Source organism: Nocardia fodinahabitans (genome assembly GCF_052983615.1).
In genome coordinates this window covers 974,576-1,030,343 of sequence record NZ_JBRJJC010000001.1, presented here as the reverse complement: position 1 = coordinate 1,030,343, position 55,768 = coordinate 974,576, and the positions used below count along the sequence as shown (strand labels likewise).

General features: G+C 69.2%; 57 protein-coding genes and 1 pseudogene (2 of these 58 cut by a window edge). 34 read left to right on the top strand and 24 right to left on the bottom strand.

Annotated elements, in window-relative coordinates:
- Positions 1 to 50, bottom strand: partial view of a hypothetical protein gene (locus NV348_RS04960; protein WP_447145918.1) — the 5' end (the start) only. It extends 352 nt beyond the left edge of the window; the window shows 50 of its 402 coding nt (coding positions 1-50); it begins with the start codon at positions 48 to 50; its stop codon lies off the left edge, out of view.
- Between the two features lie 402 nt (positions 51 to 452).
- On the opposite strand from NV348_RS04960, the gene rpsB reads away from it, so the two are divergent.
- The 5 genes from rpsB to NV348_RS04935 all read left to right on the top strand — a co-directional run bounded on the left by rpsB (position 453) and on the right by NV348_RS04935 (position 4,962).
- On the top strand, positions 453 to 1,316 hold the full coding sequence (gene rpsB / locus NV348_RS04955; RefSeq protein ID WP_189024364.1) for a 30S ribosomal protein S2: 864 nt from the start codon (positions 453 to 455) through the stop codon (positions 1,314 to 1,316).
- A 246-nt stretch (positions 1,317 to 1,562) separates the two neighbouring features.
- Positions 1,563 to 2,387, top strand: coding sequence for a translation elongation factor Ts (gene tsf / locus NV348_RS04950; RefSeq protein ID WP_447145917.1), 825 nt, complete (start codon positions 1,563 to 1,565; stop codon positions 2,385 to 2,387).
- Between the two features lie 232 nt (positions 2,388 to 2,619).
- Positions 2,620 to 3,348 (top strand): UMP kinase, encoded by a 729-nt coding sequence (pyrH, locus tag NV348_RS04945; RefSeq protein WP_355280546.1) that lies wholly within the window; start codon positions 2,620 to 2,622, stop codon positions 3,346 to 3,348.
- Between the two features lie 49 nt (positions 3,349 to 3,397).
- Entirely contained in the window at positions 3,398 to 3,955 is a 558-nt protein-coding gene (gene frr / locus NV348_RS04940) for a ribosome recycling factor (protein WP_030202900.1), read from the top strand.
- A gap of 110 nt (positions 3,956 to 4,065) precedes the next feature.
- On the top strand, positions 4,066 to 4,962 hold the full coding sequence (locus NV348_RS04935; RefSeq protein ID WP_447150941.1) for a phosphatidate cytidylyltransferase: 897 nt from the start codon (positions 4,066 to 4,068) through the stop codon (positions 4,960 to 4,962).
- Between the two features lie 3 nt (positions 4,963 to 4,965).
- Here NV348_RS04935 and NV348_RS04930 read toward each other — a convergent pair whose 3' ends face one another.
- Positions 4,966 to 5,343 (bottom strand): LapA family protein, encoded by a 378-nt coding sequence (locus tag NV348_RS04930; protein ID WP_447145916.1) that lies wholly within the window; start codon positions 5,341 to 5,343, stop codon positions 4,966 to 4,968.
- Between the two features lie 113 nt (positions 5,344 to 5,456).
- Between NV348_RS04930 and rlmN the strand changes: the two genes are divergently transcribed.
- Positions 5,457 to 6,566 carry a dual-specificity RNA methyltransferase RlmN gene (gene rlmN, locus NV348_RS04925; protein WP_447145915.1) on the top strand — a complete coding sequence of 370 codons (1,110 nt, stop codon included), beginning with the start codon at positions 5,457 to 5,459 and terminating at the stop codon, positions 6,564 to 6,566.
- Between the two features lie 392 nt (positions 6,567 to 6,958).
- On the opposite strand, the gene NV348_RS04920 is transcribed toward rlmN, so the two are convergent.
- Both NV348_RS04920 and NV348_RS04915 read right to left on the bottom strand, forming a co-directional pair.
- Positions 6,959 to 8,269 carry an ATP-binding protein gene (locus NV348_RS04920; protein WP_447145914.1) on the bottom strand — a complete coding sequence of 437 codons (1,311 nt, stop codon included), beginning with the start codon at positions 8,267 to 8,269 and terminating at the stop codon, positions 6,959 to 6,961.
- Between the two features lie 296 nt (positions 8,270 to 8,565).
- On the bottom strand, positions 8,566 to 9,369 hold the full coding sequence (locus tag NV348_RS04915) for a transglutaminase-like domain-containing protein (RefSeq protein ID WP_447145913.1): 804 nt from the start codon (positions 9,367 to 9,369) through the stop codon (positions 8,566 to 8,568).
- A 281-nt stretch (positions 9,370 to 9,650) separates the two neighbouring features.
- Between NV348_RS04915 and NV348_RS04910 the strand changes: the two genes are divergently transcribed.
- Complete coding sequence (locus NV348_RS04910; protein ID WP_447145912.1) at positions 9,651 to 10,073, top strand: uL11 family ribosomal protein; 423 nt, start codon at positions 9,651 to 9,653, stop codon at positions 10,071 to 10,073.
- A gap of 238 nt (positions 10,074 to 10,311) precedes the next feature.
- Here the strand turns inward: NV348_RS04910 and NV348_RS04905 are convergent, their stop codons facing one another.
- Positions 10,312 to 10,479, bottom strand: coding sequence for a hypothetical protein (locus NV348_RS04905; RefSeq protein ID WP_447145911.1), 168 nt, complete (start codon positions 10,477 to 10,479; stop codon positions 10,312 to 10,314).
- 20 nt (positions 10,480 to 10,499) lie between these two features.
- Here NV348_RS04905 and NV348_RS04900 point away from each other — a divergent pair, with 20 nt between their 5' ends.
- The 3 genes from NV348_RS04900 to NV348_RS04890 are packed head-to-tail and all read left to right on the top strand — an operon-like array spanning position 10,500 to position 13,095.
- Complete coding sequence (locus NV348_RS04900; RefSeq protein WP_447145910.1) at positions 10,500 to 10,916, top strand: hypothetical protein; 417 nt, start codon at positions 10,500 to 10,502, stop codon at positions 10,914 to 10,916.
- 42 nt (positions 10,917 to 10,958) lie between these two features.
- Entirely contained in the window at positions 10,959 to 12,086 is a 1,128-nt protein-coding gene (locus tag NV348_RS04895) for a serine/threonine-protein kinase (protein ID WP_447145909.1), read from the top strand.
- Positions 12,087 to 12,129: 43 nt separating this feature from the next.
- Positions 12,130 to 13,095, top strand: a complete 966-nt coding sequence (locus NV348_RS04890) for a LysR family transcriptional regulator (RefSeq protein ID WP_447145908.1) — start codon at positions 12,130 to 12,132, stop codon at positions 13,093 to 13,095.
- A 72-nt stretch (positions 13,096 to 13,167) separates the two neighbouring features.
- Here NV348_RS04890 and NV348_RS04885 read toward each other — a convergent pair whose 3' ends face one another.
- Positions 13,168 to 13,437 (bottom strand): DUF2631 domain-containing protein, encoded by a 270-nt coding sequence (locus tag NV348_RS04885; protein WP_447145907.1) that lies wholly within the window; start codon positions 13,435 to 13,437, stop codon positions 13,168 to 13,170.
- Positions 13,438 to 13,532: 95 nt separating this feature from the next.
- Here NV348_RS04885 and dxr point away from each other — a divergent pair, with 95 nt between their 5' ends.
- From dxr to NV348_RS04860, 5 genes are all read left to right on the top strand, one after another.
- Positions 13,533 to 14,714 (top strand): 1-deoxy-D-xylulose-5-phosphate reductoisomerase, encoded by a 1,182-nt coding sequence (gene dxr / locus NV348_RS04880; RefSeq protein WP_447145906.1) that lies wholly within the window; start codon positions 13,533 to 13,535, stop codon positions 14,712 to 14,714.
- A 150-nt stretch (positions 14,715 to 14,864) separates the two neighbouring features.
- On the top strand, positions 14,865 to 16,064 hold the full coding sequence (locus NV348_RS04875; RefSeq protein ID WP_447145905.1) for a M50 family metallopeptidase: 1,200 nt from the start codon (positions 14,865 to 14,867) through the stop codon (positions 16,062 to 16,064).
- A gap of 252 nt (positions 16,065 to 16,316) precedes the next feature.
- A complete protein-coding gene (ispG, locus tag NV348_RS04870) occupies positions 16,317 to 17,471 on the top strand; it encodes a flavodoxin-dependent (E)-4-hydroxy-3-methylbut-2-enyl-diphosphate synthase (protein ID WP_218718486.1) in 1,155 nt (384 codons plus the stop codon).
- A 76-nt stretch (positions 17,472 to 17,547) separates the two neighbouring features.
- The gene (locus NV348_RS04865; RefSeq protein WP_447145904.1) at positions 17,548 to 18,411 is read left to right on the top strand and encodes a GNAT family N-acetyltransferase; all 864 of its coding nucleotides are present in this window, start codon (positions 17,548 to 17,550) and stop codon (positions 18,409 to 18,411) included.
- Positions 18,412 to 18,488: 77 nt separating this feature from the next.
- On the top strand, positions 18,489 to 20,267 hold the full coding sequence (locus NV348_RS04860; RefSeq protein ID WP_447145903.1) for a penicillin-binding transpeptidase domain-containing protein: 1,779 nt from the start codon (positions 18,489 to 18,491) through the stop codon (positions 20,265 to 20,267).
- On the opposite strand, the gene NV348_RS04855 is transcribed toward NV348_RS04860, so the two are convergent.
- Both NV348_RS04855 and NV348_RS04850 read right to left on the bottom strand, forming a co-directional pair.
- A complete protein-coding gene (locus NV348_RS04855; RefSeq protein ID WP_447145902.1) occupies positions 20,261 to 20,497 on the bottom strand; it encodes a hypothetical protein in 237 nt (78 codons plus the stop codon). The genes NV348_RS04860 and NV348_RS04855 overlap by 7 nt on opposite strands.
- Before the next feature lie 267 nt (positions 20,498 to 20,764).
- On the bottom strand, positions 20,765 to 21,262 hold the full coding sequence (locus NV348_RS04850; protein WP_447145901.1) for a peroxynitrite isomerase: 498 nt from the start codon (positions 21,260 to 21,262) through the stop codon (positions 20,765 to 20,767).
- A 113-nt stretch (positions 21,263 to 21,375) separates the two neighbouring features.
- Between NV348_RS04850 and NV348_RS04845 the strand changes: the two genes are divergently transcribed.
- The 4 genes from NV348_RS04845 to NV348_RS04830 all read left to right on the top strand — a co-directional run bounded on the left by NV348_RS04845 (position 21,376) and on the right by NV348_RS04830 (position 25,649).
- On the top strand, positions 21,376 to 22,722 hold the full coding sequence (locus tag NV348_RS04845) for a TIGR03118 family protein (RefSeq protein ID WP_447145900.1): 1,347 nt from the start codon (positions 21,376 to 21,378) through the stop codon (positions 22,720 to 22,722).
- A gap of 325 nt (positions 22,723 to 23,047) precedes the next feature.
- The gene (locus NV348_RS04840) at positions 23,048 to 23,965 is read left to right on the top strand and encodes a thioesterase domain-containing protein (RefSeq protein ID WP_447145899.1); all 918 of its coding nucleotides are present in this window, start codon (positions 23,048 to 23,050) and stop codon (positions 23,963 to 23,965) included.
- Positions 23,959 to 24,846 carry an ABC transporter permease gene (locus NV348_RS04835; protein ID WP_447145898.1) on the top strand — a complete coding sequence of 296 codons (888 nt, stop codon included), beginning with the start codon at positions 23,959 to 23,961 and terminating at the stop codon, positions 24,844 to 24,846. The genes NV348_RS04840 and NV348_RS04835 overlap by 7 nt, the downstream gene beginning before the upstream one ends.
- On the top strand, positions 24,843 to 25,649 hold the full coding sequence (locus tag NV348_RS04830) for an ABC transporter permease (RefSeq protein WP_447145897.1): 807 nt from the start codon (positions 24,843 to 24,845) through the stop codon (positions 25,647 to 25,649). Before NV348_RS04835 ends, NV348_RS04830 begins: the two co-directional genes overlap by 4 nt.
- On the opposite strand, the gene NV348_RS04825 is transcribed toward NV348_RS04830, so the two are convergent.
- Positions 25,643 to 26,506 (bottom strand): helix-turn-helix domain-containing protein, encoded by an 864-nt coding sequence (locus NV348_RS04825; RefSeq protein ID WP_447145896.1) that lies wholly within the window; start codon positions 26,504 to 26,506, stop codon positions 25,643 to 25,645. The genes NV348_RS04830 and NV348_RS04825 overlap by 7 nt on opposite strands.
- Positions 26,507 to 26,933: 427 nt before the next feature.
- Between NV348_RS04825 and NV348_RS04820 the strand changes: the two genes are divergently transcribed.
- Positions 26,934 to 27,293, top strand: a complete 360-nt coding sequence (locus NV348_RS04820; RefSeq protein WP_447150940.1) for a DUF4254 domain-containing protein — start codon at positions 26,934 to 26,936, stop codon at positions 27,291 to 27,293.
- 5 nt (positions 27,294 to 27,298) lie between these two features.
- Here NV348_RS04820 and NV348_RS04815 read toward each other — a convergent pair whose 3' ends face one another.
- On the bottom strand, positions 27,299 to 28,021 hold the full coding sequence (locus NV348_RS04815; RefSeq protein ID WP_447145895.1) for a GntR family transcriptional regulator: 723 nt from the start codon (positions 28,019 to 28,021) through the stop codon (positions 27,299 to 27,301).
- 96 nt (positions 28,022 to 28,117) lie between these two features.
- Here NV348_RS04815 and NV348_RS04810 point away from each other — a divergent pair, with 96 nt between their 5' ends.
- The 6 genes from NV348_RS04810 to NV348_RS04785 all read left to right on the top strand — a co-directional run bounded on the left by NV348_RS04810 (position 28,118) and on the right by NV348_RS04785 (position 34,069).
- Entirely contained in the window at positions 28,118 to 29,245 is a 1,128-nt protein-coding gene (locus tag NV348_RS04810; protein ID WP_447145894.1) for a TIGR03364 family FAD-dependent oxidoreductase, read from the top strand.
- A gap of 8 nt (positions 29,246 to 29,253) precedes the next feature.
- Positions 29,254 to 29,937, top strand: coding sequence for a phosphonatase-like hydrolase (locus NV348_RS04805; protein WP_447145893.1), 684 nt, complete (start codon positions 29,254 to 29,256; stop codon positions 29,935 to 29,937).
- Between the two features lie 87 nt (positions 29,938 to 30,024).
- Entirely contained in the window at positions 30,025 to 31,071 is a 1,047-nt protein-coding gene (locus NV348_RS04800) for a 2-aminoethylphosphonate ABC transporter substrate-binding protein (protein ID WP_447145892.1), read from the top strand.
- A 28-nt stretch (positions 31,072 to 31,099) separates the two neighbouring features.
- Positions 31,100 to 32,302 (top strand): ABC transporter ATP-binding protein, encoded by a 1,203-nt coding sequence (locus NV348_RS04795; RefSeq protein WP_447145891.1) that lies wholly within the window; start codon positions 31,100 to 31,102, stop codon positions 32,300 to 32,302.
- 73 nt (positions 32,303 to 32,375) lie between these two features.
- Positions 32,376 to 33,269 (top strand): 2-aminoethylphosphonate ABC transporter permease subunit, encoded by an 894-nt coding sequence (locus NV348_RS04790; RefSeq protein WP_447145890.1) that lies wholly within the window; start codon positions 32,376 to 32,378, stop codon positions 33,267 to 33,269.
- Positions 33,270 to 33,271: 2 nt separating this feature from the next.
- Positions 33,272 to 34,069 carry an ABC transporter permease gene (locus tag NV348_RS04785; RefSeq protein WP_447145889.1) on the top strand — a complete coding sequence of 266 codons (798 nt, stop codon included), beginning with the start codon at positions 33,272 to 33,274 and terminating at the stop codon, positions 34,067 to 34,069.
- Positions 34,070 to 34,087: 18 nt separating this feature from the next.
- On the opposite strand, the gene NV348_RS04780 is transcribed toward NV348_RS04785, so the two are convergent.
- The 3 genes from NV348_RS04780 to NV348_RS04770 form a co-directional block, all read right to left on the bottom strand.
- Positions 34,088 to 34,852, bottom strand: coding sequence for an SDR family oxidoreductase (locus NV348_RS04780; protein WP_447145888.1), 765 nt, complete (start codon positions 34,850 to 34,852; stop codon positions 34,088 to 34,090).
- Positions 34,853 to 34,943: 91 nt separating this feature from the next.
- Positions 34,944 to 35,792 carry a helix-turn-helix transcriptional regulator gene (locus tag NV348_RS04775; protein ID WP_447145887.1) on the bottom strand — a complete coding sequence of 283 codons (849 nt, stop codon included), beginning with the start codon at positions 35,790 to 35,792 and terminating at the stop codon, positions 34,944 to 34,946.
- A 343-nt stretch (positions 35,793 to 36,135) separates the two neighbouring features.
- Positions 36,136 to 36,935 (bottom strand): IS5 family transposase gene (locus tag NV348_RS04770; RefSeq protein WP_447145886.1). Its coding sequence is split into 2 segments (ribosomal slippage): positions 36,136 to 36,605 and positions 36,605 to 36,935, totalling 801 coding nucleotides; the frame shifts between segments, so codons are not numbered across the junction.
- A 140-nt stretch (positions 36,936 to 37,075) separates the two neighbouring features.
- On the opposite strand from NV348_RS04770, the gene NV348_RS04765 reads away from it, so the two are divergent.
- Complete coding sequence (locus NV348_RS04765; RefSeq protein ID WP_447145885.1) at positions 37,076 to 37,579, top strand: hypothetical protein; 504 nt, start codon at positions 37,076 to 37,078, stop codon at positions 37,577 to 37,579.
- Positions 37,580 to 37,648: 69 nt separating this feature from the next.
- Here NV348_RS04765 and NV348_RS04760 read toward each other — a convergent pair whose 3' ends face one another.
- The 5 genes and pseudogenes from NV348_RS04760 to NV348_RS04740 form a co-directional block, all read right to left on the bottom strand.
- Positions 37,649 to 38,455 carry a VWA domain-containing protein gene (locus tag NV348_RS04760; RefSeq protein ID WP_447145884.1) on the bottom strand — a complete coding sequence of 269 codons (807 nt, stop codon included), beginning with the start codon at positions 38,453 to 38,455 and terminating at the stop codon, positions 37,649 to 37,651.
- Between the two features lie 413 nt (positions 38,456 to 38,868).
- Complete coding sequence (locus NV348_RS04755; protein WP_447145883.1) at positions 38,869 to 39,189, bottom strand: hypothetical protein; 321 nt, start codon at positions 39,187 to 39,189, stop codon at positions 38,869 to 38,871.
- A gap of 613 nt (positions 39,190 to 39,802) precedes the next feature.
- Positions 39,803 to 39,961: pseudogene (locus NV348_RS04750) on the bottom strand (helix-turn-helix transcriptional regulator); the annotation flags it as partial.
- 58 nt (positions 39,962 to 40,019) lie between these two features.
- Positions 40,020 to 40,418: a PPOX class F420-dependent oxidoreductase gene (locus tag NV348_RS04745; RefSeq protein ID WP_447145882.1), complete on the bottom strand. Its 399-nt coding sequence runs from the start codon at positions 40,416 to 40,418 to the stop codon at positions 40,020 to 40,022.
- 36 nt (positions 40,419 to 40,454) lie between these two features.
- Positions 40,455 to 40,931 carry a DUF1772 domain-containing protein gene (locus tag NV348_RS04740; protein WP_447145881.1) on the bottom strand — a complete coding sequence of 159 codons (477 nt, stop codon included), beginning with the start codon at positions 40,929 to 40,931 and terminating at the stop codon, positions 40,455 to 40,457.
- Between the two features lie 214 nt (positions 40,932 to 41,145).
- Between NV348_RS04740 and NV348_RS04735 the strand changes: the two genes are divergently transcribed.
- The gene (locus tag NV348_RS04735) at positions 41,146 to 41,754 is read left to right on the top strand and encodes a DUF4126 domain-containing protein (RefSeq protein WP_447145880.1); all 609 of its coding nucleotides are present in this window, start codon (positions 41,146 to 41,148) and stop codon (positions 41,752 to 41,754) included.
- A 2-nt stretch (positions 41,755 to 41,756) separates the two neighbouring features.
- Here the strand turns inward: NV348_RS04735 and NV348_RS04730 are convergent, their stop codons facing one another.
- The 3 genes from NV348_RS04730 to NV348_RS04720 form a co-directional block, all read right to left on the bottom strand.
- Positions 41,757 to 42,767, bottom strand: a complete 1,011-nt coding sequence (locus NV348_RS04730; protein ID WP_447145879.1) for an LLM class flavin-dependent oxidoreductase — start codon at positions 42,765 to 42,767, stop codon at positions 41,757 to 41,759.
- A 200-nt stretch (positions 42,768 to 42,967) separates the two neighbouring features.
- Complete coding sequence (locus NV348_RS04725) at positions 42,968 to 43,678, bottom strand: HAD-IA family hydrolase (RefSeq protein WP_447145878.1); 711 nt, start codon at positions 43,676 to 43,678, stop codon at positions 42,968 to 42,970.
- Entirely contained in the window at positions 43,675 to 45,795 is a 2,121-nt protein-coding gene (locus tag NV348_RS04720) for a transketolase family protein (protein ID WP_447145877.1), read from the bottom strand. The genes NV348_RS04725 and NV348_RS04720 overlap by 4 nt, the downstream gene beginning before the upstream one ends.
- 135 nt (positions 45,796 to 45,930) lie before the next feature.
- On the opposite strand from NV348_RS04720, the gene NV348_RS04715 reads away from it, so the two are divergent.
- Together NV348_RS04715 and NV348_RS04710 are read left to right on the top strand one after the other, a co-directional pair.
- On the top strand, positions 45,931 to 46,596 hold the full coding sequence (locus NV348_RS04715) for a response regulator (RefSeq protein ID WP_447145876.1): 666 nt from the start codon (positions 45,931 to 45,933) through the stop codon (positions 46,594 to 46,596).
- Positions 46,593 to 47,750 (top strand): GAF domain-containing sensor histidine kinase, encoded by a 1,158-nt coding sequence (locus tag NV348_RS04710; protein ID WP_447145875.1) that lies wholly within the window; start codon positions 46,593 to 46,595, stop codon positions 47,748 to 47,750. Before NV348_RS04715 ends, NV348_RS04710 begins: the two co-directional genes overlap by 4 nt.
- Here the strand turns inward: NV348_RS04710 and NV348_RS04705 are convergent, their stop codons facing one another.
- The gene (locus NV348_RS04705) at positions 47,751 to 48,737 is read right to left on the bottom strand and encodes a class I fructose-bisphosphate aldolase (protein ID WP_447145874.1); all 987 of its coding nucleotides are present in this window, start codon (positions 48,735 to 48,737) and stop codon (positions 47,751 to 47,753) included.
- Between the two features lie 149 nt (positions 48,738 to 48,886).
- Here NV348_RS04705 and NV348_RS04700 point away from each other — a divergent pair, with 149 nt between their 5' ends.
- From NV348_RS04700 to NV348_RS04690, 3 genes are read left to right on the top strand one after another with little or no spacing between them, the layout of a single operon-like run.
- Complete coding sequence (locus NV348_RS04700; RefSeq protein ID WP_447145873.1) at positions 48,887 to 51,172, top strand: FdhF/YdeP family oxidoreductase; 2,286 nt, start codon at positions 48,887 to 48,889, stop codon at positions 51,170 to 51,172.
- 23 nt (positions 51,173 to 51,195) lie between these two features.
- Complete coding sequence (gene map / locus NV348_RS04695; RefSeq protein WP_447145872.1) at positions 51,196 to 52,059, top strand: type I methionyl aminopeptidase; 864 nt, start codon at positions 51,196 to 51,198, stop codon at positions 52,057 to 52,059.
- 20 nt (positions 52,060 to 52,079) lie between these two features.
- Positions 52,080 to 53,711, top strand: a complete 1,632-nt coding sequence (locus tag NV348_RS04690; RefSeq protein WP_447150939.1) for a cobyric acid synthase — start codon at positions 52,080 to 52,082, stop codon at positions 53,709 to 53,711.
- A 4-nt stretch (positions 53,712 to 53,715) separates the two neighbouring features.
- Here the strand turns inward: NV348_RS04690 and NV348_RS04685 are convergent, their stop codons facing one another.
- A complete protein-coding gene (locus NV348_RS04685; RefSeq protein WP_447145871.1) occupies positions 53,716 to 54,192 on the bottom strand; it encodes a hypothetical protein in 477 nt (158 codons plus the stop codon).
- 289 nt (positions 54,193 to 54,481) lie between these two features.
- Here NV348_RS04685 and NV348_RS04680 point away from each other — a divergent pair, with 289 nt between their 5' ends.
- The gene (locus tag NV348_RS04680) at positions 54,482 to 55,045 is read left to right on the top strand and encodes an alpha/beta hydrolase (RefSeq protein WP_447145870.1); all 564 of its coding nucleotides are present in this window, start codon (positions 54,482 to 54,484) and stop codon (positions 55,043 to 55,045) included.
- A gap of 42 nt (positions 55,046 to 55,087) precedes the next feature.
- Here the strand turns inward: NV348_RS04680 and NV348_RS04675 are convergent, their stop codons facing one another.
- On the bottom strand, positions 55,088 to 55,768 hold the 3' portion of the coding sequence (locus NV348_RS04675; protein ID WP_447145869.1) for an alpha/beta hydrolase. The gene runs 363 nt beyond the window's last position; only the last 681 of its 1,044 coding nucleotides appear in the window; its start codon lies off the right edge, out of view; its stop codon occupies positions 55,088 to 55,090.

Sequence of the window (55,768 nt, the reverse complement as noted above, 5' to 3'; positions counted from 1 at the left end):
GCGCACAGCAGCGGAAATGTCGAGATCAGGGTTCGTGTGAAGGTGTTCATGTCCCTACTCTCGGTCGCGAACATCCGGTGCGGACCGCCGATCCGACAACTGGGGACAACCTCGCCGGATGTGGATACCGTGCACTTCACCACCTGTTTCGGCGGTCGCGGTCAGGGGGCGATTTCGGGCCTGGCCCCGCTCCGCGTAGACTGATCAACGCGGTTTGTGCTGTGCACAGCAGGAACCGACTTCGCGCGCCACCCGTGCTCGTCCATCCGGTCGCCGCTCGCAACGCAGGCCGTCCGTGAGGGCATGTCCGCGCGAGTTCTCCAACGGATGAACAGTGGAATCGTCGGCTGGTCCCGGTCTCGCAGACTTGGGTCCGGCGGTTCCGGTGGCGCCAGGGCAGTCGATCGCCGATCGGCTGCGTCAACCGGCAACGAAAGAGAGATACGGGAGCTATGGCTGTCGTAACTATGAAGCAGCTGCTCGACAGCGGCGCGCACTTCGGGCACCAGACTCGTCGGTGGAACCCGAAGATGAAGCGGTTCATCTTCACCGACCGCAACGGCATCTACATCATCGACCTGCAGCAGACGCTGACCTACATCGACAAGGCCTACGAGTTCGTCAAGGAGACCGTCGCCCACGGTGGCACCGTTCTCTTCGTCGGCACCAAGAAGCAGGCCCAGGAGTCGATCGCGGCCGAGGCGACTCGCGTCGGGATGCCCTACGTCAACCAGCGCTGGCTGGGTGGCATGCTCACCAACTTCTCGACCGTCCACAAGCGCCTGCAGCGCCTGAAGGAGCTCGAGGCCATGGAGCAGACCGGTGGCTTCGAGGGTCGCACCAAGAAGGAAATCCTCATGCTGACGCGTGAGATGACCAAGCTGGACCGCACCCTCGGTGGTATCCGCGACATGGCCAAGGTGCCCTCGGCCATCTGGGTCGTCGACACCAACAAGGAGCACATCGCCGTCGGCGAGGCTCGCAAGCTGAACATCCCGGTCATCGCGATCCTGGACACCAACTGCGATCCCGACCTGGTCGACTACCCGATCCCGGGTAACGACGACGCGATCCGTTCCGCCGCTCTGCTCACCAAGGTCGTCGCCTCCGCGGTGGCCGAGGGCGTGCAGGCCCGCGCGGGCCAGGCTTCCGGCGACGCGAAGCCCGAGGCCGGCGCCGGTGAGCCGCTCGCCGAGTGGGAGCAGGAGCTGCTGGCTCAGGCGACCCCGGCCGCCGAGGCTGCCGTCGAGACGCCCGCCGAGGCCGAGGCCGAGGTCAAGGCCGACCCGGCGCAGCACACCCCGGCCGACTTCTGAGCTGATCAGAAGCTGACTGTTCACCTTGCCGGCCCATCTGAATTCAGATGCGGTCGGCAAGGTGGCGTAATACCCAGAACACCACAGCAGGGCCTACGGCCGAGGTCTTCACCCGTTCTCGGCCGCCTCGATCTGGACTGACCGGAGGGCGCGACGAAGGAGTGCCCGCAGGGAGGGAAGATCGAGGCCGAAAGGCCGAGAACCCGCGGCGTCCGCGCCGCCAATACCACAGGAGGCTCGCCCCCGATGGCGAACTACACCGCTGCTGACGTGAAGCGGCTCCGTGAGCTCACCGGCTCCGGCATGATGGACTGCAAGAACGCGCTGGCCGAGTCCGACGGCGATTTCGACAAGGCCGTCGAGGTGCTGCGCATCAAGGGCGCCAAGGATGTCGGCAAGCGCGCCGAGCGCGCGACCGCCGAGGGTCTGGTCATCGCCAAGGACGGCGTCATGGTCGAGATCAACTCCGAGACCGACTTCGTCGCCAAGAACGCGGAGTTCCAGGAGCTGGCCGACGCGGTCGTCACCGCCGCCGCTGCGGGCAAGCCCGCCGACCTCGACGCCCTCAAGGCGCTGAAGCTCGACAACGGCACCGTCGACGACGCCGTGCAGGCGCTGTCTGCCAAGATCGGCGAGAAGCTGGAACTGCGTCGCGTCGTCGCCTTCGACGGCCCGGTCGCCACCTACCTGCACAAGCGTGCCTCGGACCTGCCGCCCGCCGTCGGCGTGCTGGTCGAGTACACCGGTGAAGGCGATGCCGCGGCCGAGGCCGCCCGCGCCGCCGCCATGCAGGTCGCCGCGCTCAAGGCCCGTTACGTCACCCGTGACGAGGTTCCGGCCGACGTGGTCGAGAACGAGCGTCGTGTCGCCGAGGCCACCGCCCGTGAAGAGGGCAAGCCGGAGGCCGCGCTGCCGAAGATCACCGAGGGCCGCGTCAACGGCTTCTTCAAGGACGTCGTCCTGCTCGAGCAGGCGTCGGTCACCGACTCGAAGAAGACCGTCAAGGCCCTCCTGGACGAGGCCGGTGTCACCCTGACCCGCTTCGCCCGCTTCGAGGTCGGCCAGGCCTGATCCGCCTGAACGAGAGCCCCTCGGGAGCAGCGTCCGTCTGCCCCCCGAGGGGCTCTTGCCCATTCCTGACGGCACCTGCCCCCGTTCCAGGGTCTCTGCGTTGCGCAAGGGGGTCTTGTGCGGTGACGGGAACCGGATAAGGCAGGATGGATGCCGCTTCGCCTTGCTGTGCGGCCGATTCGCGTGCCCGCAGTTCGACCCATATCGACCTTGCCGAAGGAGACGAACACCCATGACCGACCCGGGTACCGACCGCCCTGGATACCGCCGGGTGCTGCTGAAGCTGGGTGGGGAGATGTTCGGTGGCGGCGGGGTCGGTCTCGACCCGGATGTCGTGCAGACCGTGGCCGAGCAGATCGCCGAGATCGTCGAGACCGGCGTGCAGGTGGCCGTGGTGATCGGTGGCGGCAACTTCTTCCGTGGCGCCGAGCTGGAGGAGCGCGGCATGGAACGCGCCCGCTCGGACTACATGGGCATGCTCGGCACCGTGATGAACAGCCTTGCGCTGCAGGACTTCCTCCAGCAGCAAGGGGTGGACACGCGCGTGCAGACCGCCATCACGATGGGTCAGGTCGCCGAGCCGTACCTCCCGCTGCGGGCCAAGCGGCACCTCGAGAAGGGCCGCGTCGTGATCTTCGGTGCGGGCATGGGCATGCCCTACTTCTCCACTGATACCACCGCCGCCCAGCGCGCGCTCGAGATCGGCGCCGATGTGGTGCTGATGGCCAAGGCGGTCGACGGCGTGTTCGACGCCGACCCTCGCGTGGAGAAGAACGCGAGCATGTACACCGAGATCACGTACAAGGAAGTGCTCGAGAAGGGCCTGAAGGTGGCAGATGCCACGTGCTTCAGTCTCTGCATGGACAACCAGATGCCGATTCTGGTGTTCAATCTGTTGACCAAGGGCAATATTGCCCGCGCAGTCGCCGGTGAACACATCGGCACCTTGGTTCGGTCCTGATCCCGCAACCGCGGAAGATGACGATGACGACGCTGTGGAGGAACCGGTCGTGATTGATGAAGCGCTCTTCGATGCCGAGGAGAAGATGGAGAAGGCCGTCTCGGTGGCGAAGGACGACCTCGGAACCATCCGCACCGGCCGCGCCAACCCGGGCATGTTCGCCCGCGTCGTGGTCGACTACTACGGTTCGCTGACGCCGATCACCCAGATGTCGAGCATCACCGTGCCGGAGCCGCGCATGGTGGTGATCAAGCCCTACGAGCAGAGCCAGCTCGGCCCGATCGAGAACGCGATCCGCAACTCCGACCTGGGCGTGAACCCGACCAACAACGGTGACATCCTGCGCATCACGGTGCCGCAGCTCACCGAGGAACGTCGCCGCGAGATGGTCAAGATGGCCAAGGGCAAGGGTGAGGACGCCAAGGTCTCGATTCGCAACGTCCGCCGCAAGGCGATGGACGAACTCGGCCGGATCCAGAAGGATGGCGAGGCGGGTGAGGACGAGGTCGGGCGCGCCGAGAAGGAGCTCGACAAGACCACCGCCAAGTACGTGGGCCAGATCGATGAGCTGGTCAAGCACAAGGAAGCCGAACTGCTCGAGGTCTGAGCGCAGATCTCGCCAGTCCCGCTCGTGCGGGGGATGAACGGAACGACGAGTTGAGCGACGGGACAATCGTGGCCGAAGACGCCGCCGCCACCGGAGCGGCACCGGAGCCGATGCCGGACCAGGTCGAGGAGACCGGCGCGGCGCCGCAGACACCGGACGACGTGGCGCCTGCCGAGCCGCAGGCACCCACGTCGCGCGCGGGGCGCAACCTGCCCGCGGCACTCGCGGTCGGGCTCGGCCTCGGACTGTCGCTCATCGCGATCCTGCTGTTCGTCCCCAAGGTGTTCATCGGGGTGGCGGGCGCGGCGGTCGCCGTCGCGACCTGGGAAGTCGCCAAGCGGCTGCGCGAGGCCGACGTCCTGGTCCCGCGGATCCCGCTGCTGATCGGTGGCCAGGCGGTGTTCTGGCTGGGCTGGCCATGGGGCGCCAAGGGCGTGGTCGGCGCGTTTGCCGCGACGGCGCTGGTCTGCATGGTGTGGCGGCTGTTCGACCACGGGCTGAGCACCGCGCCCAAGAACTTCCTGCGTGACACCGCGATCACGTTGTTCACACTCACGTGGATTCCGCTGCTGGCCGCCTTCTCGACGCTGCTGCTGCTCGAACCCGACGGCAACCTGCGGGTGCTGACGTTCATGATCCTGGTCGTCTGCTCCGATGTCGGCGGTTATGTCGCCGGCGTGCTGTTCGGCAGGCATCCGATGGTGCCCGCGATCAGCCCGAAGAAGTCGTGGGAGGGGTTCTGCGGTTCGCTGCTGTTCAGCGTGATCGGTGGTCTGCTGACCGTCACGCTGCTACTCGAGGCGAACTCGATGATCGGGGTCGTCCTCGGCATCGGCCTGGTGGTCGTGGCGACCTGCGGCGACCTGATCGAGTCGCAGATCAAACGCGAGCTCGGCATCAAGGACATGGGCACGATGCTGCCCGGCCACGGCGGCATCATGGATCGCCTCGACTCGATGCTGCCCTCGGCGTTCGTGTCCTGGCTGGTGCTGAGCGCGCTGCTCTGAGCCTCAGGGCTTCTTGGCGGCGTGGCGTAGCTGCAGGATCCGCACGCCGCCGACCAGGCCCATCACCAGCGCGCCCGCGATCACCGACAGCAGGACGGTGATGCCCAGCGGCAGCGAGAAGTCCCAGAACAGCAGGTTCACCTGCGCCTGGTCGAGGTTCTGGATGATGAAGATCAGCAGGACGATGCCGATGACGGCGGCGGCGAGCAGGCCGATCCAGGTGTAGCCGGTGCGCGAACCGTGCACCCCCGCCGGCGTGGCCCGCTTGGCCGGAGCCTTGTCTGCGTCCTTGCGGTGTCGGGTGGCCTCGGGCTGCTCGGCGGTGGGCGCGGCGGGCTCGGGCGCGGCCGGTGACGACCCTGATTCGGCATTGGTGGACATGGTTCGATCATGGCCGACAGCTATCACCGGTGCACGCATCTTCTCGATAACGGCGTTCGGCGTGGCGGCCCGGCCACCGGGCCCGCCGCCTCGTTTGGGACAATGGTCGAATTATGGCCACCTCCCTGCCCCTCGTGTTCGATGCCCCGCGTCGCGGTATGCCGCCGCGCCACCTCGCCGACCTCGACGCGGACGAGCGCAAGGTCGCGGTGCAGGAGCTGGGACTGCCGAAGTTCCGCGCCGATCAGCTCGCCCGCCAGTACTACGGCAGGCTGCAGGCCGACCCGGCGCTGATGACCGATCTGCCCGCCGACGTGCGTGAGAAGGTCGGCGAGACGCTGTTCCCGCCGCTGCTGTCGGTGGTCCGGCACCTGGCCTGCGACGAGGGTGACACCCGCAAGACGCTCTGGCGCGCCCACGACGGCACTCTGCTCGAGAGCGTGCTCATGCGTTACCCCGACCGCAACACGCTGTGCATCTCCAGTCAGGCGGGCTGCGGCATGGCGTGCCCGTTCTGCGCGACCGGCCAGGCCGGGCTGACCCGCAACCTGTCGACCGCGGAGATCGTCGACCAGGTGCGGGCCGCGGCCGCCGCGCTGCGCGACGGTGAGGTGCACGGCGGCCCGGGCCGGCTGTCCAACATCGTGTTCATGGGGATGGGCGAGCCGCTGGCCAACTACAAGCGGGTGGTGAACGCGGTTCGCCGGATCACCTCGCCCGCGCCCGACGGTCTGGGCATCTCGCAACGCTCGGTGACGGTGTCGACCGTCGGCCTGGCCCCCGCGATCCGCAAGCTGGCCGACGAGGACATGTCGGTGCGGCTGGCGGTGTCGCTGCACACCCCCGACGACGAACTGCGCGACACCCTGGTGCCGGTGAACAACCGCTGGTCGATCGCCGAAGTGCTCGACGCCGCGCGGTACTACGCGGACAAGTCCGGCCGCCGGGTCTCGATCGAGTACGCGCTGATCCGCGATGTCAACGATCAGCCGTGGCGGGCGGACATGCTCGGCAAGAAGCTGCACAGGGCCCTCGGCCCGCTCGTGCACGTGAACCTGATCCCGCTCAACCCGACTCCGGGCAGTGAGTGGGACGCCAGCCCGAAGCCGGTGGAGCGCGAGTTCGTGCGCCGGGTGATCGCCCAGGGCGTCTCGTGCACGGTGCGCGATACCCGCGGTCAGGAGATCGCGGCGGCCTGCGGTCAGCTCGCCGCCGAAGGCTGATGTGCCCACTCGGTCCTGAGGTATTCGGTTCCATCGAGGACTGGCCCGCGAATTGGGTTCCCGACGTTGAAGTCGATCGTCGCTTGACGTGGTTCGTTCGGATGGTCATCAGGTCGATGTGCGGATAGCGGTTCTGGAAGTCCTGACCGCGACACCCGGACCACACACCGAGGACCTCCTGGCATGGCTCTGTGCGCAGCCGCTTGCGGCCGACCGACTGTACGGGCTGGACGACGCCATTCTTTCCGCCCGTGGACTGCTCGGCGATGTCGGCGCTGCCGGGCGGCTGGTCGAAATGGCCGGTGACGTGTGGTGGTTCCGTGATACCCCGGCAGGTGCGGCGCTCCGCGCACTCCTGCAATCGCCGTGCCAGGCGGCGAATTGCTCCTGGTTCAGGTTGGTGCCGGTTCGGCCTCGGTGCCGCTGTTCAGGTCGTTGCGAGGTCGCCAGGCTTCGAGGAGGTCTGTCGGGCTGAATACAGCGTCGAGGTGTTCGGTGGTGACTCCGGATCGGGTGACGGCGACGAGTGGGATCGGTTCGTCGGTGACACGGTGGCGATGGCGCTGGAGCGCGGTCAGGTCGTGGCTGTCGAAGGGCGAGTTTTCCAGCCACTTGATCGAGCCGAGGAATGCCAGTTCGTGTGCGACGGGTTCGCGATCGGCGCCGACGATGTCGATTTCCACGTCGTTGCTGCGGGTCCAGTAGCCGCCGATCGCGGGGCATGCCGGGATGCCGTGTGCGGGGAGCAGCCGGGCAAGCGATTCCCGGACCAGTGGTTCGATGGCGCGGCCTCGCCAGCTCGTCCAACCGCGGTGGATTCGTTCGAGGGTGAGGTCGGGGCGCATACGGTCCAATTCGGTGAGATGGGGACCGAGGAAGGTCAACCAGAAACGTAGATAGGGGTCGGTGATCCGGTAGCGGCGTTCCTTGGACGGTGTGAGGCTGATCGGCAACTCGGCCGCGACGATGCCCTTACCGGTCAACAGTTCCGTGGCCCGTGTGAGTGTCGAGTGCGCGATGCCGCCGGCCGCTCTGGCGATGTTGGTGAAGGTGCGTTCGCCGCTGCCGATTGCCGTCAGCACCTGTCGGGCTTGGGTTTGGTCCGGAAATTCGGCGGCCAGCGACAACTGTGCGGAAACGACCAAGGGACTGACCGGGTCTGCGAGTTCACGGGCGAGATATGCCCAGACATCCTCGCCTTGTTGCCAGCGTGCTGCGATGACGGGCAGTCCTCCGGTCACTAATGCCGCGTCGAAGGCGGCGGCTGGTTCCAGACCGGTCATCGTCGCCACATCGGCCGGATCGAGTGGTCCGAGGCGCATTTCGGTGCCGCGTTGGTGGAATGGTCGTCCGTAGGAGGTGAGTGCTTGCATCATGGCGAGATCGGAGCCGATGAGGATCAGCAGCACTGGTTTGCGTGAGAGCTCGCGATCCCAGGCCCGCTGCAAGATGCTCTCGAACGCACCTGCTGGATCCATGAGATACGGCAGTTCGTCGAGCACCACTACACTCGGCCGGTCCTCCGGCAGGATGCTCGCGAGCTGGCGCAGCGCTGCTGTCCAGTTGCCGGGGAGCGCCTCGGCGAAGATGTCGGCGTCGGGCAGTGACGAACTGCGCACGGCGTCGACAAACTCGGTGAGGGGATCGGTGCCGAAGCCGATCTCGCTGGTGTGAAAGACGTTCGGTACCCGGTTCCGATCCACGAACTCCTCGACCAATGCGGACTTTCCGATCCTGCGTCGCCCACGCAGGATCAGGCAGCGTCCCGGCCTTGCCGTGCCGATTTCTGTCCGTACCCCGGTTAGCGCGGCTTCGAGTGCGTTCAGCTCACGTTGCCGCCCGATGAAGTCGACCAAGCCACACCTCCGAATAGAGATACTCTTGAATCAGATACTATCGCGCACGATAGTATCTGATGCGCGTCTCGTGCACGGTGCGCGATACCCGCGGTCAGGAGATCGCGGCGGCCTGCGGTCAGCTCGCCGCCGAGGGCTGTCCGCTATTCGATGCCGATCGGCTGCACGAAGTCGTCGTAGGGCAGCGGGCCGTCGACGAAGGCGTTCACCGTCAGCGTGTTGAGCGTGATGTCGCCGCCGTGGTTGTCCAGGAAGGCGATGTCGGAGGCGTCGCGACCGGTGGCGATGCGGACCAGGCTCGCGCGTGGCGCCAGGCAGGTCGGGTCGAGCGCGCGCCAGGCGCCGTCGACGTAGGCCTCGGCGACGGCGTGGAAATCCATGGGCACGCACCCGGGGGCGTAGACCGCGGCCACCCGCGCCGGGACGCCGACCGCGCGCAGCAGCGCGACCACCAAGTGCGAGAAGTCGCGGCAGACGCCGGTGCCCGACAGCAGGGTCTCGACGGCGCCGTCGATCGGGGCGCTGCTGCCCGGGACGTAGGAGATCCGCCGGCCCACCCAGGCCGCCACGCGCGCGGGCATGTCCGGATCGACGATGCCGTAACCGAATTCGGCGGCGGCGTAGCCGAGCAGCTTGTCCGACTCGGCGTAGCGGCTGGGCCGCCGGTACAGCGCGATCTCGTAGTCGGTGGCCGGTGCGTGGATCGCGGTGCCGAACACCGTCGCCTGGTAGTCCAGCCGCAGCGTGCCCGCCTTCGCGTCGAGCACGTGCAGCCGGGAATGGTGCGGGCCGATCACCTCTCGGGGCATGACGTACTCGCCGTCGAGCACGCACGTCATGGATTCGATCAGATCGACGCCGGGCTGGCGGGCGACGGCGATCTGCCACTGCAGCACCGCGTCGGCGTGGACCGTGATCTCCATGCTCGCGGACACATCACGCTTCACGGCTCCAGCCTGACAGGCCGCGGCGCGCGAGGCGACTCGAACACGGGCGCCCGCCGGTCGCGAAGTCACAACGGACCTGGCGTCGGCGTGACCGGCTGCACGGACCGGCCGCGGCCCGCGGCGCGGGCCTCGGCGGACCCGGGTGCCTGCGGTCGGGCTGCCCCAGGTCGGTGACGAGCCGGGCGGGCGCACTGTGCCGCCCGGCTGACTGCCGATCACGTTGCGGCCCAGGCGTTACCGGCACGGGACCGGATCGAGGCCGGCGTCCGAGATCGTTGACTATGGCGCGCGGAACAGCCTCTGTCACAGTCACTCTCGAACTCGAGGCGGGCAATGCCTCCCTCATGGTTCTCGGCAAGATGCTCGGCCCCACGGGCATCCCGCCGTTCGAAGTCAAACGCCGCTACGACGCGGCGACGGCCGATCAGCGCGGGGAGATCATCCCCGCCGTCATCACGATCGACGCCCGCAAACGCTGGACCATGCGGCTCAAGACGCCGCCGACGGCCGCACTCATCCGCAGAGCACTCGGCAAACCCGGCTCACCCCAACCGGGCCACGCGCCGGTGGGCGCCCTCACCCGGGAACAGTTGCGGCGCATCGCACTCCGCAAACTGCCCGATCTGAACACGACCGACGTCGAGGCGGCGATGCGGATCATCGCTGGAACGGCTCGGTCGATGGGCGTGCGCGTCGAGGAGTGAGCGCAGTTCGGCGTCGCCGGATGCCTACCTCGGAGCACCCTGCCGATCGCCGAAGTCGCGGGGGCAGACGCGAGGTTGGTGGCGGCCGACCGATGGGATGCGAGCGGCGGCCGGGACCGCATCGGCAGGACAACGGGGATACATGCTTGCGACGGGCGATGTCTTCGCCGGCTACGCGATCGAACGCCGACTCGGGCGCGGCGGGACGGGATCGGTCTACCTGGCCCGGCATCCCCGCCTACCCCGGCAGCTCGCGCTCGAGCTGCTGAATCCGGAGTTGTTCGCCGACACCGAGATCCGGGCGCGGTTCGAGCGGGAAGCCGATCTGGCGGCGCAGCTGGAGCATCCGAACATCGTCACGGTGTACGACCGGGGTGTCGACGACGGGCAGCTGACCGGTGCGCATCTGGACCATCGTTCCGACCGGTGCTCGCGGTATTCGTTGCTCACCGGGGTCGCCCCTGTCGAGGCGACGAATCCGGTGGTGGTCATCCAGGGCCACCTGCAGTCACCGCCCCCGTCGCTGCGTGCGCACCCGCGGCCGATGTCGTCGCTCGCGTCCGGGAGAAGACGAAGGACCACGGTCAGGCGACGACCGGCACCCGGACCGATGACCGGCGGGAGCGGAGCAACGGGGGTCGGTACGTCGGATCCACGATCGTCTCGACGTTCGCCGAACCTTCCCGTGCGCGCTGGGTCCTGCTGTTCTACCGTGGCTCCGACGACGCACCCTTCGCCGGCAACACGGTGGAGAAGAACATGCCGACCCTGATCGCCGACGTCGCGAGCTTCCCGCTGGGCTGGCGCGCGATGCCCGAGCGGTGGCGAACGGCGTTTTGGTAGGGTCCACACCCGTCGGACGACGAGCGAGATTCGGGGGTCAGAGTGGTTTCTGACGGGACGGTATTCGCCGGATACACGATCGACCGGCAGCTGGGCCGTGGCGGGATGGGGTCGGTGTATCTGGCCAGGCATCCCCGGCTGCCGCGGTGGACCGCGCTCAAGCTGCTGAACCAGGAGCTGTACTCCGACACCGAGATCAGGGCCAGGTTCGAGCGCGAGGCGGATCTGGTGGCCCAGCTCGACCATCCGAACATCGTGACCGTCTTCGATCGCGGCGTCGAGGGCGATCAGCTGTGGATCAGCATGCAGTACATCGACGGGGTCGACGCGTCCATGCTGGATCCGCGATCGCTGCCGCCGGACCGGGCGGTGCAGATCATCGGTGAGACCGCCGCCGCGCTCGACTACGCGCATCGCGCCGGTGTCCTGCACCGGGATGTGAAGCCGGCCAACATCCTGCTGGCCCGATCCAACAGCCAGGAGCGGGTGTACCTCACCGATTTCGGGATCGCCCGGCTGCGCGACGATTCCGGCCACCTCACCGAGACGGGGTCGTTCACCGCGACGCTCGCCTATGCCGCGCCCGAACAGCTCACCGGCGTGCCGCTCGATCATCGCGCCGACCAGTACTCGCTGGCCTGCACGTTGTACTCGCTGCTGACCGGCACCGCGCCCTACGAGGCGCCCAGCCCGGCCGCGGTCATCACCGGGCATCTGCAGGCACCACCGCCGCCGGTCAGTCCGCGCCGCGCCGGTCTGCCGCCGGTACTCGACGCTGTGATGGCCCGCGCGCTCGCCAAACGGCCCGCCGACCGGTTCTCCTCCTGCGAGGAATTCGTCGACGCGGTACAGCGGGCGCTGCGCACCGGTGCCGCGTCGACGGTGCGGCCGACCTCCGGTGCGCATCCACAGCCGTTCGTCGGGATGTCCCCGATGAGCCCGGTGAACGGGTCGGGGGTGCCGCATCCGGTGAATCGCCCGCCGGTGCACCCGTACCAGCCGGTCGCGCCGCGTCCCATGGCGCCCGCGTGGCAACGGCCGGTGCCGCCGCCGACGCCCTATCCCGCGCCGTCGCGCAGCGGGTGGGGCTCGGTGCTGACCACCTTCCTGATCCTGATCGCCGTCATCGGGTCGGTCATCGCCGTGCTGTGGGTGCTGTCGAACCTGTGATCGGTGGTCGGGGCTGCCCGGCGGGTGCCATATTCTGGTCAGAATGAGCGACTTCGATGTCACCGCCGCCGACTCCATCGACCTCGCCCGGCTGCGTCGCTTCGTCGCGGTCGCCGAGGAACTGCACTTCGCCAGGGCCGCGAAGGGCCTGCGGATCTCCCGGCAGAGCCTCAGCGCCACCGTCATCGAGCTGGAGAACGAGCTCGGCACCAAGGTGTTCGTCCCCGGTGCGTCGCCGACCCAGCTGACCGACGACGGCACCGCGCTGCTGAACCATGCCAGGGCGCTGATCAGCGCGCAGGAGCAGGCCGAGCGGGAGCAGAAGCCGGCAGCGCCCGCGAGCCTGCGGGTCGGGTTCGTACCCGGTGTCACGGTGTCGAAGTGGGCGCGGATCTGGGGTGACCGGCTGCCGGATCATCCGCTCGAGGTCGTCGGGGTCGCCCAGGGTGAGCAGGAGAGCGCGCTGCGCGAGGGCCGCATCGATCTGTGCTTCGTCCGGCTGCCGATCGACCGGACCGCGATGAACGCGATCCCGCTGTGGCAGGAGACGCCGGTCGCCGTCGTCCAGAAGGACGACGCGCTCTCGCTGCTGGCGACGATCACCCCGGCCGACCTGGCCGAGGAACTGCTGCAGGACGGCGCCGATCTCGATCAGGCCGCCGATACCCTCGCGCTGGTCGCCGCGGTGGGCGGCGCGACGATCGTGCCGCAGTCGATCGCCCGGCTGCATCACCGGCGCGATCTGGTCTACCGGCCGATCAGCGACACCGAGTTCACCGAGATCGCCCTGGCCTGGCCCACGGGCACCGACAGCGAACTGCTCGAGGAGTTCGTGGGGATCGTGCGCGGCCGGTCGGCGAACAGCTCGCGCGGCGCGGTCGTGGCGGAGCCGGAGCGGCGGACGGCCGCGAAGCCCGCTCGCAAGACCACCGCGAAGAAGCCGGCCGCCAAGCAGCAGCCCGCCCGTCAGGGCAAGGGTCGCAAGACCGGCGCGCGGCGCGGTCGCTGACTCCGCACACACGAAAACGCCTGCGGCGCAAGAAGATCGCTGCCGCAGGCGGTGTCGTCGAGGAGCCGGAGATTACCTCGGGAGGCGCCGGGTGATCGAGTCGACGACCAGGATGGCCGCCATCAGGCCGGCCAGGCCGATGAGGAAGATGTCCTCGACGTGGCCCTGGTGGTTGCCGATGGTCATGCCGAGCAGGATCACCACGACGACCCAGGCCGCGATGCGGAAGGTCTTGCGCGACTCACCGCTCCAGCCCCATGCGGCCGAGGGGACCTCGGCGGGATCGACGCTGGTGGCGACGGCGCGCTCGGTGCTGACTGATTCGAGGTCCGTGGCGGCCACGATCGCTCCTTAGGGCTCGAGTTCTGGTTGGGCGAGTGAGCATATCGTGGCATACGACCGTCCGTCGTAGCCAGCAGCCCTGCCACAATGGGGCCGTGTCCCACCCAGCAACGCGTGCCGCACACGGCCAGTCCACGTCCACCGATCGGGTGAAGGTGCTGCTCCTCGGCAGTACCGGTTCGATCGGTACCCAGGCGCTCGAGGTGATCGCCGCCAACCCCGACCGGTTCGAGGTGGTCGGCCTCGCCGCGCGCGGCGGTAGCCCCGCGCTGCTCGCCGAGCAGATGGCGGCCGTCGGCACCCGCAATGTCGCCGTGGCCGACCCCGCCGCCGCCCAGGCGCTCGACCTCGAGCTCGGCGGTCCCGACGCGGCGACCGAACTCGTGCGCCGCACCGAGGCCGACGTCGTGCTCAACGCTCTGGTCGGCTCGCTGGGCCTCGGTCCGACCCTGGCCACCCTGGCAGCGGGCACCCGGCTCGCCCTGGCCAACAAGGAGTCGCTGGTCGCCGGTGGGTCCCTGGTGACCCGCGCGGCCGCGCCCGGCCAGATCGTGCCGGTCGACTCCGAGCACTCCGCGCTCGCGCAGTGCCTGCGCGGTGGCCGGGCCGAGGAGGTCGCGCGGCTGGTCCTCACCGCCTCCGGCGGCCCGTTCCGCGGCTGGACCGCCGAGATGCTCGAATCGGTGAACCCCAGCGAGGCCAAGACCCATCCGACCTGGTCGATGGGCCAGATGAACACCCTGAACTCGGCGTCGCTGGTGAACAAGGGCCTCGAACTGATCGAGACCCACCTGCTGTTCGGGGTGCCCTACGACCGCATCGATGTCACCGTGCACCCGCAGTCGATCGTGCACTCGATGGTCACCTTCACCGACGGCTCGACCCTCGCCCAGGCCAGCCCGCCGGATATGAAACTGCCCATCGCCCTGGCTCTGGGCTGGCCCGACCGAATTCCCGGCGCGGCGGCAGCCTGCGACTTCGGTACCGCGTCCACCTGGACCTTCGAACCGGTCGACGACGTGGTCTTCCCCGCCGTGCGCCTGGCCAGGCAGGCCGGCGAGGCGGGCGGCAGCGTCACCGCCGTCTACAACGCCGCCAACGAGGTCGCGGTGCAGGCCTTCCTCGACGGGAAGATCACCTTCCCGGCGATCGTGCGCACCGTCACCCAGGCGGTAGAGGCCGCCGATCGCTGGCACGCGGAACCCGATACCCTGGACGACGTCCTCGCGGCCGACCGCTGGGCACGTCGGTACGCCGCCACCATCGTCGCGTCCTGACGGGACCTGACCCGACGAACTGACCACCACGTTTTCGGCCGCCTCGCGTCCGAGTAGCGAGACGGAACGCCGCAGGCGCAGTATCGCTGCTCGGACGCGAGGTCACGAGGCCGAAAACCCGCGGCGCCAGCCGCCAGAGAAAGAGGCCAGATGGTATTCGCGCTGGGGTTCGCACTGTTCGCCCTCGGTATCACGATCTCGATCGCGCTGCACGAATGCGGGCACATGTGGGCGGCGCAGGCCACCGGCATGAAGGTGCGCCGGTACTTCATCGGTTTCGGGCCCAAGGTCTTCTCGTTCCGCCGCGGTGAGACCGAATACGGCCTCAAGGCACTGCCGCTGGGCGGCTTCTGCGATATCGCGGGGATGACGGCGCTGGACGAACTGGAGCCCGAAGAGGTCGACCGGGCGATGTATCGCCAGTCGACCTGGAAGCGTCTGGTGGTGATGTTCGGCGGCATCGCGATGAACTTCCTGCTCGGCTTCATCCTGCTGGTGATCCTGGCCGTCGGCTGGGGCCTGCCGCAGCTCGAGCAGCCCCCGGCCACCGCGCTGGGCTCGATGGGCTGTGTCGCGCAGCAGAATCCCGATCAGACGATGCAGCCGTGCGCCGGTGACGGTCCCGCGCAGCGCGCCGGGCTGCAGCGCGGCGACGTGGTGACCGCGGTCAACGGCGTGTCGGTGACCACCTGGGCGCAGTTCCAGGCCGAGACGCAGAAGCAGACCGGCACTTTCACCTACACGATCGAACGTGACGGCGAGACGCTGACCGTGCCGGTGACGCCGGAGCGCACCGTGCGCTACCCGAAGGAAGGCCCGAGCCGGGAGGTGGGCGCGGTCGGCGTCGGCCCCGACTTCGCCGAGCCCGAGCAGTACGGCCCGATCGCTGCGATCCCGGCGACCATCTCGTTCACCGGTGACTTCTTCGTCGAGACGGTGAAGTCGCTGGCCAAGATGCCGCAGAAGGTGACGGCGTTGTGGGAAGCGGTCACCGGCGGCGAGCGCGATCCGGAGACCCCGGTCAGCGTGTACGGCGCCAGCCGCATCGGTGGCGAGACCGCCGAGCGTGGCCTGTGGGGTGTGTTCATCCTGGTCCTGGCCAGCCTCAATTTCTTCCTGGGCGCGTTCAACCTGCTGCCATTGCTGCCGCTCGACGGCGGGCATATCGCGGTCGTGCTCTACGAGAAGATCCGCAACACCATCCGGTCCTGGCGGGGCAAAGCGCCGGCCGGTCCGGTGGACTACCTGAAGTTGCTCCCGGTGACCTATGTCGCGGTGGTGATCGGCGGTGCGTTCATGTTGTTGACCTTGGCCGCCGACATCGTCAACCCGATCACGCTCGGTCCGTGACCGTCTACGGTTCGCCGGGGAGTGCGGCCTAGCGTGTCGGTGTGCATCGAGGACCCGGCTCGGCCTCGGCTGCCCGGTCGGCGAATGGGCAACGAGCACCTTGATACCGTGTAGGCGCAGCTGGAGGTGACTCGAGGTCGCCCGGCGCCTGCTGTCGTGCCCCTCACAGGGCGCTGGGTCCACCGACGCGACTAAGCTCGGCAGCAACCATCCTGGTCGACTCGACACACGTAGGAAAGAAGGCAGCCGAAGGTGACCAGCACAATCGGATTGGGGATGCCCGCCGCCCCCGCTGCTGTTCTCGCACCCCGGCGCAAGACCCGCCAGCTGAAGGTGGGCAATGTCGGCGTGGGAAGCGACTCGCCGATCTCCGTGCAGTCGATGACCACCACCAAGACTCACGACATCAACGCGACGCTGCAGCAGATCGCCGAGCTGACCGCGTCGGGCTGCGACATCGTCCGGGTGGCGTGTCCGCGCCAGGAAGACGCCGACGCCCTCGCCACGATCGCGAAGAAGTCGCAGATCCCGGTGATCGCCGACATCCACTTCCAGCCGCGCTACATCTTCGCCGCGATCGACGCCGGCTGCGCCGCGGTCCGCGTGAACCCGGGCAACATCAAGGAATTCGACGGTCGCGTCGGCGAGGTCGCCAAGGCCGCCGGTGCCGCGGGCATCCCGATCCGCATCGGCGTGAACGCCGGTTCGCTGGACAAGCGGATGCTGGAGAAGTACGGCAAGGCCACCCCGGAGGCGCTGGTCGAGTCGGCGCTGTGGGAAGCCAGCCTGTTCGAGGACCACGGCTTCGGCGACATCAAGATCTCGGTCAAGCACAACGACCCGGTGATCATGGTGGAGGCCTACCGGCAGCTGGCCGCGCGCAGCGACTATCCGCTGCATCTGGGCGTCACCGAGGCGGGCCCGGCGTTCCAGGGCACGATCAAGTCCGCGGTGGCGTTCGGCGCGCTGCTCAGCGAGGGGATCGGTGACACGATCCGGGTCTCGCTGTCGGCCCCGCCCGCCGAGGAGGTGAAGGTCGGCGGCCAGATCCTGCAGTCGCTGAACCTGCGCCCGCGCAAGCTCGAGATCGTGTCGTGCCCGTCGTGCGGTCGCGCCCAGGTCGACGTCTACACCCTCGCCGACGCGGTCGCCGCGGGTCTCGACGGCCTGGAGGTGCCGCTGCGCGTCGCCGTGATGGGGTGCGTCGTGAATGGGCCGGGTGAGGCGCGGGAGGCCGACCTCGGCGTCGCCTCGGGCAACGGCAAGGGCCAGATCTTCGTCAAGGGCGAGGTCATCAAGACCGTGCCGGAGGCGCAGATCGTGGAAACCCTGATCGAAGAGGCGATGCGCATTGCCGAGGAGATGGGCGAGCAGCCGGGTGGTGAGCCGGTCGTCACCGTCGGCTGAGCTCCGCCGCTCACGGTCGGACGTCGGATTCGGCGGACCCGTACCACTGCGCGTGCTTTCGTGGCAGGCTGGTGCCGTGCGGAGTCTGCTGGAGCCGACGCGACGGTCCAAAACCCCTCCCGCGCGCCCGGTGTCCGTGCGAGATCTGGGCGAGGTGCTGCGTGTGCTCGACTCCGACCCGGTGGCCTCGTGCATGATCGCGGCCAGGGTGCAGGAGTTCGGGCTCGCCGCGCGCTCGGGGCTCGGCGAGCTGTGGAGCCGGGGCGGGCCCGCGGACTCCCTGTGTTTCTCCGGTGCGAATCTGGTGCCGCTGCGCGGTGACCAGCAGGCCCTGCGTGCGTTCGCGGACCGGGCGGCGCGCTGGCCGCGGGTGTGTTCCTCGGTGGTCGGCAGGCAGGAGCTCGCGCTCCCGCTGTGGGAGCTGCTGTTGCCCAAGTGGGGCCCGGCCAGGGATCTTCGCGCCGATCAGCCGTTACTCGCGCTCGCCGCGCCCGCGCTGGCGCGAGCCGACGCGGGCGTGCGCCGGGTGCGACCGGACGAGATCGACCGCTACCTGACCGCCGCGATCGCCATGTTCATCGAAGAGGTCGGCGTCGACCCGCGCGCGGGCGACGGTGGTCGTGGCTACCGGCGGCGGATCCAGAGCCTGATCGAATCCGGCAGGGCCTGGGCACGTTTCGAAGATGGCGAGGTCGTCTACAAGGCCGAGATCGGCGCGCTGTCGCGGCGCACCGGGCAGATCCAGGGCGTGTGGGTGCATCCGGACTTCCGTGGCGCGGGCGTCGGCACCGCGGGCACCGCGACGGTCGCGAATGCCGTTGTCGCGACCGGACGTACGGCCAGTCTGTACGTCAACGACTACAACCGGATCGCCCGACGTGCTTACAGCCGAGTGGGTTTCCGCCAGATCGCGACCTTCGCCACCGTGCTCGTCGACTGAATTCCGGGCGTGTACGGCGCCGTCATCCGGGGTTTGCTGCCCGGTCGCCGCTACCATCGGTGCCGATGAGGACACGGATGGTAACCACGTTCGCGGTGGCCGCCCTCGCGGTGGCGGCCACCGCCTGCTCCGCCGGCCCGCAGGGACCGGTACCCGCCGCCGACGCCTTCGCCGAGGCGTTCGCCGACCACGATCTCGCCGCGGCCGCCGAGCTGACCACCGCACCCGAGAAGGCAACGGCCGCACTGACTTCGGCATGGCAGGCGCTGCAGGCCGAGAAGCTCGAGATCCGCACCGGCGACGCGCGCGTCAGCGGTGACACGGCCACGGTCGACTACACCTACGCCTGGACCCTGCCCAAAGGCCGCCAGTGGACCTACACCGGCGAGTTGCAGATGGGCCGCACCGGTGGTCGCTGGCTGGTGCGCTGGACCTCGGCCGACATCCATCCGAAGCTCGGCGACACCCAGTCGCTGGAACTACGCACCGCGCAGGCCCCGCGCGCACGGGTCAACGAGTCGGCGGGCAGCGATGTGCTGGTGCCGGGCAAGGTGTCGCGGGTGCGCTTCGACATCGGCGCGGCCACCGAGCCGGACCGGGTCGCGGGAGCGCTGGCCGCGGCGCTGAGCCGGATCGATCCGGTCGCCTACACCCCGCAGTCGATCCTGGCCGCGGCCCGTAGGTCCGCCGGGCCCTACACGGTGATCCTGCTGACCGAGTACGAGGCCGACACCATCGGCGGCGAACTGATCGGCCTGCCCGGTGTCACCCTGACACAGGAGTGGGACATGGTGCCCACCGATCGCAAGTTCGCGCCCGATCTGCTCACCCAGGTCCGCAAGACGGTGATCGCCGAGGTCGACGGCAAGGCGGGCTGGAGCGTGGTCACCCGCAACGCCAACGGCGCCGACCTCGATGTGCTGCACGAGGTCGCGGCCCAGCCCGCGCCCTCGTTCGCGCTGAGCATCGACCGGTTCGTGCAGAACTCCGCGCAGCACGCGGTGGACCTGCGCACCGAGCAGACGATGATGGTGGTGCTGCGCCCGTCGACCGGGGCGATCCTGGCCGTGGCCCAGAACAAGGCCGCCGATCGGGACGGCCCGGTCGCCACCAGCGGTCAGTATCCGCCGGGCTCGATCTTCAAGACGGTGACCGCCTCGGCCGCGATGGCGGCGGGCCTGGCGACCCCGGAAACCGTGCTGCCGTGCCCGAGCCACACCACCATCGGCGAACGCACCATCCCCAACTACGAACTGTTCTCCGTCGGCGACGTATCGATGGCCACCGCCTACGAGCGCTCGTGCAACACCACCTTCGCCCGGCTGGCCAGCAGGCTGGACGGCACCGCGCTCACCGAGGCCGCGGCCCGGCTCGGCATCGGCCAGGACTACACGGTGGAAGGTCTGCCGACGATGTCGGGCTCGGTGCCGCCGGCCGAGGGACTCGTCCAGCGCGCCGAGGACGGCATCGGGCAGGGCCGGGTCGTGGTGAGCCCGTTCGGGATGGCCGTGATGGCGGCGACGGTCGCCCAGGGCTCGGCGCCGGTGCCGTATCTGATCGCGGGCAGGCCGACCCGCATCGACGGTGACCGGCCCGCGATCGACCCGCGCGTGGTCGACGGCCTACGCACGATGATGCGCATGGTCGTCACGGGTGGCACCGCCGAACGGATCAGGGATCAGGGCGAGGTGTACGGCAAGACCGGCGAAGCCGAGGTCGACGGCGGATCGCATTCGTGGTTCGTCGGCTACCGCGGGGACATGGCGTTCGCGACGCTGCTGGTCAAGGGTGGCAGCTCCGACAATGCGGTCGCTGTCACCCGGGATATGTTCGCGGCGCTGCCGGCGGGCTACTGAACGGGCGCCGAAGCGGTGTGGCCGGGTCCGTCGGCGTTCTCGGTCGCCAGCAGGCCCCGCACCACCGCGAGCGAACTGCTGTCGGAATGGGCTGTCGCCGTGTTGTGCACGATGTTGTACCCGGCGGGTTCGGGCGCGGCGTGGGTGCCCGCGCCGTCGAGGAGGTCGATGGCGGCTGCGCCGCCCAGGATCATCCCGGCAGTGGTCAAGATCAGGGTGGAACGCCTCATGGTTCGTCTCCCTCGTTCAGGGTTTCGACGTGCTTTCCCGGGCGGCCTTTCGATTGTCTGTTGGTTAGCTGATGCTTGAACCGTAGAACGACCGCCGCGGGGGTAACAGCCGACGGCGGCAAGCGACACACAATTGTTGCGTTATGTGCGGGCGTGTTCGAACACAACCGGTACGCGACCGTGATGAAAAGGTGAATGTGCGGTATCGATCGAAGAAATCCGCAGTTCAGCGGCCCGAGTGAGGTAAATTACCGAATTCGGAGAACGTTACGTACGTTGCAGAGTCGCAGCCAGGTGGTGCTGCAGGGATTCGCCGACGGCGGCCATTCGCAACGTGTAGTCGATCGTGTCCCCGGTGACGTGGAATGAACGTCCGAGCGCGGTAACCGGTTTCGCCGAACTGCTCAGCCCGATATTCGTCGAGTTCAATTCGAGGCGGATTCCGTCGACGGTTTCGGTGATCGTGCCCTCGCAGATCTCGGTGATGCCGGTGGGGTGGGCGAGCACCAGCTCGACCCGGCCGGGCGCGGGGCAGCGCAGGTAACCGGTCTCGGCGTGCAGCGGCCTGCCGTCGTCGGCGGCCTTCGTCCGCTGCTGGTAGGTGAGGAACGGCCTGCCGAGATGCCCGAAGGTGATCTCCTCGAGGTAGTCGAACGATTCGATGGTCGGGTATTCGCCGTGGCCGCGTCCGCGCCAGCTGCCGAGCAGCGGGGCCAGGGCGGCGATAGCGGGATGAGGGGCGACGGGGGCGGAGGGTTCGACCACGGCCGAAAGCTTAGACCTGCCCCTGCGTCGACGGTCACGGCACGCCCGGGCTCCGGTCAGGCTAAGGTCAGCCTCGCCTGAACGCCGTCCGGCGGAGGTCGAAAGGATAGAACGTGAACGGACATGTGAGGGGTACCCGCGGGGTGCGGTCCGGGCTGGTGCGCGGTGTGGTTCTCGGTGCGGCCCTGCTACTGGCGGCCGCGTGCTCGAGCTCCGAGCAGGCCGGCGACGATGTGGCCGCGCTCGACGGGAACCGGTACAGCCAGACGAACCTGGCCGCGAACAAGGACTCCTATCGCGCCCAGTTCACATTCCCCGACATGGTCAATGCCTGGGGCGTGGCCGATCGCCCCAAGGGCTCGGGCGGGCACTTCTGGGTCGGCGCGGGCGGTAAGTCCTACCAGTTCGTCGGTGATGTGCACGCGTCCTCGGATCCGAAGCTGCAGAAGCTGTTCCAGGACCAGCTCAAGCTCGTCGGTGTGCCCGGCGCCGACGCCGACACCTCGGACAAGAGTGTCGGCAAGACCACCGGTGTCGTGTTCAATCCGGCCCCGATCACCTCCGACCTGTTCGCCGTGCGCGACCAGTGGGTGGATGTCGACGGCACGCCGATTCCGCTCGGCGGCTCGTCGCGGTTCATCTTCGCCACCGACTCCGGCAAGATCTCGGCCTGGACCGAGCAGGCCCCCGACGGCGCGATCGTGCGCCGTGACGGCGGCGCGAACCTGGTGTTCGACGGTTCGGCGCAGGGCATGGCGTTCTTCGGGATCGCGCTGTCGCCGTCCGGTGACAAGCTGCTCGCCGCCGACTTCGGCACCGACCCGCAGGTCCGCACCTTCGACAAGTTCTGGCAGCCGGTGGCGACCACCGGCTTCGCCAACCCCTTCGCCACCGGCGACGTGATCGACCCGGCCACCCCCGAGAAGGGCAAGAAGGCCAAGCCGGGCGACCCCGCCCCGTTCAACATCACCACCCTCGGCAGCCGGGTGTTCGTGTCCTACGCCATCACCCAGCCGGACGAGAAGGATCCCAAGGCCTTCGACAAGGCCGAGGAGGACTCGCTCGACGCCGAGGCGGACAAGGACGCCAACGGCAAGCCCGACAAGGGCAAGGTCGCCGAGTTCGACGCCGCGGGCAAGCTCGTGCGGATCGTCGACGACGGCGGCAGGCTCAACGCGCCCTGGGGCGTGGCGATCGCGCCGTCGAACTTCGGCGCGCTCTCGGGCAAGCTGCTGATCGGCAACTTCGGTGGCCTCGGCCGCGTGCTGGCCTACGACGACACCACCGGCACCTTCGTCGACTACCTGCGCGACGGCGACGCGAAGCCGGTCGAGATCGCCGGGCTGTGGGCCCTGATGTTCGGCAACGGCGAGAGCCTGGGCGACGCCAACGCCCTGTACTTCACCGCGGGCCCCGAGGACGAGAAGGACGGCCTCTTCGGCAGCCTGCGCGTGCAGTAGATCTGTCGCCTGATCGCCTACCGGACACCGCGAGCGTCCGGTAGGCGATCGGTGCCGTTCATGGCTCGTGGTGCGACCGTGGACGCGGATGATCGGGCGGTGGCCGACCCGGCCACCCTCGGGGGCGATTGCGTGCCCCCTGGGTGGAGGCGACCGCGCCGCAGGGGCGGTATCGGCGGCGGCGCGTCCCGCGCGACAGTGGAGGGTGCGACGCCCCTGTCGTCCGGTGAGCGAGTGAGGTGCCACGATGCACGGTCGGCAGCGGTCGGTGAATGCCCCCGAAAATAGTGGGCCGGAGACGATTTCGTACGACGTATCATTTGTTGTGAGCTCTCCCGCCGATCCCTCCGGCACCCGGCCGGGCTGCGCCTGGGCGCCGGACGAACCCGAATCGTGTCCGGCGGTGTCCACCTTCGACGACCGGCGTGCCGGGGCGTCGGCCCTCGCGCCGATGGTGCCGATCCGTCCACTCGGCCCGCACGTCGACGGCGCCCCACTGTTCTGCCTGGCCGGCGAGGCGGGCCTGGCCTGGCGCTACGCGGGCCTGCTCGCCCACCTGGATCCGCGCGTCCCCGTCTACGGGATGCAGGCGCCGGTCACTTCCGCGGCGCCGCGCACCGTCCGCGAATCCGCCACCCGCGCCGTCGCCGAGATCCGGGGGATCGCCCCGCACGGCCCGTATCAGCTGCTCGGCTGGTCCGCCGGCGGTTTCGTCGCCCACGAGATCGCGGTGCTGCTGCGTGCGGCCGGGGAACACGTCGATGTCGTCGTGCTCCACGCCGACCCCGAAGTGTGCGGGGCCGTCCCGCCACCACGGCCTACGGCCGGGGAGTTCGTGTACCGGTTCGGCCCGCTGCTCGGTGTCGAGGCCGACACCGCCGGCCTGTCGGCCGAGGAGACCGCCGCGGTCCTCGTCCGGGCGCTGGCGGGCACCGTCGAACTGACCGGCGCCGATCTGGATCGCCTGGCCGGCGCGGCCGACGCGGCGGCCAGGATGGTGGCGGGCCATCACCCCTCGGTGCTGACCGGTGACCTGATCGTCGGCGTCGCGGGCCGCGAGCCCGACGGCACCGCCCGGCCGAATCCCGAAGCCGTGGTACGGAACTGGCGCCGCTACGTCGAGGGCACGGTGACCGGCTTCGTGCTCGACGCCTCTCCGGACGAGCTGACCGCCCCCGACCTGCTACCCGAGCTCGCCCGCGTCCTCGCGACGGCCGCCGCGGCTGCGCGCACGGCATGCTGACCGCGCCCGGATTCCCGGCGACCGCCGACGGGATCACTCATGATGGGGCGGTGCGGATGTCGGCCGACCCGGTGATCGTGCGCCCGGACCGGCCACCGATCTCGGCGTACACCCAGTGGTGGGTGCTGTCGCTGCGCCTGATCCGGCCGTCCTGGCGGACCGGGGAGATCCTGACCGCGATCCTCGCGCCCGCGGTGTTCACCCTCGGCTTCTACGTGCCGCTGAACCTGGTGATGAGCGAGTACGGCCACGGATCGAGCAGCTACGCGCAGTTCCTGATGCCGATGATCATCATGCAGGCGGTCTCGTTCTGCGCCATCGCCGCGGCCTTCCGCTCGGCCACCGACGCCCGCGACGGCCTCGACCTGCGTTTCGCGACCCTGCCGATGCCGCGCTGGGTGCCACTGGCGGCCAGGATGAGCGCCGCCGCCCAGCGGTCGGTGGTCGCGGTGACCGCGGCCGTGCTGTGTGGCTCACTCATCGGCTTCCGCTTCCACGGCGGCTGGTGGCACACCGTGGGGTTCCTCGGGTTCGCGCTGCTCATCGCGACCGCGTTGTGCTGCGCCGCCGACCTGCTCGGCAGTGTGTCGACGAGTCCGGAGGCCACCACCCAGATCCTGGTGCTGCCCCAGCTGATCCTGGGCATGGTCTCCACCGGTTTCGCCCCGGCGAGCCAGTTCCCCGGCTGGATCCAGGGCTACGCGCGCCATCAGCCCGTCTCCCGGTTCGTCGACGGATTGCGGGCACTGGCAGGCGATTCCACCGGCAACGCGGGCGCGGTCGATCTCGCGACGGTCGGTCCCGGCCTCGCCTGGGCGGCCGGCACGCTCGTGGTGTGCGGCGCGCTGGCGTGGTGGCGCGCGGTCCGGCGGCGCGGATGACCACCACCATGCCCACGGTCACCCGCCGCACCGAGTCGCCGCGGATGCTGGTGCCGCAGACCATGATCCAGACCAAGCGCCTGCTGATGCGCTGGTACCGCGACCCGCTGACGGTGATGCAGGCCCTGGTGTTCCCCGCGCTCCTGCTGGTGATGCTGAATTCGGTCCTCGGCACGCAGATCTCGGCCTTCGCCGACGCCGACGCGCTCTACGGCTCGGTCCCGATGCTCTCGCTGGTCGGGGTGATGTCGGGATCGCTGGCAGGGGCGGTGACGCTGGGCCGGGAACGCAACGAAGGCCTGCTCGCCAGGTTCTGGGTGCTGCCGGTACATCGGGCCTCCGGCCTGCTGGCCCGGGTCGCCGCCGAGTGTGCGCGCATCACGGCAGGCACGCTGGTGATCGTCGCGGTCGGGGTCGTTCTCGGCTTCCGTTTCACCCAGGGGCCGCTCGCCGCGATCGCCCTGTTCACCATCCCGCTGATCTACGGTCTGGGTTTCGCGACCATGGTGACCGCGCTGGCGGTTTACACCGCGAAAACGGCGCTGGTCGAGGTCATCTCGCTGGGCTCGTCGCTGCTGATGTTCTTCAGTACCGGCTTCGTCCCGCTCAGCGCGTATCCCGGCTGGGCCCGTCCGCTGGTCGAGCACAACCCGCTGACCCAGGCCATCGACACCATGCGCGGACTCTCGCTGGGCGGACCGGTGCGCGGTCCGCTGCTGGCGACGCTGGCCTGGTCGCTGGGCGCGATCGCGGTGTTCGCGCTGCCCGCCGCGATCGGGTTCCGGCGGGCCAGCCGCTACTGAGCGATCGTGGCGCGCGCGTCGGCGAGCAGCAGGGCCGAATCGCGCGGGCTCAGCGCCATCGCGCGCAGCTGGTCGAAGATCACGCCGAACCGGCGGATCTCGGAATGGCCCTCGACGAGGGTGTCGATCGCCAGGCTCTCCACGTACACCAGTTCGGGGTCGACCGGGTTGCGGAAATCGAGCAGGGTGAAGGAACCGGCCATGCCGGGGTGCGCGCCCGCGTCGAACGGCAGGATCTGCAGGATCACGTTCTTGCGCTTGGTCTCGGTGATCAGCCGGTCCAGCTGCCCGGCCATCACCGCGGGCCCGCCGACGACACGGCGGATGGCCGCCTCGTCCATCACGACCCACAGCTCGAGCGGATCGTCCTTGGACAGGTTGACCGCGCGGTCCATCCTCGCCTTCGCTCGGCTCTCCATGGTCGCCGCGTCGAGGCGCGGCATGGAGGTGTCGATGACGGCGGCGGCGTACTCGTAGGTCTGCAGCAGGCCGGGCACGGTCGAGGTCTGGTACTGGCGGGCCGACAGCGCTTCCGCCTCGAAGTTGATGTAGGTGGCGTAGACGTCGGACACCGCGCCTTCGTAGGCGTGCGACATACCGGGTTTCAGCGCGTCGGAGAGCAGGCTGAGCGCTTCTTCCCGCGTCTTCTCGTTGACCTGATACAGGTCGAGCATCGCGCCGAGGGTGCGGCGCTGCGGGCGGGCCTGTGCCATTTCGATGCGATACAGCGTCGTGACGTTGATACCGGTTCGAGCGCTGACATCTTCCTTGCTGAGACCCGCGGTTTCGCGCAACTCGCGCAACATGGCGGCGAGCCGGCGTAGCCGGACGGTCAGTGTCGTGCGCTTGCCTGCCATGGTTCCCCTTCGCCTGTGGCGCGCTTCGTGAATCGCATTATTGCGCTGTGCGGCCCCGATGTCACGCGATCGGCCCACAACGATGCTTCCGGCGCATAGCCTGAGGTCGACGGGCGTGCAGACACGCCGTAAACCGGTGCCGCCGTGCGGATGTGACCATCGGTTCTGTCAGGGAGGCTTTACCGCAAGGGTGACAACGCAATCTTGCGTTTCGCAGTGTGAGCGAGCATGATCCAGTTAGCCTGGTTGCGAGCAATCCGAACAGAAGACCGGGATAACCGAATCGAGAGCCAATCATGTTGGTACACAAATCTTGGGTGTCGGGTGAATTCGGGGCGTCGCGATGAGCGCGCCGGTGATGGGGGTACTGCCGACTGCGCCGCAATTGTTGTGCGCATTCCAGGGCAGGCGTTTTCAGGATCGAGAATTGTTGCGGTCGGCGCACGCACTCGCTGAACTGCACGAACGGCGGGCGCAGGTGCGCGACGCCGCACTGATCGCCGAAATCGATTGCCGTCGCAGCGAACTCGTCGACGACATCAACGACTGGATCGTCCAGGAGATCCCGTTGCACCGCCACGGCGCGTCACTGCACACCGAGAGCCTCGGTGCGGTGGTCGACCGGATGGCGCGCAGCTGGGTCGACGCGAACCAGGCCATCGATCTCGACGGCGCGCGCAGCGACAGCACGCACAAGCACTGGTATCACCTCGCCGAACTCGTCGACGGCTACACCGACCTGGTCACCGATGTGGCGGGCGGACGGCGAAGGCTGCCCGAGCAGTAACCGGGCTACTCGTGCTCGGGTGACAGCCTCGCCTCGAAGGCGACGCGATCACCCCGGTACAGCGAGCGCACCCGTTCGATGGGTGCGCCGTCGGCATCCACGCTGCGTCGATGCAACAGCAACATCGGCAAGGCCGTGGTGCATTCGAGCAGGCCCGCTTCTCTGGGCGCTGCCAGGACGGTTTCGATGCGTTCCCGCGCACCGGCGAGTTCGATGCCGGTCGCGCGGATCGCGGCGTACAGCGACGTGGTCGGGTCATAGCTGCCGCGCAGGCCGCCGAAGCGGTGCAGCGGCAGGTAGGTGCTCTCCAGGCCGATGCGTTCACCGTCGGCGAGCAGCACACGTTCCAGGTGCATCACCGTCGCGCCCGGCTCCAGGTCCAGGTCGGTGGCGGTCGCCGCGTCGGCGGCGACGTCCTCCCAGGTGACCAGGATGCGGCCGGGGGCGCGGCCGAGGCTGATCGCGCCCTCGGTGTAGGAGCGCAGCGACAGCGGCTGGGTCAGCTTGGGGCGCGAGACCACCGTGCCGCGCCCCCGGCGCCGAATCCTGCCTTCCACCAGCAGTTCTCGCAGTGCCTGGCGCACCGTCTCGCGGGCGACGCCGAACCGGGTGGCGAGGTCGCGTTCGGACGGTACCGGGTCGCCTTCGTCGAGATCGGCCAGGATGGCGTCGATTTCGGTGCGAACCAGGAACACCTTCGGAACGCGCGTCGGGTGCGGTGTTTCCATGCCCGCCAGCGTACTGGATTGGTCTATACCAAAATTTAACTTCCCGTTCTCACGGCCAACACCTATCGGTCTAGACCATTTGCCACCATCACTGGCATGCGATTGGTCATCATCGGTGGAGGGATACTCGGCACCGCACACGCCTGGGCGGCGATCGCCCGAGGCCACGAGGTCGTGCAGCTCGAACGCGAACGGGAAGCCCGCGGCGCGACGGTCCGCAACTTCGGCCTGGTCTGGGTGTCCGGCCGGGCGGCGGGGGAGCTGGACCTGACCCTGCGCTCGCGGGAACTGTGGGAGGAGATCGGCGGCCGGGTGGCCGGCGTCGGCTTCCGCCCGGCGGGTTCGATCACACTGGTGCGCACGCCCGCCGAGCTCGCCGTCGCCGAGGCGGCGGCCGCGGGCCCCACCGCGCAGGCGCGCGGCTTCGCCCTGCTCGACCCCGACGAGGTGCGCGCGCTCAACCCGGCGCTGCGCGGCAAATATCTTGCCGGACTGCACTGCTCGACCGACGCCGCGGTGGAATCGCGGCAGGCGCTGCCCGCGCTGCGCGCCCATATGGCGGGCAGCGGTCGCTACACCTTCCACGAGGGCACCGAGGCCCGCTCGGTGCTCGACACCGGATCCGGCGCCGTCGTCATCGACGATCACGGCCGCCGCCACGAGGCCGACCTGGTCGTGCACTGCCCCGGCGCCGCCCATTCCGGGCTCACCCGCGAACTCGCCGGCGAGCTGCCGGTGCGCCGGGTGCGGTTGCAGATGATGCAGACCGCGCCGCTGGACGAACCGCTCACCACCGCCATCGCCGACGGCGACAGCTTCCGCTACTACCCGGGATTCGCCGGCGCGCAGGTGGATTCGCTGGCGCTCGAACAGTCGCAGACCGCCACGGCCGCCGAGCACAAGATGCAGCTGCTGTGCGTGCAGCGCCTGCACGGCGGCCTGACCATCGGCGACACCCACGAGTACGCCGAGCCGTTCGCCTTCGATGTCGACGAGGCACCCTACGACCACCTCACCGAGGTCACCGAGGAACTGCTCGGCCGCAAGCTGCCCCGGATCGTGCGCCGCTGGGCCGGCGTCTACAGCCAGAGCGTCGATCCCGACGCCATCGTCACCCGGGTCCAGGCCGACACGAACGTCTGGGTCGTCACCGGCCCCGGCGGCCGCGGCATGACCCTGGGCCCCGCCATCGGCGAGCAGACCGCCGACCGGATCGGACTGTGAGGACAACCATGCGCGACACCACGATTCAGCTCGCCGTACTCGACATGGCGGGCACCACCGTCGCCGACGCGGGCTTGGTCCTGCGCGCCTTCGAGGCCGCCGCCACCGCCGCCGGGATCGAGCAGACGGGCCCGCGTCGCGAGCAGGCCCGCCACTACGTCGTCGACACCATGGGACAGTCCAAGATCGAGGTGTTCCGCGCGCTGCTCGGCGACGAGGACGCGGCCCAGGCCGCCAACCTCGCGTTCGAGTCCGCCTACGACGCGCTGGTCGACGAGACCGACATCGCGCCGATTCCCGGTGCGGTCGAGGCGATCACCGCGTTGCGAGAGGCGGGCGTGCGCGTCGCCCTGACCACCGGATTCAGCCGTGGCACCCAGGACAAGCTGCTGGCCGCCCTCGGCTGGGCGGACCTGGCCGACCTCACGCTGGCGCCCTCGGACGCGGGCCGTGGCCGCCCGTATCCGGACATGGTCCTCACCGCGGCGCTGCGGCTCGGCGTCGACGCGGTCGACCGGATCGCGGTGCTCGGCGACACCACCAGCGACATCGCGACCGGCCTCGCGGCGGGCGCGGGCATCGTCGCGGGCACCCTCACCGGCGCGCACACCGCCGACCAGCTGCGCGCCGCGGGCGCCACCCATGTCCTCGCCTCGGTCGCCGAGTTCCACGCGCTGGTGCTGGCCTCCTGACTCCGCCGCGGCAGCCGTCGCGGTGTGTCCCTCCTACTCACCATCCCTGCGATTCCCCTCGACACCGAGACGAAAGTTGCTGTAATCGTGCGTACTTCCCTCACCGCGCGCCGCCTGTCCAAGGTCGCGCTGCTGCTGGCCGGCGTCACCGCCGTCGCGTTCACCGCGGCCTGCGGCGGCACCGGCACCGAATCCACGGACGGCAAGACCGTCACCGTCTACTCCGCCGACGGAGTCGGCGGCTGGTACAAGAACCGGTTCGCGGAGTTCACCGCGCAGACCGGCATCGCGGTCAACCTGGTCGAGGCGGGTTCCGGCGAGGTCGTGAACCGCGTCGACAAGGAACAGTCCAACCCGCAGGCCGACGTGGTCGTCACCCTGCCGCCGTTCATCCAGAAGGCCAAGAAGTCCGGGCTGCTGCAGCCCAGCGGCATCGACACCGCCGCGATCCCGGCCACCGACAAGGACGCCGAGGGCACCTACGTGACCCTGGCCAACAACTACCTGTGCTTCATCGCCAACCCCTCGGTCGACGCCTCCGCGCTGACCTGGGAGGACCTGCTGAAGCCGGAGTTCAAGGGCAAGCTGCAGTACTCCACCCCCGGCCAGGCCGGTGACGGCACCGCCGTGCTGGTGCTGCTGCAGCAGCTGCGCGGCAAGCAGGCCGCGCTGGACTACCTGGCCGCGCTGCAGGCCAACAATGTCGGTCCGTCCTCCTCGACGGGCAAACTGCAGGCCAAGGTCGACAAGGGTGAGCTGCTGATCGCCAACGGTGACGTGCAGATGAACCTGACCACGGTGAAGGAGAAGGGCTCCAAGTTCACCGTCTTCTTCCCCGCCGCCGCGGGCAAGCGCTCCACCGTGCCGGTGCCGTACATGATGGGCCTGGCCAAGGGCGCGCCGCACAAGGACGACGCCACGAAGCTGATGAGCTTCCTGCTCGCCACCGACGCGCAGAGCAAGCTCGGCCCCGAGGCCTTCGCGGTATCCCCGCGCACCGATGTGCCTGCCCCCGCCGACGGTGGTCCGGCCGCCGCGCTGACCGGCGTCGAGGTGGTCGCGGTCGACTGGGACAAGGTCCTCACCGAGCTGGACGCCGATGTCGCGGCGTACCAGAAGGCAACCGGCAGCTGAATCCGGCTGTGCTGTAAGGGAGTAGACGATGTCCGACGGTGACCTCAGCATGAAGTCCGCTACCGCCGCCCGCACCGGGACGGCGACGAACGAACCGGCGATCGTGTTCGACCGGGTCGGGGTCAGCTACGGCAGGGGCCGCAAGGCCACGGTCGCGCTGGCCGATTTCACCCTGCGCGTCGCCGTCGGCGAGACCGTCGCGCTCCTCGGCCCGAGTGGATCGGGCAAGTCGACCGCGCTCAAGGCGCTGGCCGGTTTCGTCCGGCCCACCTCGGGCGCGGTCCGGCTGGCCGGGCGTGACGTCACCGATCTCTCGCCCGCCAAGCGTGGGATCGGTGTCGTCGTCCAGTCCTACGCGCTGTTCCCGCACATGAGCGTGCACAGCAATGTCGCCTTCGGGCTGAAGTCGCATCGGGTGCCGCGGGCCGAGATCGGCGCGCGGGTCACCGAGGCGCTGGAGATGGTCGGCATGGCCGGCTACGCCCAGCGGCTGCCCCGCGAGCTGTCCGGTGGCCAGCAGCAGCGGGTGGCGATCGCCCGCGCGCTGGCCATCCGGCCCGCGGTGCTGCTGCTCGACGAGCCGCTGGCCGCGCTCGACGCGCAACTGCGCCACGCCATGCTCGGCGAACTGCAGGAACTGCGCAAAGCCCTGCCCGACACCGCGATGCTCTATGTCACCCACGATCAGGCCGAGGCGCTGGCGCTGGCCGACCGGATCGCGGTGATGCGCGACTCCCGGCTGGTCGACATCGACACCGCCGAGAACCTCTGGCAGCGACCGCCCTCCGACTTCACCGCCGCCTTCCTCGGTGGCGCGAACCTGGTGCCGTGCACCGTCAAGCACGTCACCGGCACGGCGGCGCTGGTCACCGCGGGCACCGCCACGCTGCGCGCGCAGGCACCGCAGCCCGGTGTCGGGCTGGCGGACTGGGCGCCGGACGACGATGCGCTGCTGTGTCTGCGGCCGCACACCATCACGCTCGGCAAGACCGGCGAACGAGACGCTTTGCGTGCCAGCGTGCTGACCTCGGTGTGGCGCGGTGCGTCGACCCGGGTCGAGCTGGCGGTCGACGGGCTGCCCGGGGAACTCGCCGTCGATGTGCCGGGCCATTTCACCGCCGAGGTCGGTGCCGTGGTCGGAGTGCGTCTGCCCGACCCGGCCGGGGTACTGATCCCCAACGCGGTCGTCGCAGCGGCACCCGAATCCGCGGAGCAGGGCGGCGCGTCATGATCGCTGTCTGCTGCGGCCCGTTCCGCCGCACGGGTTCCGGCGCCCCGCGGCGCGGTGATGCGGAGGTGCCGCGATGAGTGCGCCGGTCCTCGATCCGCCCGTCACGAACGATCCGGTACCCGGTGTCCGGCAGCGCTCCTGGTTGCCGATCCTGTGGACCTTGCCGCCGGTGCTGGTCGTACTCGGCATCGCGGGTTACCCGATCCTGCGGGTGCTCACCGAGTCGACGCAGACCCCGACCGGGCGCGGCACCGAGGTGTGGACCTCGGTCCTCGGCTCGGAGTCGTTCCGGGAAGCGTTGTGGCGCACCGTGTCCATCGCGGTGTGCGCGACCGCGGGCTGCCTGGTCCTCGGGACGTTCCTGGCGATCGTGCTCGCGTTCGTGCCGTTTCCCGGATCGGGCGTGGTCGGCAGGCTCATCGACACGATCTTGACCCTGCCCTCGTTCCTGATCACCCTCGCGTTCACCTTCCTCTACGGCACGGCGGGCGCGGTGAACGCGCTGCTGGCCGAACTGACCGGCGCGACCCAGCCGGTCGTAGATTTCCTCACCACCCCGCTCGGCGTGATCCTGGCCGAGATCACCTATTTCACCCCGTTCGTGGTGCGTCCGGTGCTGGCCGCGTTCGCGCAGCTGCCGCGCGAACAGCTCGATGTGGCCGCGAGTCTCGGTGCCTCGCCGTGGCGGGTGCTGCGGCAGGTGGTCCTGCCCGAGGCGTGGCCCGCGCTCGCGGCGGGCGGCAGTCTCGTGCTGCTGCTGACGCTCAACGAGTTCGGCATCGTGCTCTTCACCGGCGCGAAGGGCGTGATCACGCTGCCCGCGCTGATCTACACGCGCGGCATCGTCACCTTCGATCTGCCCGGTGCCGCCGTGCTGGCCTCGGTGCAGGTGCTGCTCTCGCTCACCCTGTACCTGACCTACCGGTTCGTCTTCGCCCGGTTCACCGCCCGCCCGAAGGGGGATTGATCGTGCTCGTCTGGACGACTCGGGGAAAGGTCCTGGTGCTCGGTGTGTTCGGGCTGGTGGTCGGGGTGGTCTTCGTCGCCCCGATCGCCACCGTGGTCGCCGCCGCCCTGGCGGGCAGCTGGACCGGTCCGCTGCCCTCGGACCTGGGCTTGGCCAATATCGGCAACGCGCTCAGCGGTGAGCAGGCCGCCAGCCTGTCGGTGAGCCTGCAGACCGCCCTGCTGGCCGGGGCGATCTCGCTGGTCCTCGGCACCTGGGCCGCGCTGGCCTCGCGGGAAGCGCCCACCTGGTTGCGCCGGGTGACCGACGCGGTGTTCCACCTGCCGGTCGCGGTGCCCTCGGTCGCCGTCGGCCTCGGCGTGCTCATCGCCTTCAACGAACGTCCGCTGCTGCTGGGCGGGACCAAGTGGATCGTCATCGTGGCGCACACTGTGCTGGTCCTGGCATACGCGTTCAGCGCGGTGTCCGCCGCGCTGGACCGGCTCGACCCGGCATACCGGCAGGCCGCCGAATCCCTCGGCGCGGGCCCGGTGCGCGTGCTGTGCCAGATCACCCTGCCGCTGCTGCTGCCCGCCCTCGGCGCGGCGGCAGGTTTGGCAGTCGCCCTGTCCATGGGTGAACTTGGCGCGACGATCATGGTGTACCCGGCCACCTGGAAGACGTTGCCCGTCAGCATCTTCGCCCAGACCGACCGCGGCGAGGTGTTCGACGCGGCGGCCGGAACTACCGTTCTCGTGGTGGTGACGCTGGTGGTGCTGGTCGTCCTCGGCCGGGTGCGGGGACGCGCCGCGCTGCGCTGATCCGTCTGCCCGCGTTGTTCACAGGAGGGCGGCGGCGTCGACGGCGGTGAGGCCGCCGTCGACGCGGAGGTCGTGGCCGTTGACGTAGGCGGCGTCGGCGGAGGCCAGGAAGGCGACGGCGGCGGCGACCTCGTGGGCGGTGCCGACGCGACCGGCGGGGGACAGGCCCGCGACACCGGCCTGGGCGGCGTCGGAGAGTTCGGCGCGGAAGGCCGGGGTGTCGATATAGCCGGGACTCACCGAGTTCACGCGGATGCGGCGCGGTGCCAATTCGGCGGCGAGCGTGCGGGTCAGGTTGTGGACGGCGGCCTTGCTCGCCGAATACAGCGCCGCGCCGGGGACGCCGCGGTGCAGGCCGAACGAGGCGTTGATGACGATCGCGGCGTGCTCGGGCAGCAGGGGCAGGACCTTCTGGATGGTGAAGAACGCGGCCTTGACGTTGGCGGCGATCACGTCGTCGAACAGGGCGCCGGTGACCTGCTCGATCGGCTGGAACGAGCCGATGCCCGCATTGACGAACACCACGTCGAGCCAGCCGAAGCGATCGGCGACGGCGGCCGCCAGGGTGTCCAGGGCGCCGAGATCGGTGACGTCACCCGCGATGCCGTGTGCCTGCGCTCCGAGCTCGGCCACCGCCGCGTGCAGCCGGCCCTTGTCACGCCCGGTCACCACTACCTCGGCCCCTTCGGCGATCAGCCGGTGTGCGGTGGCCAGACCCATGCCACTGGTGCCACCGGTGATCAGTGCCGTCTTGCCGTCGAATCGAGAGCTGTTGTGCGTCATGGATTCAGCGTGACCGTCGACGTGCCGGTTAGGCAGTGCGCAGTTATCCGGGGTGCGGCACCACCAGTCTCCGGTGCCGCGCGGCCGCGGGTCAGGCGGACTCGGTCAATCGCAAGCGCGGCAGGCGGGCGAGGCGTTCCACGGTGTCGGTGCCCGGCTTCGGGTTGTAGAGCACGACAGACCAATTCGGCTGGTCGGCGACGGTGAGTGTGGTCGCGTCGAAGGACAACTCGCCGACCTCGGGATGACGCAGGGCGTTGACCGCCTGGGCGGGCAGATCGACCTCGTGCCGCTCCCACAGCCGCGCGAAGTCGGGTTCGGCGACGGCGAGTTCGCGTGCCACCCGGTGGAATTCGTCATCGTGCGGGGCCAGGGCCGCATCGGCGCGATAGGCCGCGACGACCCCCGGCGCCGCCGCGTCCCACAGCTCGGGCAGCCCGCGATAGCGCGGACTGGTGAAGAAGGTGACCAGGCAGTTGTGTGGTTCGCCGTCATCACAGCCGAACACCCGCCCGGCGAGAGTGTTGAACGCCAGGATGTTCCAGTACCGATCACGCACCACCGCGGGCCCGCGTTCCCAGCCGTCGATCAGCTGCCGGATCTCGACGGTCACCTCGGTCCCCGCCGTGGCATTCGGCGGTGGCGGATTGAGCCCGGCGAGCAGGTACAGATGCGCCCGCTCCGGCGCACTCAACCGCAAGACCCCCGCCACCGCGTCGAGCACCTCACCCGACACCGTGATGTCGCGCCCTTGCTCGAGCCACGTGTACCAGGACACCCCCACCCCCGCCAGCATCGCGACCTCTTCACGCCGCAACCCCGGGGTCCGCCGACGACCCGCCGCGTGCAGACCGACGTCCGCGGGCCCGACCCGCTCCCGCCGCGACCGCAGGAAGTCACGGAGTTGCTCACGACGGTGGACGGACGCAGCACTGGCCATCCCTCCACGCTAACCGCGCCGCCAGAACTTCGGCGACCTGGTGCGGCGGAGGCGTGATCACCCGGCGCTGCAATAACCAAGGCCATGGAGGTCTCCGTGTCCAGCAGCCACACCGACCACACCACTTTCGTGGACAACAACGGCGAGAACACCCACTACCCAGGCCCCGAAGGTAACCCAAGTCACGGAATCGATCGGTAGCCAACGCCAGCCGATCCACGACGTGCTCCGGAAGCGGTGATAGCCGCACGTCCATGATGTGATACTCGGATGTTTGGGCGCGGTTTTGGTTGCTATTCATTGAACATATGCGGGTGAATCTAGATGCGCACGCCAAGAGCCCCTATCGGGTTCGGTTGCTGAGTCGTCGCCAACAGATCAGTGCCGCACCAAGATTGAGGAATCCGTAGTGAATGTCGGTCCGACGTTCCCATCGGACGGCCAGGCGCCGGTACTGGTGGAGCAGGGCGAAGGTCTGCTCCACGATCCACCGACCGGCGGTGACCTTGTCACGGGTTCCGCGGCGAGGAATGTAGCCGGTGATCCCGCGTTTCCGCAGCTCGGCGTACACGCTGGGGTAGTCGTAGCCCTTGTCGCCGATGAGGGTCTTGATCCGGCGCCGTGGTGACCCCGGCCGTCCGCGGAGGGGTCGAACCTGGTCGAGCACGGGCGCGAGCATCAGGTGGTCGTTGAGGTTGGCCGCGGAGAGCTCGACGACGAGCGGGAACCCGTTTCCGCAGGTCAACAGGTGGTGTTTGGAGCCGGTCTTGGCACGGTCTACCGGGCTCGGCCCGGTCGCTGCGCCCCCCTTTTGGCCCGCACGTGCGAGCCGTCGATCATGACCCGGTCGAAGTCGATCAACCCGGCAGTGTTGCTGCGGTCGAGGGCCGCTTGGTGCATCGCCTCGAACACCCCGGCGGCCTGCCAGTCCCGCAACCTGCGCCAACACGTCATCCCGGACCCGAACCCCAGTTCCTGGGGCAGGTCTTCCCACCCGATCCCGGTGAACAGCACGAACAAGATTCCCTGGAACACCAGCCTCGGATCGTGCTGGGCCGGGCCCGGTGTTCCCGCCGGTTTCGCTGGTAGTAGCGGTTCGATAACCGCCCACAACTCGTCCTCCACGATCCACGGTGCTGCCACAGCGAAACATCGTGCACCACAAGGTGTCTCACCGCTACCGAGCCGAACCTGTTAGGAGCTCCAAGCGCGCCCAAGAGCTGGCCCTGACACTCGGGGTACGTTCTCCTCGCGTAAAGCGCGGGAAGCTGTCGGAAAGTCTTTTGCCCGAAGGGATTTGGACAAGAACTGCTGTCTACCGCCCGTACATCGCCATCACCCCGGCATTCGGCAACCTGACTGCGCCTGAGCAGGACAGCGAGTTGGCCCAGGCTGTCGTACTAGCCGACCTGATCGAATCCGGCACGCCGAAGCTGCTGTGCATCGCATCGATCGGAAGTGTCGCCTCGATAGCCCTGGCAGGCTTTGTCACGACTGTCTTGGATGTCCCTGCGCGGCTGTGGGCTGAAGTCGCCATCGCGCTGTTCGTAGGTTTCTACCTCAGCATGTATCTGGTGCATATGCTGGCTTGGACGCGACGAATAGTCTACCAGGCTGACCGGAGAATTGCCGAGGTTCTGGGGGTTCCGGCGGTGACTCCGAGTGTGCAAGTGTCCCGCCGGATGCGCTACAAACGGCGCGGTCTGTTCGGGCTGTGGATCGGCCTCTCGATGCCTAACGAGGGCCGCAGGCTCGACGCAATTGCGGACCTGACCCCCGTTGCGTAGCCAGTTGTTTGCCGCTGTCCCGCCAGGCGAACGGCACCGTTGGTTGCGGCCCACTTTCCGGCGCCTACCTCAGAATTGAGCGCTACGGCCGGAGCTGACCAATTCATGCAGGCCGGTGGGCGTAACTGAACGGGTTCCGATTTCAAGCAGATCAGTCGCTGCCAGCTCGTCTGAATTGTAAACAAATCCACGTGCACCGTCTGAGACTGAATAGCCCAGGGTAGCTGCAGCTTCTCTCATCGGCATTGGCAATTCGCTGGACAGTTCGTACAAAATGGCGGCTTCTGAATCGAAAATATCTGCATTGGAATTTGGGAAATACAATGGACGATTTCGCCCCCCTGACAAGTGGACGTTGAACAGAAGTGCAGGCCCATCCTCGGTCCTGAGATTCCGAATACGGTTTCCAGCTTCACGTGGGTCGCCGTCGGTGCTTTTTCCGCCAGTAATGTTTATCACGATTGGCGGAAAGCTCGAAGGGTGACTTTCGCACCAGGAGGCAACGACAGGTTCCAAAGCGGAGAAAGCGCCCACCATGGGTGCAGCACCGTACGCCTTCGGCTCCACCCACACCGGGTGTGCCGAATTTACTTGTCGAAATCCGCCCCCGTCGTCCGGCACACGCAGAGTGGCAGAGTCAACCCGCAGTGGATTATGAGCTAACTGCTCGACTGGGATAATCAAATGGCCGCTGTCGCTCCCCGCTAAGATTGGACGAACACCGCCTCCGTAACCGAAGACGCCCACCTCGAAGTAGTTAGCTACTTTGCCGTCACCACGACTAGATAAGATCACGGCCTTCGCAAGGAGACTGTTCACTGCACCCGCCATTGCTTCGGACTTCGACTGACCGGTTGCAAGCCACGGATCTGACATCGAAGATGACTGGTCGATTGCCAGTATTAGCAGAGCTGGAGCTCGGCGAGTTATCTCGGCTGTGTACCATATTCTTCGGGTTGCGTCGTCGACTGACGCGCTCTTTTCGGTGGAATCACTGTTATCCAGCTTCGATCTGCCGCCCTCGGGTTGGCTTGTCGAGTCAACCTGATTCGGAGGCATCGGAGAACCTGAAATCGGAAATTCGCCCGGCATCTTCCTGTAATTGATGCCATGGGCGCGGTACTGGTCGCCTGGATTCCGCCAGAATGGCGCAGTAGATCCGGCTAGCGCAGCTAAGAGGCGACGCGCTCTGCCTGCGTGCTCCGATGTGTAATCGCGAGTAAACGCGGGCGCCGTACCAGCCAAAGCAGCCAGGAGTCGCCTGCTGTAGTGATCGTGCCTGGTGGTCTTCATAGTTGCCCTTCACCGCTATCTTCGCCGGGAAGAAGCGACTGCACATAGCCGCTGACCTTCTTGACCACAACGGGAGTTCCCGTTCCGATTCCGAATGCAACTAGAACGCTGGTTGCAATCAGGCCGCTACTGAGAATGGCGACCGATGTTGCCGTCGCGACGGCAAGATGGATAACGATGGACACGGCGTAGACGCCGCCGCCCGGTCCCTCTGGACGTACCCAGGGCCATCCCTTGGCTCGGTTGCTGGCCTCCAAGAACACCAGTCCGCAGTTCACGGCTGCGCCGACGCACCCCCATACGGCATACAACCACATGTGAGCACTATAGGACACCGCCGTCGTCCGCGCGACAATCAACGAGCCTGACCCCCAAGGTATTTGAGAACCACGCTAGGCGGTTGTTTCATGCGCCTACCCCTGGTGTACATCGCCAGCATCCGGCTGTCCGCGCGGACACAACCCTCGTCGTTGTTCCAGCACTGGCTCGCCACGGTGTGGTTCCACTCCGGCCGGAAGTCCTGCGGATTAGACCATCGAAGGCGTCTCCTTCGGCCAAGACATGGGCGACATGATGTCGTGCGCGTGTGGGCTTCAGGCGCAGATCTCTCGATTCGCGTGATCCACATCCCTACCCGTGGGGCCGAGCGCACCGCTGTCGACTTCGTCGACGAACCCCGTTCCGGCGACCGCGGGGGCAAGGTCTGTGTCCGCTGCGCACCATCCCGCCCAGCAACACGAGAGAGCGAGCGCACGAGGTAGGCAGCCACCTACTCGGCCTGGTCGGTGGTCCAGATGAGGCGGCCGTTTCTCTATCCTTAACTCCACGGTGAGCTTGACCTCGATGAAAATGGTGTCGGTGCTGTTCCTAATTGGTCGGCGCGTTGGCGGCGCAGTCCATTTTCTGATCAGGAGTGCGCAACGGAAATCCCACCCCCGCCAGCATCGCGACCTCTTCGCGCCGCAATCCCGGGGTGCGCCTGCGACCCGCTGCAGGCAAGCCGACTTCCGTCGGCCCAACCCGCTCCCGCCGCGACCGCAGGAAATCACGGAGCTGCTCACGACGGAGGGCGGATGCTGCGCTGGCCATCCCACCACGCTAACCGCGCCGCGGTCGGGGCGGTGGGCCGCCGTGGACGAGGCCCCGGCTATTCGGCGTCGCGGCTGGTGAAATCGAAGGATCTGCCGTCGATGCCCCAGGAGATGACTCGTTCGGGGCGGATGCGGATGATCGCGCGTTCCTGGGGCGGGAACGGTGGCTCCTCGTCGTCGAGCGCCTCGGCGGTGCCGCGGACCTCGATGCCGCGGATCACGTAGGGCTCCACGGAGACCTGCTGGTCGACGACGAACGAGACCCGGCTGCCCGCCTCGACATTGCGGTACTTGCGACTGGCGCGCATTCGCATGCCGCCGATGTCGATCGTGCCGTCCGCGTTCACCCGATAGCTGGTCGGGTTGTTCTGTACGACGCCGTCGGGGGACGCGGTGGCCAGGCGGCCGATCCCGGCCTCGGCGAGGAACTGCTGTTCCTTGATGGTGAAGGTCATGTCGGGTACTCCTCGGTGAATCGATATCGGGTGGTGTCAGAACAGGATCAGCGCGGCGCACAGTCCGGCGATGGCGATGAACTGCAGGGGGACCCGGTACTTCAGAATGCTGTCCCACTTGTCCTGCAGCGCACGGGCATCGGGCGGGATGACGCCGGTGAGCGCGGCGGCGGTCTGCTGGGTGTTGATCGGCTTGGCGATGCGGACGTAGAGGGCGAGCCAGGTCAGCAACGCGGCCACCGTGATCCCCGCCGCGATCGCGGCGCCGAGCTGCCCGGCCAGCAGCGCGATCAACAGCGTGAGCGCCGCGGTGACGATGCCGCTCACCCCGACGATCGGCATGCGCTTGTCGCCGTAGTAGTGGCCCCATCCCGCGCTCACGGTCACGGTCGCGTCGTCGAGCTTGCGGTAGACGGACCGCATGATCACGGCCCCGCAGACATCGGTGCCGTAGACGACGGCATTGGCGAGAACGGCGACGGCGGCGATGATCTGGCCGGTGACAACGAGCATTTCGAGGCTCCCTCTTAGTGAAATCTAGCAGCGCTAGAAACTGAAGCAACGGTATCATTCGACCGCTAGCGTGTCTAGCGTTGCTAGGTTTTTGGGCGCCGTCGCTCGATCTCGCTCGGATCGGCAAGTCGCGCACGCCGGTTCCGGCCGGGCGGACGTCAGCGCGGTCGTCGAGCTGACGTGCGGAGTCGGTAGGCGGGCCTACGCTGAGCAGGTGTCGGTGCTACCTCTGATCTTCACCGCGGGCTGGGCCAGCGGGATCAACGCGTACGCGGTGGTGTTCCTGCTCGGGGTGTTCGGGCGGATCGGCTGGGCCGAAGACGTGCCCCCCGGGCTCCAGCGCACCGATGTGCTGGTCGCGGCCGCCGTTCTGTTCACGATCGAGGCGGTCGCCGACAAGATCCCCTATCTGGATTCGTTCTGGGACGCCGTGCACACCGTGGTGCGGCCCGCGTCCGGGGCGGTGGTGGCGGCGTTGATCGCGGGGCAGGACGACTCGCTGCCCACGATGTTCGCGGCGGCGGTCGGCGGGACCACCGCGCTGGCCAGCCATATCGTCAAAGCCGGTACCCGGATGGCGATCAACACCTCACCGGAACCGGTCACCAATATCGCGGTGAGTACCGCCGAGGACCTGGGCGTCGGCGGTGTCATCACCCTCGCTGTGTTCTTCCCGGTGCTGGCCGCGGTGATCGCCGCCGTCTCGCTGGCGATCGGATTGTGGGTGGTCTACGCGTGCGCCGGCCGCATCCGCCGCTACCTGCGCCGGCGCCGGGAACGCCGCGCCGCCCGCCGGGGCGAGCTGGACGCGGCGCTCGAATAGGTTCAGCGCACCTGCGGGGCGACCTTCGTGCCGAGCAGATCGATGCTGTGCAGCACCTGCTCCGGCGGGAGCGTGCCGACGCTGGTGTGCAGCATGAACCGGTCGAGGCCGAGGGTGTCGCGGACCTCGGCGATCTTGCCCGCCACGTAGTCCGGCGTGCCGACGAACAGTGAACCGCTCTGCGAGCGCAGGGCATCGAACTGCTCGCGGGTCATCGGGCCCCAGCCGCGTTCGCGGCCGATCGTCGACATGGCCAGCGCGTACGGCGCGTAGAAGTCGGCCACCGCCTGCTCGTCGGTGTCGGCGACATAGCCGTGCGCGTGCACCGCCACCGGCTGCTTCTCGTGTCCGCCCTCGGCGAGTGCCCGGTGGTAGAGCTCGACCAGTGGCTCGAACCTGGCCGGCTGACCGCCGATGATCGCGATCGCCAGTGGCAGTCCGAGCAGGCCCGCCCGGATGACCGACTCCGGGCTGCCGCCCACCGCGATCCATACCGGCAGCGGCCGATCGTCGGTGCGCGGATAGACGGTCGCATCGCGCAGCGGCGCGCGGAACCGGCCCGACCACGTCACCGGCTCTTCCTCGCGTAGTCGCAGCAGCAGTGCCAGCTTCTCCTCGAACAGGTCGTCGTAATCGGCGAGGTCGTAGCCGAACAGCGGGAACGACTCGGTGAACGACCCGCGCCCGGCCATCAGTTCGGCCCGGCCGTTCGACAGGCCGTCCAGCGTCGCGAAGTCCTGGTACACCCGGACCGGGTCGTCGGAGCTGAGCACGGTCACCGCGCTGGTCAGCTGGATCCGCTCGGTGCGCGCCGCCGCGGCGGCCAGGACGACAGCGGGCGAGGACGCCGCGAAATCCCGGCGATGGTGCTCGCCGACGCCGTAGACATCCAGGCCCGCCGCCTCCGTGGCGACGGCTTCGTCGACGACCTGGCGCAGCCGCTCGGCGGCGGTCGGCGCGGGCCGGTCGCCGGTGGGGTACAGCTCGGCGAAGGTGGTCAGCCCCAGTTCCATGTGAACCTCGTTTCGGGATGCGGTCTGCTCCGGTCCTCTGCTAAACGGACCGCAGTCCGGCAAAATTCCCCCACGATTGCGGCTGGATGCAGATTTCGGCTCGGTGCGGCGCCGGGCGATCGAGGAGTTCGCCGACTCGGGATTCGCTGATCCCCGAACCCGAACGCGACTGCCCGCGAGGATGTCGAACGTATCGTCGGCTACCGGGAGCGCGGCGGTGCCGTGGCCAGGTGGGCGTCGAACCAGCTGACGAGTTCCGGGTCGTCCAGACCGTCCGCGACCAGCAGCGCCGCCGACAGATCATGCGAGCGGGTGTAGGCGTTCTGCGCCGCGACACAGCGCACCCGGGCGGCGGTCGCGGCGAGTACGCCATTGGCGGAGTCCTCCACCGCGACGACCTGCTCAGGGGCGCAGCCCGTGCGGGCCAACACCTCCAGGTACACCGCCGGACTCGGTTTGAGGTCGGGCACTTCGGTCCCGGTGACCACGGTGTCGAACACTTCGCCGAAGGCAGTGCGCAGCAAGGGTTCCACCCAGGCGCGCGTTCCGGTGGTCGCCACATGCACGGCGACACCGCGCCCGGCCAGCTGCTCGATGAGCTCCCGGGCGCCCGGCCTCGGCTGGATCCGTCCGTCCTCGACGAGGCGCCGCATGATCCGGGTCTTGCTGGGGTGCAGCCGTTCCGCGAGCTCCCTGGCCTGATCGGGTGATCGGCCGGTGCACTCGAACCAGTGGGCCATCCGCTGGGTGCCACCGGCGATCCTCAGCAGCTCGCCGTAGCGGTCGACATCCCAGCGGTCGGGGAGCCCGGCCTCGGCGAAGGCCGCGTTGAACGCCACCCGGTGGCCGTCGCGTTCGCTGTCGACCAGGGTGCCGTCGACATCGAAGATCACCGCGTCCAGGCGAGTCATCGTGCGCTGCCCAGATGGTCACGGACGCGGGCGAGTACCGACGGCACGGTGAAGCCGTGGTGGGCCATGACCTCGGCGCCGGGACCGCTGTGCCCGAACTCGTCGATGCCGATCGCCAGGTCGACCGTGCCCGCCCAGGCTGTCGTCGTGCCTGCCTCGATGCTGACGGTGAGTGCCGAGGGATCAGGGGAGTAGCGCGTGCGATCCAGCACCGACACCACCCGCACGGGATAGCCGTCGGCGCGGAGTTCCTCGGCGACCGCCGCCGCCAGCGCGACTTCCGAGCCGGTGGCGACGAGCTCGACGGTGCGGTGTTCCTCGCCGATCAGCGGCTCGGCGACAGCGACCTCGCCATCGTCGGCAGTGGGCGGGGAGCCGACGACGGCGGCGTCCGCAGGCTTGCCGGCGGCCGTCACTTGCGGGGCGGACACGACTCGCGGGGCGGACACGAGGTCCTCGCCGCCGGGAAGGTCGGTCGCGGCGGGCCGGGGCGTGACAGTGGGTTGGGGTGCTCGGCGGTGGGTGCCGTGCTGCGGCAGCGACTGTCTGGACAGGATCAGCGCGGTCGGGCCGTCGGTGCGGGTCAGCGCGAGTTCCCAGGCGAGCGCGGTCTCGGCATCGTCGGCCGGGCGCAGCACCTGGAGACCGGGGATGACGCGCAGCGACTCGAGGTGTTCGACGGGCTGGTGGGTCGGCCCGTCCTCGCCGACGGCGATGGAATCGTGGGTGAGCACGTAGATCACGGGCTGACCCATCAGCGCCGACAGGCGCAGAGCGGGACGCAGGTAGTCGGCGAACACCAGGAACGTGCTGCCGAACACCCGGAATCCGCCGTGCAGGCTGATCCCGTTGAGGACGGCCGCCATGCCGAACTCACGGATACCGAATGCGATCGCGGTGCGCGCGTAGTCGTCGCGGCTCACCACCGGACCGAACGCGGTGCCGGTCGATCCCGCGAGGTCGGCCGAGCCGCCCACCAGTTCCGGCAGGATCGGCGCGAGCGCGTCCAGGCAGGCCTGCGAGGACTGGCGGGTCGCTCGCGGTGCGTCCCCGACGATCCCCGACAGCGCGTCGACGAGACCGTCGGGCAGGACCCGCCCACCGGCGCGGGCGAACTCGTCGGCGCGATCCGGTGCGGCAGCGGCGAATTCGGCGTACCGGTCGAGCCAGTCCGCCCGGTCCTCGGCACCGATCCCGGTGAGCACCGCGCACGTCGCGCCGACCTGCTCGGGCACCGTGAACGGCGGATATGCCCACCCCGCGAGCTCTTTGGCCCGAGCCAGCCGGTCGGCACCCAGCGGCGACCCGTGCGCCTTCGCGGTGCCGGCCACGTCGGGCGCACCGTGCCCGATCACCGTCCGGACGGCGAGGAAGCTCGGGCGCGGATCGGCCTTCGCCCGGGTGAGGGCCGTGTCGATCGCGGCGATGTCGGTGCCGTCGGTCACCGCCTCGGTGTGCCAGCCGTAGGCGGCGAAGCGCGTGAGCTGGTCGTCGCCGCAGGTCCGGTCGACGGCGCCGTCGATGGTGATGGCGTTGTCGTCCCACAGCACGATCAACCGGCCCAGCCGCAGTTGCCCAGCCAACGAGGCCGCTTCGTGGCTGACGCCCTCCATCAGGCAGCCGTCGCCGACGATCGCGTAGGTGCGATGATCGGTGATCTCGGGGTAGCGGGCGTGGGTCATGCGCTCCGCCAACGCCATCCCGACCGCCATCGCCAGCCCCTGCCCGAGCGGGCCGGTCGTGCATTCGACGCCCGGCGTCTCGCCGTACTCGGGATGACCCGGCGTGCGGGACCCGAGCTGCCGGAACCGGCGCAGCTCCGCGGTGGGCAGGTCGTAGCCGAACAGGTGCAGCAGCCCGTACAACAGCGCCGAACCGTGGCCGGCGGACAGGACGAACCGGTCCCGATCGGCCCAGGCGGGATCGGCCGGATCGTGACGCAGATGCCTGCTCCACAGCGTCCACGCCATCGGCGCCGCCCCCATCGGCATCCCGGGATGCCCGGAGTTCGCGGCCTCGACCATGTCGGCGGCGAGGAAGCGCACGGTGTCGACGGCGAGTCGGTCGGTGTCGACGGCGGGTCCGGCGAGCGGCCGATGAACAGTGGATTCCGGCATAGCGACGCCTTTCGATCGGGTCCGTCCATCCGACCGCACCCGGGCCGCGCGGCCTTCCCCCACACGGGTGGGCGGACGGGTGATTTCTCGCCGATTGCCCCGAACCCCAGCTCTTTTCCGCCGTACTGTGGCGGTATGCCGGAGCCGCCGACCCCGTTACGGCTGGTGCTGGTCGACGATCACGAGATGGTCCTGCACGGGCTCGACGCGATGCTGGGCCACTTCCCCGACGAGGTCCTGATCGTCGGCCGGTCGACCACCGACACCGCGGCGCTGCGCCTGATCGCCGAGCACCGGCCCGCCATCGTCCTGTGCGACGTCCGCATCGGCAAGGCCAGCGGCCTGGATCTGTGCCGGCAGATCACCGAGCGGTTTCCGGGCACCAAGGTCGTGGTGCTCACCGTCTACGACGACGAGCACTACCTCTACCAGGCGCTGCGCGCGGGTGCGTCCGGGTACATCCTCAAGCGCGTGGACGGGCGCGAACTCGTCGCCCACCTGCTCCGGGCCGCGGAAGGCGAGACCGTCATCGATCCCGCCCTGGCCGGTCGGGTGGCACTGGCCGCGGCCCGGCTCGAGGCGGGACAGTTCTGGTCGGGCGCGCATCTCGGGCTGACCCAGCGCGAGTCGGAAGTGCTGGGGCTGCTGGTCTCCGGGCACTCCAACCGGGCGGTGGCGGGCAAGCTCGTGGTCAGCGAGGACACGGTGAAGACCCACATCCGCGGGCTGTATCGCAAACTGGGCGTGTCGGATCGGAGCGGGGCGATCGCGGTCGCGTTGCGGGAGGGGCTGTTCCGGTGACCGGCGTCGCGCCGACGGCGGCGCAGCTGGCCCCGCTGCTCGCCGCCGACGGAGTACTGCTCTACGCGGTCGACGGGCAGGACCTCGGCGTGGCCGACCTGTGGCCGGCGCACCCGTCGGCGGGTTCGCTGACCCTGCAGGTCGGGTTCGGGGTGACGGGGTTGGTCGCCCGGACCGGCACGCCGGTGCTGCTCGATCAGGATTCGCCGCGTAATGCGGTGCACCGCAGCCTGTTACGCCTGGAGCCCGCGCAGACCATCGCCCGGATGTGCCTGCCGCTGCGCGGCATCGACGATTCCGTGGTGGGCGTCCTGGCCGCTCATCGGGATCCGGGCGCACCGTTCGGACCGGCCGACCTCGAGCGTGCGGAAGGCTACGCGGGCGTGCTCGGCCTGTCGTTGCACGCGCACCGGTTGTGGCGCACCGTCAATCGGCACCGCACCGAACGGGATCGCCTGGTCGAACAGGCGATCTCCGCGCAGGAGGCCGAGCGGCGCCGGATCGCCTTCGACTTGCACGACGGGGTGACCACCGCGCTCGCGTCGATGTCGTTCCACCTGTCCGCGGCCGATCTGACCGTCTCCGAACTCGCCGACCACGTCGCCGCCGGCGACGAGTCCGGCCTGGGCGCGCTGGAGCGGGCGCGCGCCGAACTGGTCAGCGCCCGGACCCTGGCCGATTACGCCTACCACGAGACCAGGGCGGCGATCTCCGGCCTGCACAGCCTCGTTCTCGACGACCTCGGGCTGGTCGCCGCGCTCGAATCGCTGGTCCGCACCGCGAGTACCGGCGGTGGCCCGTCGATCGAGTTCCTCGTCGATCCGGCGGCCGCCGTCGGCGACATCCCCGATCACGCGGCCGCCGCGCTCTACCGGATCGCGCAGGAAGCGCTGGGGAACGCGGTCAAGCACGCGGGCGCGAGCCGGATCGTGCTGTCGCTGCGCCGGGTCGGCGATTCGGTGGTGCTCGGGTGTTCCGACGACGGCGCGGGTTTCGACCCCGCCGCGCGCCGGGCCGAGCGGGCCGCCGCCGACGACCAGCACTTCGGGCTGAGCTCCATCGCCGAACGCTGCGCCGTCATCGCGGCCTCGCTGCGCGTCGAGTCGCTGCTCGGGCGGGGCACGATCGTGCTGGTCGAACTGCCGATCCGGTAGTCAGCGGGTCGCGTCGGCGGCGCTGCGGCAGTTCGCCAGCAGCACCCGCTGAGCGTCGAGCACCGTGGCGGGCGCCCCGGCCCAGGTTCGCAACGCGGCGCTGACCAGCGCCCGCCCGAAGGAGAACGTGACCGACCACGGACGGTCGGCGCGGGCGTTGAGTGCGCGCAGGTAGTCGCAGACCCGCTCGGTCGGCTGGCCGCCGGACAGGAAGGCGATGCCGGGTATCGCGCTGGGCACGGTGTCGCGCAGGACCTCGAAGGTCGCCGCCACCACCGCGTCGGTGGCCGCGGGCGCGGCGTCCAGACCCGGTGTCACGAAGTTCGGCTTGAGCACGATGCCGGTCAGGTCGACACCGGCGGCGTCGAGCGCGGCGAACACCGACCGCAGGGCGAGCCGGGTGGCCTGGGCGGACGCGGCCAGGTCGTGATCGCCGGTGCACAGCACCTCGGGCTCGACGATCGGCACGATGCCGTGCTCCTGACACAGCGCGGCGTAGCGCGCCAGCGCGTGCCCGTTGGCGTGCGCGGCGTAGGGCGTGATCGTCCGCACGTCGAATACGGCCCGCCACTTGGCGAACGCGGCGCCGCGCTCGGCAAAGGACGCCAGCCGGGCGCCGAGACCGTCGAGTCCCTCGGTGACCAGCGCGCCCGCCTGCCCGGGCAGCGCGGTGGTACCGGTGTCGACCTTGATCCCGGGCAGGATGTCCAGCTTGCGCGCCGCGGCGGGGAAGGCGCGGCCGTCGGCGAGCTCCTGGCCGAAGGTCTCCTCGCACAGGATGATTCCGCTGACCCGATCCGCCAGCCCGTCGGCGGTGAGCAGCAGGGCGCGATAGTCGCGCCGGGCGGTCGCGCTCGCGGGAATCCCCGCCTGTTCCAGGCGCGCGGACATGGTCTTGATCGACTCGTCGGCGGCGAGAATGCCGCGGCCGCCGCCGGTCAGCTGCTGGGCGACGGCGGCGAGGGTCGGGGCGGGAAGTGTCGTCATGGTGACAGCGTGCGAGCGCGGCGCTCGTCCGTCCTCACCCCTGCGGGCGAAACCGGGTGTGAACCGCCGCGTTGACAACCGCCACGAAACTGGGAAGCCTGAGGTCATCCAGTCCGATCGCAGTGCCGCGGCACGGGAAGAAGCCGGTGATGACCTCGATCGATGACCCCACCGACGACCTGTCGGTCACGCCACCCAAGACCTGGGCGGCCGGTGTTCCCGGAGTGGTCCACGCCCTCGAATACTCGCTGTCGCAGACCTCGGCCGCGCGGACCGCGCTCACCCTGCTCAACGTCAACCAGACCGCGGGCTTCGACTGCCCCGGCTGCGCCTGGCCGGAGCCGAAGCACCGGCACAAGAACGAGTACTGCGAGAACGGCGCCAAGCACGTCAGCGACGAGGCGACCACCCGCCGGGTCACCCGCGAGTTCTTCGCCACCCACACCGTCGACGAACTCGACGCCACCTCCGACTACTGGCTCAACCAGCAGGGCAGGCTGACCGAACCGATGGTCAAGCGACCCGGCGCCGCCCACTACGAGCCGATCGGCTGGGACGCCGCCCTCGACCTGATCGCCGACACCCTGCGCGGCCTGGACTCGCCGGACGAGGCGCTGTTCTACACCTCGGGCAGGCTCAACAACGAGGCCGCCTTCCTGCTGCAGCTCTTCGCCCGCGCCTACGGCACCAACAACCTGCCCGACTGCTCCAACATGTGCCACGAGTCCAGCGGTTCGGCGCTGAACCAGACCCTGGGCGTCGGCAAGGGCAGCGTGTCACTCGAGGACATCTACGCCGCCGACCTGATCTTCGTCGTCGGCCAGAACCCGGGCACCAACCATCCCCGGATGCTCTCGGCGCTGGAGGAGGCCAAGCGCAACGGCGCGAAGGTGGTCGCGGTCAACCCGCTGCCCGAGGCCGGGCTGATCCGCTTCAAGAATCCGCAGGTCCCGCGCGGGGTGATCGGGCGCGGCACCGCGATCGCCGACCACTTCCTGCAGATCCGGCCCGGCGGCGACCTCGCCCTGTTCCAGACCTTGAACCGGCTGCTGCTCGAGGCCGAGGACGCCGCCCCCGGCACCGTCCTGGACCACGAGTTCATTCGCGAACACACCAGCGGCTTCGACGATTTCGCCGCGCACGCCAGGCAGCTCGGCTGGGACGAGGCACTCGAGGCGACCGGTCTGACCCGGGCGGCCATCGAGGAGGTGCACGCGGCGGTGCTCGGCTCCCGGCGGATCATCGTGTGCTGGGCGATGGGCCTGACCCAGCACAAGCACGGGGTGCCGACGATCCGCGAGATCGTCGACTTCCTGCTGCTGCGCGGCAATCTCGGCCGCACCGGGGCGGGCGTGTGCCCGGTCCGCGGGCACAGCAACGTTCAGGGCGACCGCACGATGGGCATCTGGGAACGGATGCCGCAGACCTTCCTCGACGCGCTCGGCACCGAGTTCGGCTTCACCCCGCCGACCGCGCACGGGCTGGACTCGGTCGCCGCGATCCGCGCCATGCGCGACGGCCAGGCGAAGGTATTCGTCGGCGTCGCGGGCAATTTCGCGCGGGCGACACCGGACAGCGCGGTGACCGAGGCCGCCCTGCGACAGTGCGCGCTGACCGTGCAGATCTCCACCAAACTCAACCGCTCGCACACGGTGTGCGGCGCGACCGCGTTGATCCTGCCGACCCTGGGCCGCAGCGATCGCGACATCCAGGCCACCGGCGAACAGTTCGTCACGGTGGAGGACTCGATGAGCGAGGTACACGCCTCGCGCGGTCGCCTCGACCCGGCCTCGCCGCACCTGCTCAGCGAGGTCGCCATCATCTCCCGGCTGGCCCAGCGCACCCTCGGCACCACCCCGTCGATCCCGTGGGCCGAGTTCGAAGCCGACTACGACACCGTCCGCGACCGCATCTCCCGGGTGGTACCCGGCTTCGAGGACTTCACCGAGCGCGTCTCCCAGCCCGGTGGGTTGCGCTTGATCAACCCGGTCAACCAGGGCATCTACCGCACGGCCAGCGGGAAGGCGGAGTTCACCCGCAACGACTTCACCTTCCTCGACGTCCCGCCCGGTCACCTGCTGTTGCAGTCGCTGCGCTCGCACGACCAGTGGAACACCGTCCCGTACGCGAACAACGACCGCTACCGGGGCATTCACAACGCGCGCCGGGTGGTGATGGTCAACCCGGACGATCTGGCCGAGCTCGGCCTGGCCGACCGGGACGTGGTCGACCTGGTCAGCGTCTGGACCGACGGGGTCGAGCGGCGCGCGGAGAACTTCGTCGTGGTCGCCTATCCGGCCAGCCGTGGCTCGGCGGCGGCCTACTATCCGGAGACGAACGTGCTGGTCCCGCTCGACAGCGTGGCCGACATCAGCAACACTCCCACCTCGAAGGGCATCGTGGTCCGGCTCGAACCGCGGCACAGCGCCGGGTAGGGGTGCTGGCTACACTCGCTGCTATGTCCGTGCGCACCCGTCAGCCACTCGTTCCCGGCACCCCATCGCCGATCCGGGACGTCCCGCGTTCCATCGAGCGTCCCGAGTACGTGTGGAAGAAGACCGCGAACGAGGGGCGCGAGCCCTGGGTGCAGACCGCCGAGACCATCGAGAAGATGCGGATCGCGGGCAAGATCGCCGCGCAGGCGCTGGAAGAAGCGGGCAAGGCGGTCGCGCCCGGCGTCACCACCGACGAGCTGGACCGGATCGCCCACGAGTACATGTGCGACCACGGTGCCTACCCGTCGACCCTCGGGTACAAGGGCTTCCCCAAGTCCTGCTGCACCTCGCTCAACGAGGTCATCTGCCACGGCATCCCCGACTCGACCGTGATCGAGGACGGTGACATCGTCAATATCGACGTCACCGCGTTCATCCACGGCGTGCACGGTGACACCAACAAGACCTTCCTCGCCGGTGACGTGGACGAGGAGGTGCGCCTGCTGGTCGAGCGCACCGAGGAGGCCACCAACCGGGCCATCAAGGCGGTCAAGCCGGGACGCGCGCTCAATGTGATCGGCCGCGTCATCGAGGCGTACGCCAACCGCTTCGGCTACGGCGTCGTGCGCGACTTCACCGGCCACGGCGTCGGCCCCACCTTCCACAGCGGCCTGGTCATCCTGCACTACGACCAGCCCGATATCGAGTCGGTCATCGAGCCCGGCATGACCTTCACCATCGAGCCGATGATCAACCTCGGCGGCATCGACTACGACATCTGGGACGACGGCTGGACCGTGGTCACCAAGGATCGCAAGTGGACCGCCCAGTTCGAGCACACCCTGGTCGTCACGGAGACGGGCGCGGAAATCCTCACGCTGCCGTGAGCTGGTCCGCCGGCGGGGAGTTGCGCGGCGCGCTGCTGATCGCGGGCACCACCTCCGACGCGGGGAAAAGCGTTGTGGTGGCGGGCATCTGCCGGATGCTCGCGCGCCGTGGCGTACGGGTGGCGCCGTTCAAGGCGCAGAACATGTCGAACAACTCCGTCGTCACCCTCGACGGCGGGGAGATCGGCCGGGCACAGGCTCTGCAGGCGCGGGCCTGTGGGCTGGAACCGAGCGTGCGGTTCAATCCTGTGCTGCTCAAGCCGGGCAGCGACCGGCGCTCGCAGCTGGTCGTTCGCGGCAAAGCCGTCGGGACCGTCGGCGCGCGTGACTATTTCACTCGCAGGCAGCAGCTGCGCGCGGTGGTCGCGGACGAACTCGCTTCCCTGCGTGCGGAATTCGATGTGGTGATCTGCGAAGGTGCCGGATCGCCCGCCGAGATCAACCTGCGGGCCACGGACCTGGCCAATATGGGCTTGGCGCGCGCCGCCGGGCTGCCCGTCCTCGTGGTCGGTGATATCGACCGCGGGGGAGTGCTGGCGCACCTGTTCGGCACCGTGGCGGTGCTGGAACCCGAAGACCAGCAACTCATTTCGGGCTTCCTCGTCAACAAGTTCCGTGGCGATGTCGCCCTGCTCCAGCCCGGCCTCGACCAGCTGACCGCCCTGACCGGTCGCCCCACCCTGGGCGTGCTGCCGTTCGCCGAAGACCTGTGGCTCGACGCCGAGGACTCCCTCGGCACGGTCGCGGGCACCCCGGTCGGGCGCCCTGGCCCACCCCACGGCGGCGAATGGCTCACCGTCGCCGCCGTCCGGCTGCCCCGCATCTCCAACTCCACCGATATCGAAGCCCTCGCCTGCGAACCCGGCGTCGCCGTGCGCTGGGCCGACGGGCCCGACCAGATCGCCACCGCCGACCTCGTCGTCGTGCCCGGCTCCAAGTCGACGGTGTCGGACCTGGAGTGGCTGCGCGCCAAGGGAATCGATGCGGCGCTGCGCGCTCGGGCCGCCGCGGGCCGTCCGATCCTCGGGATCTGCGGCGGCTACCAGATGCTGGGCCGCCGCATCGTCGACGGCGTCGAACACGTCGCGCCCGCAGGGGACCGGGGTGCCGTCGCCGCGTCGGCCGAACGTGAGCATCCGGGCGGCGGTCCCGGCTCCTCCACCGTCGATGCGCTCGCGGCGCGGGCCTGCGTGGTGGACGGGCTCGGGCTGCTCGATCTCGACATCGAATTCGCGGAGCCCAAGGTCGCGCGCCAGGTCGTCGGCGACGCGGGCGCGCTGCCGATTCACGGCTACGAGATCCACCACGGCCGCGTCCGCCACAGCGCCGACGCGCCCTGGCTGACCATCGACGGCGCACCCGAAGGCAGTGTGCGGGAATCGATCTGGGGGACCCATGTGCACGGCCTCCTCGAATCCGATGAGTTCCGCCGCGCGTGGCTGACCGAGGTCGCCCGGCACGCGGGTCGCACCGGCTTCCGCGTCGCCCCGGACACCTCCGTGGCCGCCACCCGCACCGCTCAGCTCGACCTTCTGGCCGACCTGATCGAACAGCACGTCGACCTGGCCGCCCTCGACGCCCTGATCAGCCGCGGCGCGTCCCGGGATCTACCGGTCGTCCACAGCGAACTCGGCCGCCCCACCGTCGACTGAACGCTCAGCTCTCGTCCGGGATGTTCGGCGTCGGAACGTCGGCTCCGGAAGGGGAATCCGCGGTCACGGTCGGTCGGGCGCGAGCCAGCGCGTAGGCGGCGATCCCGAAGACCAGGGCGGGTCCGCCGAGGACGAGAATGCCGATGAGCCAGGTGAAATCGGTGGCGGCGGCCCTGGCCGAGCGATAGGCGAAGCTGTCCACGCCGATATCGATGAGAACCATTCGGGCGCTGACTGTTTCGTCTGCTCGGACATCGAACAGACGGACCGTGGTGCCGTCCGCGACGTTCGTGCCGATGCCCGCCCGGCTGCGGCCGCCCATCAGTCCGCGGGAACTCTCGTCGACGTGGACCGTGACCTCCCGGCCGAACCCCAGGAGGTAGGCGGTGGCGTTGATCGGCTGGGTAACCCCGTACAGCGCGCCCGCGCCGAAGAAGATCGCGCCCACGGCGCACAACACACTCTGGATGATTCGCTTCACAAGCCCCCCCGTGAACGCCGCCCGACCGGTTCGGCGTCATCGTACGGGGTGCCGGGCACCTCCGGCCGGGTGAACTCCGCGCACCACGCTCGCTGCGCCGCGTGGCCCGGACCGCACGCACCGTCCGCTGTGCGGCCGCTCTCCTCACAGCCGGCGATGCCCCGCTGTGACAGGTCTGGCAATTCGGGCCCTCCGGATTGGGAAAGCCCAGGATACGGGCGAAAACAGACCGGCCGGGCGGAGCGCAACACGCTGCCGTGTTCAACCGGGCCGTGTACCGTACACCGGCATGAAATCTCGGCGGATCACGGTCGGTGACCGGGCCTGGACAGTGCGGGTCGACGGCCCACAATCGCGGCACAATGTGCTGTTGCTTCCCGATGCGGACGATCCGGCCGACGTGTTCGACACCGTGTGCGCGCGGCTGCACGAATCCGATCTGCAGACCGTCGTGCTGGAGTCCGTCGAGGGGCTCGAGCCCGCGGCGATCCACACGATTCTCGACGAGCTCGAGCTGCCGTACGTCAATGTGGCGGGGCGCGGTGCGGGCGCGGCGCTGGCCTGGCGGCTGTGCGCGGGCCGGTTCGGGCGGTTCATGAGCCTGGTCGTCGCCGATCACGGCCATCCGGCGGTGCCCGACGCCGAAGGCAACGCCCCTGACGCGGCCTGTCCGCCGCTGGAGCTGCCGGTCACCATGCTGGTCACCAAGAGCCTGCCGCGTGCCGTCGCCGACGCGTCCGGCCGCTATGTGTACGGCGAGTTCCGGGTGGTGCCGGTCGAGGTCGACAACATCGCCACCGAGGGCGCCCACGAGCTGGCCACCGAGATCGTCCTGCGCACCAGCCTCTGGTGAGCGCCGGTGCCGGGACCACGCGGTCCCGGCACGCCCGCCCGGCTAGTTCTCGCGGTAGGCCGCCAGCCAGTCCAGCCAGCTGTCGGTTTCGGCGAAAGCGTTGGCGCGCACCGCTTCCGAGGACAGGAACACGTCGTGGCGGGCGCCGTCGATCGGGACGATCGTGGTGCGCTCGCCCAGGCAGCCCGCCCAGCGCTGGATCTGCTTGACGTCGAGCACGGCATCGGCGACGTCGACGGCGGGACTGTGCTCGCGCGCGAACCTGGTCAGCCGCGAGCGCAGGATCAGCGCGGGCACCCCGATCGCGAGCCCCTGGTGCAGGCGGGCCTGGCCACGCCGGATGGCGCGCAGCCAGCCCAGCCGCACCGGCTCGCCGCTGAGCGGCTTCCAGTCCAGGTTGTAATCCCACTCACCCGCGCGGCTGTGGTGCAGGCTGTCGCCGTACGCGGTACTGACACCCATACCGGGTAGCTGCGCGAATGCCCGGACCTTGCCGACCGCGTTGATGATGGGCGTGCCGACGGTGCGGTAGTAGGCCGGACCCTGCAGGTCGAACCAGGGGCTGTTGAGCACCACGCCGACCACGCCTGCCTGCGCGCTGCCGCCCGCGGCCTCGAGCCGGTCCAGCCACAGCGGCACCACGAGACCGCCGGTCGAATGCGCGACGATCAGGACGTCGTTGCCGGTCTCCGCGCGCGCGATGCGCAGCGCCTCGTTCAGCTC

Excerpts from the sequence above, each read along its gene's own strand:
- tsf (WP_447145917.1), top strand. The coding sequence starts at position 1,563 with ATGGCGAACTACACCGCTGCTGACGTGAAGCGGCTCCGTGAGCTCACC.
- NV348_RS04835 (WP_447145898.1), top strand. The coding sequence starts at position 23,959 with ATGCTGACCGCGCCCGGATTCCCGGCGACCGCCGACGGGATCACTCAT.
- NV348_RS04795 (WP_447145891.1), top strand. The coding sequence starts at position 31,100 with ATGTCCGACGGTGACCTCAGCATGAAGTCCGCTACCGCCGCCCGCACC.
- NV348_RS04680 (WP_447145870.1), top strand. The coding sequence starts at position 54,482 with ATGAAATCTCGGCGGATCACGGTCGGTGACCGGGCCTGGACAGTGCGG.
- NV348_RS04740 (WP_447145881.1), bottom strand. The coding sequence starts at position 40,931 with ATGCTCGTTGTCACCGGCCAGATCATCGCCGCCGTCGCCGTTCTCGCC.
- NV348_RS04910 (WP_447145912.1), top strand. The coding sequence starts at position 9,651 with ATGGCGCGCGGAACAGCCTCTGTCACAGTCACTCTCGAACTCGAGGCG.
- NV348_RS04715 (WP_447145876.1), top strand. The coding sequence starts at position 45,931 with ATGCCGGAGCCGCCGACCCCGTTACGGCTGGTGCTGGTCGACGATCAC.
- NV348_RS04805 (WP_447145893.1), top strand. The coding sequence starts at position 29,254 with ATGCGCGACACCACGATTCAGCTCGCCGTACTCGACATGGCGGGCACC.
- NV348_RS04790 (WP_447145890.1), top strand. The coding sequence starts at position 32,376 with ATGAGTGCGCCGGTCCTCGATCCGCCCGTCACGAACGATCCGGTACCC.
- rpsB (WP_189024364.1), top strand. The coding sequence starts at position 453 with ATGGCTGTCGTAACTATGAAGCAGCTGCTCGACAGCGGCGCGCACTTC.
- NV348_RS04775 (WP_447145887.1), bottom strand. The coding sequence starts at position 35,792 with ATGGCCAGTGCTGCGTCCGTCCACCGTCGTGAGCAACTCCGTGACTTC.
- NV348_RS04720 (WP_447145877.1), bottom strand. The coding sequence starts at position 45,795 with ATGCCGGAATCCACTGTTCATCGGCCGCTCGCCGGACCCGCCGTCGAC.
- NV348_RS04830 (WP_447145897.1), top strand. The coding sequence starts at position 24,843 with ATGACCACCACCATGCCCACGGTCACCCGCCGCACCGAGTCGCCGCGG.
- NV348_RS04815 (WP_447145895.1), bottom strand. The coding sequence starts at position 28,021 with ATGGAAACACCGCACCCGACGCGCGTTCCGAAGGTGTTCCTGGTTCGC.
- NV348_RS04755 (WP_447145883.1), bottom strand. The coding sequence starts at position 39,189 with ATGTGGTTGTATGCCGTATGGGGGTGCGTCGGCGCAGCCGTGAACTGC.
- NV348_RS04860 (WP_447145903.1), top strand. The coding sequence starts at position 18,489 with ATGGTAACCACGTTCGCGGTGGCCGCCCTCGCGGTGGCGGCCACCGCC.
- NV348_RS04745 (WP_447145882.1), bottom strand. The coding sequence starts at position 40,418 with ATGACCTTCACCATCAAGGAACAGCAGTTCCTCGCCGAGGCCGGGATC.
- NV348_RS04855 (WP_447145902.1), bottom strand. The coding sequence starts at position 20,497 with ATGAGGCGTTCCACCCTGATCTTGACCACTGCCGGGATGATCCTGGGC.
- NV348_RS04725 (WP_447145878.1), bottom strand. The coding sequence starts at position 43,678 with ATGACTCGCCTGGACGCGGTGATCTTCGATGTCGACGGCACCCTGGTC.
- NV348_RS04930 (WP_447145916.1), bottom strand. The coding sequence starts at position 5,343 with ATGTCCACCAATGCCGAATCAGGGTCGTCACCGGCCGCGCCCGAGCCC.
- NV348_RS04935 (WP_447150941.1), top strand. The coding sequence starts at position 4,066 with ATGCCGGACCAGGTCGAGGAGACCGGCGCGGCGCCGCAGACACCGGAC.
- map (WP_447145872.1), top strand. The coding sequence starts at position 51,196 with ATGTCCGTGCGCACCCGTCAGCCACTCGTTCCCGGCACCCCATCGCCG.
- NV348_RS04825 (WP_447145896.1), bottom strand. The coding sequence starts at position 26,506 with ATGGCAGGCAAGCGCACGACACTGACCGTCCGGCTACGCCGGCTCGCC.
- NV348_RS04890 (WP_447145908.1), top strand. The coding sequence starts at position 12,130 with ATGAGCGACTTCGATGTCACCGCCGCCGACTCCATCGACCTCGCCCGG.
- NV348_RS04700 (WP_447145873.1), top strand. The coding sequence starts at position 48,887 with ATGACCTCGATCGATGACCCCACCGACGACCTGTCGGTCACGCCACCC.
- NV348_RS04705 (WP_447145874.1), bottom strand. The coding sequence starts at position 48,737 with ATGACGACACTTCCCGCCCCGACCCTCGCCGCCGTCGCCCAGCAGCTG.
- NV348_RS04780 (WP_447145888.1), bottom strand. The coding sequence starts at position 34,852 with ATGACGCACAACAGCTCTCGATTCGACGGCAAGACGGCACTGATCACC.
- NV348_RS04730 (WP_447145879.1), bottom strand. The coding sequence starts at position 42,767 with ATGGAACTGGGGCTGACCACCTTCGCCGAGCTGTACCCCACCGGCGAC.
- pyrH (WP_355280546.1), top strand. The coding sequence starts at position 2,620 with ATGACCGACCCGGGTACCGACCGCCCTGGATACCGCCGGGTGCTGCTG.
- NV348_RS04875 (WP_447145905.1), top strand. The coding sequence starts at position 14,865 with ATGGTATTCGCGCTGGGGTTCGCACTGTTCGCCCTCGGTATCACGATC.
- NV348_RS04905 (WP_447145911.1), bottom strand. The coding sequence starts at position 10,479 with ATGCGCACCGGTCAGCTGCCCGTCGTCGACACCCCGGTCGTACACCGT.
- NV348_RS04810 (WP_447145894.1), top strand. The coding sequence starts at position 28,118 with ATGCGATTGGTCATCATCGGTGGAGGGATACTCGGCACCGCACACGCC.
- rlmN (WP_447145915.1), top strand. The coding sequence starts at position 5,457 with ATGGCCACCTCCCTGCCCCTCGTGTTCGATGCCCCGCGTCGCGGTATG.
- NV348_RS04760 (WP_447145884.1), bottom strand. The coding sequence starts at position 38,455 with ATGTCAGATCCGTGGCTTGCAACCGGTCAGTCGAAGTCCGAAGCAATG.